The 57,487-nt window shown below is 68.0% G+C and carries 46 protein-coding genes (1 of these 46 cut by a window edge); 31 read left to right on the top strand and 15 right to left on the bottom strand.

From position 1 onward, the window contains the following. The 4 genes from ACTJKY_RS20735 to ACTJKY_RS20720 all read left to right on the top strand — a co-directional run. A protein-coding gene (locus ACTJKY_RS20735) for a glycosyl hydrolase family 28-related protein (protein ID WP_440847980.1) crosses the window boundary here: on the top strand, positions 1–2,415 show its 3' portion. It extends 606 nt beyond the left edge of the window; the window shows 2,415 of its 3,021 coding nt (coding positions 607–3,021); the start codon falls outside the window, past its left edge; it ends in the stop codon at positions 2,413–2,415. A 130-nt stretch (positions 2,416–2,545) separates the two neighbouring features. Further along, positions 2,546–5,518 (top strand): TonB-dependent receptor plug domain-containing protein, encoded by a 2,973-nt coding sequence (locus ACTJKY_RS20730; protein ID WP_440847979.1) that lies wholly within the window; start codon positions 2,546–2,548, stop codon positions 5,516–5,518. A 132-nt stretch (positions 5,519–5,650) separates the two neighbouring features. Beyond that, a complete protein-coding gene (locus tag ACTJKY_RS20725) occupies positions 5,651–5,857 on the top strand; it encodes a hypothetical protein (protein ID WP_121080088.1) in 207 nt (68 codons plus the stop codon). A gap of 112 nt (positions 5,858–5,969) precedes the next feature. Beyond that, entirely contained in the window at positions 5,970–6,581 is a 612-nt protein-coding gene (locus tag ACTJKY_RS20720) for a TetR/AcrR family transcriptional regulator (RefSeq protein WP_440847978.1), read from the top strand. A gap of 16 nt (positions 6,582–6,597) precedes the next feature. Here ACTJKY_RS20720 and ACTJKY_RS20715 read toward each other — a convergent pair whose 3' ends face one another. Then, a complete protein-coding gene (locus ACTJKY_RS20715) occupies positions 6,598–7,065 on the bottom strand; it encodes a hypothetical protein (RefSeq protein WP_440847977.1) in 468 nt (155 codons plus the stop codon). A gap of 490 nt (positions 7,066–7,555) precedes the next feature. On the opposite strand from ACTJKY_RS20715, the gene ACTJKY_RS20710 reads away from it, so the two are divergent. From ACTJKY_RS20710 to ACTJKY_RS20695, 4 genes are all read left to right on the top strand, one after another. Further along, entirely contained in the window at positions 7,556–7,969 is a 414-nt protein-coding gene (locus tag ACTJKY_RS20710; RefSeq protein WP_440847976.1) for a hypothetical protein, read from the top strand. Next, positions 7,947–9,197 carry an efflux RND transporter periplasmic adaptor subunit gene (locus ACTJKY_RS20705; RefSeq protein WP_440847975.1) on the top strand — a complete coding sequence of 417 codons (1,251 nt, stop codon included), beginning with the start codon at positions 7,947–7,949 and terminating at the stop codon, positions 9,195–9,197. The genes ACTJKY_RS20710 and ACTJKY_RS20705 overlap by 23 nt, the downstream gene beginning before the upstream one ends. 115 nt (positions 9,198–9,312) lie before the next feature. Beyond that, the gene (locus ACTJKY_RS20700) at positions 9,313–12,489 is read left to right on the top strand and encodes an efflux RND transporter permease subunit (protein ID WP_440847974.1); all 3,177 of its coding nucleotides are present in this window, start codon (positions 9,313–9,315) and stop codon (positions 12,487–12,489) included. Between the two features lie 51 nt (positions 12,490–12,540). After that, the gene (locus tag ACTJKY_RS20695; RefSeq protein WP_440847973.1) at positions 12,541–13,947 is read left to right on the top strand and encodes an efflux transporter outer membrane subunit; all 1,407 of its coding nucleotides are present in this window, start codon (positions 12,541–12,543) and stop codon (positions 13,945–13,947) included. Positions 13,948–13,997: 50 nt separating this feature from the next. Here the strand turns inward: ACTJKY_RS20695 and ACTJKY_RS20690 are convergent, their stop codons facing one another. Further along, on the bottom strand, positions 13,998–14,432 hold the full coding sequence (locus tag ACTJKY_RS20690; protein WP_440847972.1) for a pyridoxamine 5'-phosphate oxidase family protein: 435 nt from the start codon (positions 14,430–14,432) through the stop codon (positions 13,998–14,000). A 261-nt stretch (positions 14,433–14,693) separates the two neighbouring features. Between ACTJKY_RS20690 and ACTJKY_RS20685 the strand changes: the two genes are divergently transcribed. The 5 genes from ACTJKY_RS20685 to ACTJKY_RS20665 all read left to right on the top strand — a co-directional run bounded on the left by ACTJKY_RS20685 (position 14,694) and on the right by ACTJKY_RS20665 (position 18,555). Next, the gene (locus ACTJKY_RS20685; protein ID WP_440847971.1) at positions 14,694–15,347 is read left to right on the top strand and encodes a PEP-CTERM sorting domain-containing protein; all 654 of its coding nucleotides are present in this window, start codon (positions 14,694–14,696) and stop codon (positions 15,345–15,347) included. A 118-nt stretch (positions 15,348–15,465) separates the two neighbouring features. Further along, positions 15,466–16,056: an RNA polymerase sigma factor gene (locus ACTJKY_RS20680; RefSeq protein WP_440847970.1), complete on the top strand. Its 591-nt coding sequence runs from the start codon at positions 15,466–15,468 to the stop codon at positions 16,054–16,056. 3 nt (positions 16,057–16,059) lie between these two features. Further along, positions 16,060–16,686 carry an anti-sigma factor family protein gene (locus ACTJKY_RS20675; protein WP_440847969.1) on the top strand — a complete coding sequence of 209 codons (627 nt, stop codon included), beginning with the start codon at positions 16,060–16,062 and terminating at the stop codon, positions 16,684–16,686. After that, positions 16,683–17,873, top strand: a complete 1,191-nt coding sequence (locus ACTJKY_RS20670) for a S8 family peptidase (protein ID WP_440847968.1) — start codon at positions 16,683–16,685, stop codon at positions 17,871–17,873. Before ACTJKY_RS20675 ends, ACTJKY_RS20670 begins: the two co-directional genes overlap by 4 nt. Next, complete coding sequence (locus tag ACTJKY_RS20665; RefSeq protein WP_440847967.1) at positions 17,821–18,555, top strand: TorF family putative porin; 735 nt, start codon at positions 17,821–17,823, stop codon at positions 18,553–18,555. Before ACTJKY_RS20670 ends, ACTJKY_RS20665 begins: the two co-directional genes overlap by 53 nt. Here ACTJKY_RS20665 and ACTJKY_RS20660 read toward each other — a convergent pair. Further along, the gene (locus ACTJKY_RS20660) at positions 18,538–19,566 is read right to left on the bottom strand and encodes a LacI family DNA-binding transcriptional regulator (protein WP_440847966.1); all 1,029 of its coding nucleotides are present in this window, start codon (positions 19,564–19,566) and stop codon (positions 18,538–18,540) included. The genes ACTJKY_RS20665 and ACTJKY_RS20660 overlap by 18 nt on opposite strands. Before the next feature lie 12 nt (positions 19,567–19,578). Beyond that, positions 19,579–20,796, bottom strand: a complete 1,218-nt coding sequence (locus ACTJKY_RS20655) for an MFS transporter (protein WP_440847965.1) — start codon at positions 20,794–20,796, stop codon at positions 19,579–19,581. A gap of 314 nt (positions 20,797–21,110) precedes the next feature. On the opposite strand from ACTJKY_RS20655, the gene ACTJKY_RS20650 reads away from it, so the two are divergent. The 4 genes from ACTJKY_RS20650 (at position 21,111) to ACTJKY_RS20635 (ending at position 28,952) form a co-directional block, all read left to right on the top strand. Further along, positions 21,111–23,342 (top strand): beta-glucosidase, encoded by a 2,232-nt coding sequence (locus ACTJKY_RS20650; protein ID WP_440847964.1) that lies wholly within the window; start codon positions 21,111–21,113, stop codon positions 23,340–23,342. A 116-nt stretch (positions 23,343–23,458) separates the two neighbouring features. Next, positions 23,459–26,650 (top strand): TonB-dependent receptor, encoded by a 3,192-nt coding sequence (locus ACTJKY_RS20645; protein WP_440847963.1) that lies wholly within the window; start codon positions 23,459–23,461, stop codon positions 26,648–26,650. Between the two features lie 68 nt (positions 26,651–26,718). Beyond that, a complete protein-coding gene (locus ACTJKY_RS20640) occupies positions 26,719–27,426 on the top strand; it encodes a SapC family protein (RefSeq protein WP_440847962.1) in 708 nt (235 codons plus the stop codon). Positions 27,427–27,461: 35 nt separating this feature from the next. Further along, positions 27,462–28,952, top strand: a complete 1,491-nt coding sequence (locus ACTJKY_RS20635) for a tryptophan halogenase family protein (RefSeq protein ID WP_440847961.1) — start codon at positions 27,462–27,464, stop codon at positions 28,950–28,952. A 9-nt stretch (positions 28,953–28,961) separates the two neighbouring features. Here the strand turns inward: ACTJKY_RS20635 and ACTJKY_RS20630 are convergent, their stop codons facing one another. Beyond that, on the bottom strand, positions 28,962–29,171 hold the full coding sequence (locus ACTJKY_RS20630) for a hypothetical protein (protein ID WP_440847960.1): 210 nt from the start codon (positions 29,169–29,171) through the stop codon (positions 28,962–28,964). 115 nt (positions 29,172–29,286) lie between these two features. Between ACTJKY_RS20630 and ACTJKY_RS20625 the strand changes: the two genes are divergently transcribed. Further along, on the top strand, positions 29,287–30,021 hold the full coding sequence (locus tag ACTJKY_RS20625) for an ABC transporter ATP-binding protein (RefSeq protein WP_440847959.1): 735 nt from the start codon (positions 29,287–29,289) through the stop codon (positions 30,019–30,021). Beyond that, a complete protein-coding gene (locus tag ACTJKY_RS20620) occupies positions 30,018–31,466 on the top strand; it encodes a hypothetical protein (RefSeq protein ID WP_440847958.1) in 1,449 nt (482 codons plus the stop codon). Before ACTJKY_RS20625 ends, ACTJKY_RS20620 begins: the two co-directional genes overlap by 4 nt. Before the next feature lie 2 nt (positions 31,467–31,468). On the opposite strand, the gene ACTJKY_RS20615 is transcribed toward ACTJKY_RS20620, so the two are convergent. Beyond that, positions 31,469–32,020: a hypothetical protein gene (locus tag ACTJKY_RS20615; RefSeq protein WP_440847957.1), complete on the bottom strand. Its 552-nt coding sequence runs from the start codon at positions 32,018–32,020 to the stop codon at positions 31,469–31,471. Between the two features lie 376 nt (positions 32,021–32,396). Between ACTJKY_RS20615 and ACTJKY_RS20610 the strand changes: the two genes are divergently transcribed. Continuing rightward, a complete protein-coding gene (locus ACTJKY_RS20610) occupies positions 32,397–33,263 on the top strand; it encodes a phosphatase PAP2 family protein (protein ID WP_440847956.1) in 867 nt (288 codons plus the stop codon). A 13-nt stretch (positions 33,264–33,276) separates the two neighbouring features. On the opposite strand, the gene ACTJKY_RS20605 is transcribed toward ACTJKY_RS20610, so the two are convergent. The 5 genes from ACTJKY_RS20605 to ACTJKY_RS20585 form a co-directional block, all read right to left on the bottom strand. Beyond that, the gene (locus tag ACTJKY_RS20605; RefSeq protein ID WP_440847955.1) at positions 33,277–33,804 is read right to left on the bottom strand and encodes an RNA 2'-phosphotransferase; all 528 of its coding nucleotides are present in this window, start codon (positions 33,802–33,804) and stop codon (positions 33,277–33,279) included. A 62-nt stretch (positions 33,805–33,866) separates the two neighbouring features. Beyond that, positions 33,867–34,205, bottom strand: coding sequence for a response regulator (locus tag ACTJKY_RS20600; RefSeq protein ID WP_440847954.1), 339 nt, complete (start codon positions 34,203–34,205; stop codon positions 33,867–33,869). Then, positions 34,189–37,635, bottom strand: coding sequence for a CheR family methyltransferase (locus tag ACTJKY_RS20595; protein ID WP_440847953.1), 3,447 nt, complete (start codon positions 37,633–37,635; stop codon positions 34,189–34,191). Before ACTJKY_RS20595 ends, ACTJKY_RS20600 begins: the two co-directional genes overlap by 17 nt. Then, the gene (locus ACTJKY_RS20590) at positions 37,632–38,189 is read right to left on the bottom strand and encodes a PAS domain-containing protein (RefSeq protein ID WP_440847952.1); all 558 of its coding nucleotides are present in this window, start codon (positions 38,187–38,189) and stop codon (positions 37,632–37,634) included. The genes ACTJKY_RS20595 and ACTJKY_RS20590 overlap by 4 nt, the downstream gene beginning before the upstream one ends. 134 nt (positions 38,190–38,323) lie before the next feature. Beyond that, positions 38,324–40,219, bottom strand: a complete 1,896-nt coding sequence (locus ACTJKY_RS20585) for an NPCBM/NEW2 domain-containing protein (protein WP_440847951.1) — start codon at positions 40,217–40,219, stop codon at positions 38,324–38,326. 115 nt (positions 40,220–40,334) lie between these two features. Here ACTJKY_RS20585 and ACTJKY_RS20580 point away from each other — a divergent pair, with 115 nt between their 5' ends. Continuing rightward, positions 40,335–41,861: a tryptophan halogenase family protein gene (locus ACTJKY_RS20580; RefSeq protein WP_440847950.1), complete on the top strand. Its 1,527-nt coding sequence runs from the start codon at positions 40,335–40,337 to the stop codon at positions 41,859–41,861. Here ACTJKY_RS20580 and ACTJKY_RS20575 read toward each other — a convergent pair. Continuing rightward, a complete protein-coding gene (locus ACTJKY_RS20575) occupies positions 41,858–43,222 on the bottom strand; it encodes a cation:proton antiporter (RefSeq protein ID WP_440847949.1) in 1,365 nt (454 codons plus the stop codon). The two genes, ACTJKY_RS20580 and ACTJKY_RS20575, sit on opposite strands and share 4 nt — an antisense overlap. A 185-nt stretch (positions 43,223–43,407) precedes the next feature. Between ACTJKY_RS20575 and ACTJKY_RS20570 the strand changes: the two genes are divergently transcribed. From ACTJKY_RS20570 to ACTJKY_RS20560, 3 genes are read left to right on the top strand one after another with little or no spacing between them, the layout of a single operon-like run. Next, positions 43,408–43,629: a type II toxin-antitoxin system Phd/YefM family antitoxin gene (locus ACTJKY_RS20570; protein WP_440847948.1), complete on the top strand. Its 222-nt coding sequence runs from the start codon at positions 43,408–43,410 to the stop codon at positions 43,627–43,629. Next, positions 43,630–44,118 carry a PIN domain-containing protein gene (locus tag ACTJKY_RS20565; protein WP_440847947.1) on the top strand — a complete coding sequence of 163 codons (489 nt, stop codon included), beginning with the start codon at positions 43,630–43,632 and terminating at the stop codon, positions 44,116–44,118. A 52-nt stretch (positions 44,119–44,170) separates the two neighbouring features. Then, entirely contained in the window at positions 44,171–44,419 is a 249-nt protein-coding gene (locus tag ACTJKY_RS20560; protein ID WP_125975167.1) for a glutaredoxin domain-containing protein, read from the top strand. 7 nt (positions 44,420–44,426) lie between these two features. Here the strand turns inward: ACTJKY_RS20560 and ACTJKY_RS20555 are convergent, their stop codons facing one another. Further along, positions 44,427–45,122: an alpha/beta fold hydrolase gene (locus ACTJKY_RS20555; RefSeq protein WP_440847946.1), complete on the bottom strand. Its 696-nt coding sequence runs from the start codon at positions 45,120–45,122 to the stop codon at positions 44,427–44,429. A gap of 201 nt (positions 45,123–45,323) precedes the next feature. Between ACTJKY_RS20555 and ACTJKY_RS20550 the strand changes: the two genes are divergently transcribed. The 3 genes from ACTJKY_RS20550 to ACTJKY_RS20540 all read left to right on the top strand — a co-directional run bounded on the left by ACTJKY_RS20550 (position 45,324) and on the right by ACTJKY_RS20540 (position 48,225). Beyond that, the gene (locus ACTJKY_RS20550) at positions 45,324–45,593 is read left to right on the top strand and encodes a hypothetical protein (RefSeq protein ID WP_440847945.1); all 270 of its coding nucleotides are present in this window, start codon (positions 45,324–45,326) and stop codon (positions 45,591–45,593) included. A 197-nt stretch (positions 45,594–45,790) separates the two neighbouring features. Further along, complete coding sequence (locus ACTJKY_RS20545) at positions 45,791–47,104, top strand: MFS transporter (RefSeq protein ID WP_440847944.1); 1,314 nt, start codon at positions 45,791–45,793, stop codon at positions 47,102–47,104. Further along, the gene (locus ACTJKY_RS20540; RefSeq protein WP_440847943.1) at positions 47,101–48,225 is read left to right on the top strand and encodes a glycoside hydrolase family 68 protein; all 1,125 of its coding nucleotides are present in this window, start codon (positions 47,101–47,103) and stop codon (positions 48,223–48,225) included. Before ACTJKY_RS20545 ends, ACTJKY_RS20540 begins: the two co-directional genes overlap by 4 nt. On the opposite strand, the gene ACTJKY_RS20535 is transcribed toward ACTJKY_RS20540, so the two are convergent. Beyond that, positions 48,222–49,247 (bottom strand): LacI family DNA-binding transcriptional regulator, encoded by a 1,026-nt coding sequence (locus ACTJKY_RS20535; RefSeq protein WP_440847942.1) that lies wholly within the window; start codon positions 49,245–49,247, stop codon positions 48,222–48,224. The genes ACTJKY_RS20540 and ACTJKY_RS20535 overlap by 4 nt on opposite strands. A 154-nt stretch (positions 49,248–49,401) precedes the next feature. Between ACTJKY_RS20535 and ACTJKY_RS20530 the strand changes: the two genes are divergently transcribed. After that, on the top strand, positions 49,402–51,888 hold the full coding sequence (locus tag ACTJKY_RS20530; protein ID WP_440847999.1) for a TonB-dependent receptor domain-containing protein: 2,487 nt from the start codon (positions 49,402–49,404) through the stop codon (positions 51,886–51,888). A gap of 45 nt (positions 51,889–51,933) precedes the next feature. Here ACTJKY_RS20530 and ACTJKY_RS20525 read toward each other — a convergent pair whose 3' ends face one another. Then, positions 51,934–54,003: a M13 family metallopeptidase gene (locus ACTJKY_RS20525; protein WP_440847941.1), complete on the bottom strand. Its 2,070-nt coding sequence runs from the start codon at positions 54,001–54,003 to the stop codon at positions 51,934–51,936. Positions 54,004–54,148: 145 nt separating this feature from the next. Between ACTJKY_RS20525 and ACTJKY_RS20520 the strand changes: the two genes are divergently transcribed. The 3 genes from ACTJKY_RS20520 to ACTJKY_RS20510 all read left to right on the top strand — a co-directional run bounded on the left by ACTJKY_RS20520 (position 54,149) and on the right by ACTJKY_RS20510 (position 57,329). Then, positions 54,149–54,538 (top strand): DUF4440 domain-containing protein, encoded by a 390-nt coding sequence (locus tag ACTJKY_RS20520; protein WP_440847998.1) that lies wholly within the window; start codon positions 54,149–54,151, stop codon positions 54,536–54,538. A 116-nt stretch (positions 54,539–54,654) separates the two neighbouring features. Beyond that, positions 54,655–54,816: a hypothetical protein gene (locus ACTJKY_RS20515; protein WP_440847940.1), complete on the top strand. Its 162-nt coding sequence runs from the start codon at positions 54,655–54,657 to the stop codon at positions 54,814–54,816. Positions 54,817–54,920: 104 nt separating this feature from the next. Beyond that, entirely contained in the window at positions 54,921–57,329 is a 2,409-nt protein-coding gene (locus ACTJKY_RS20510; RefSeq protein WP_440847939.1) for a TonB-dependent receptor plug domain-containing protein, read from the top strand. Positions 57,330–57,487 lie beyond the last annotated feature (158 nt).

Genomic DNA, 57,487 nt, shown 5'->3' with positions numbered 1-57,487 from the left:
AACGTGATCGAGAAGGTCGCGTTCAAGGGCGGGCGCTACGGCATCGTCACCGAGAAGACCTCGCCCGCCTGGCAGTTCACGCTGATCGACGCGCAGTTCGACGGCCAGCGCGAGGCGGCGATCCGCGAGCATGAAGTGGACCTGACGCTGGTCAATGTCGCGATCCGAGACACGCCGGTCGGGATCGAGATCGACCGCGGCTATTCGGACTCGCTCTACGGCAAGGACGTGCGGTTCGAGCGCGTGTCCAAGGCGGGCGTGGTGATCTCCAACGAGGACAGCGCCTTCACCCAGATCGGCTTCGACAATGCGGTGGCAGTCGACAGCCCGGTCTTCGCCCGCTTCCGCGACAGCGGCAAGACGGTGGCGGGGAAGGGCAGGGCGTACCGGGTCGGCGCCTTCTCCTATGGCATGAAGGTGCCCAAGCTCGGCGAGATGGGGAAGACCGACCTCCAGGCGGAGATCCAGCCGCTGGCGAGCGCCCCCGCACGCCGCGACCTGGCGGTGCGCCCGCTGCCGCCGATGTCCGAGTGGGTCAATGTCCGCAAGCTGGGGGTGAAGGGCGACGGCACCACCGACGATACCGCCGCGCTGCAAAAGGCGATCGACGGCAATCGCGTGCTCTATCTGCCGATCGGCTTCTACAAGGTCACCGACCGGCTGAAGCTGCGCCCCGACAGCGTGCTGATCGGGCTGCACCCGGCGACCACCCAGCTCTATATCCCCGATGACAACCCCGCCCATCGCGGGCTGGGCACGGTCATCCCGATCCTCGAGACCCCGCAGGGCGGCGACAATATCCTTTCGGGCCTCGGCCTGTTCACCGGCCGAGTGAACCCGCGCGCCTCGGCGGTGCTGTGGCGCTCGGGCGCGAACAGCCTGATGCAGGACGTCAAGATCATGGGCGGCGGCGGCACGCCTACCGCCGACGGCAAGCCGCTCGGCACCCTTCAGGGTCGAACTGGCGATCCGGTGGCCGAGGGGCGGTGGGACGCGCAATATCCGAGCATCTGGGTGACCGACAATGGCGGCGGCACCTTCACCAATGTGTGGAGCCCCAACACCTTCGCCCAGGCTGGCTTCTACGTCACCAACACCAGCACGCCGGGGCATGTCTACGAGATGTCGGTCGAGCACCATGTCCGCAACGAGTTCGTGCTCGACAATGTGGCGAACTGGGAGTTCCTCGCGCCGCAGACGGAGCAGGAAGTGGGCGACGGCCCCGACGCGGTCTCGCTGGAGATCCGCAACTCGCGCAACCTGCTGTTCGCCAACTATCACGGCTACCGCGTCACCCGCAGCTACCACCCGGGGAAGAGCGCGGTGAAACTGTTCAACGCCTCGGACATCCGCTTCCGCAACGTCCATGTGAACGCCGAGAGCGGCTTCGCGGCCTGCGACGACGAGGGCTGCGGGACCTTCCTGCGCGTCAGCAAATATCCGTTCGACAATGCGATCGAGGACGTGACCGGCAAACGCCTCGTCCGCGAGCGCGAATTCGCTCGGCTGGACGTGGGCGCGGTCGAGCGGCAGGTGGCGGAGAAGCCGCTGACGGGCAAGGTCGAGAAGCTGGAGGACGGCTTCTACTCGATCTCGGGGGCGACGGTGGATGCACAGGGGCGGCTCTACTTTATCGATCGCCGCTTCCAGCGGATCCAGCGCTGGACCGAGGCCAAGGGCCTGGAGATCATCCGCGACCATGCGCTTGATCCGGTGAACTTGGCAGTGGATGCCTCGGGGCATCTGCTGGTGCTGTCGTCACTGGGGCCGAAGGGCGCGGCCTATTCGATCGATCCGGACGGGCCGCGTGACCAGCTCACCCGCATCGAACCGACACCGATCAGCGCGAGCGCGGGTGCGAAGACGCTGCTGCCGGTCAACTGGTGGGCAAACGGCGAATTCCGCGACCAGCTCAACCAGCAGACCTATCAGTTCACCACCATGGCCGAGCTGTTCGCCAAGGAAGCGAGCGAGCCCAAGACCCAGGCCTATGTCTCCCCCGACGGCAGCGTCGTGCTGCCCGCCTTCCGGGTGTGGCAGCAGGGGCCGATCGACCATGTCGGCTGGCGCTGGTCGCACGCGCTCAACGCCAACGGCCTGGTCGGCGGCAAGCAGGGCGAGCGGCTGTTCGTCACCAACGGGTCGGAGAACATCACCTACATCGGCACGGTGGGCCCGGCGGGCACGCTGACCAACCTCAAGCCCTTCGCCAATCGCGGCGGCGAGAGCGTTGCGGTGGCGCCGGACGGGCGCGTCTATGTCGCGAACGGGCAGGTGTTCGTCTACGGCGCCGACGGCAAGGAAACCGGCCGGATCGATGTGCCCGAGCGGCCGCTCCAGATCCTGTTCGGCGGTGCGGACAAGCGCACGCTGTTCATCCTCACCCATCACGCGCTCTACGCCACCCGGCCCTGAGCGGCCCTGAGCGGTTCGCGGGCATCTACCACCTATGTCGTAGATGCCTGCGACGCGGCGCAGGTCTAGCGTCGCAACATCATTGCCACGGGTCGGATAACGCCCGGAAATCATTGGAGGGGTTCGTCGCATGAAAGCCAATCTCACGTCGCAGCTGCGCCTTGGCGGCGCGAGCCTGATCGCGCTCGCGGCCATGGGATGGGCAAGCGCGGCGCATGCCCAGACTACCGCGGCTGCCCCGGCGCCCGCCGCCGAAGTGCCGCAGGCGGACACTCCCGCTCAGACCGATCAGAACGACCAGATCGTCGTCACCGGCTCGCGCATCGTCGCCAGCGGCTTCACGGCGCCCACGCCGACCACCGTGATCGGCGGCGAGCAGATCGCCGCCAATGCGCAGCCGAACCTGTTCAACACCATCGCCCAGCTCCCCTCGCTCCAGGGCTCGACGGGCGCGGCGACCGGCACCTTCAGCACCTCCAGCGGCACCCAGGGCCTCAGCTCCTTCTCGCTGCGCGGCCTCGGGCCCATCCGCACGCTGACGCTGCTCGACGGCCAGCGCGTCGCTGCCGCGAACGTGAGCGGCGTGCCGGACATCAGCCTGTTCCCGCAGCTGCTGGTCAAGCGCGTCGAGGTGGTCAATGGCGGTGCCTCGGCCACCTATGGCTCGGACGCAGTCGGCGGCGTGGTGAACTTCATCACCGATACCCGCTTCACCGGCTTCAAGGCCAATGTGCAGGGCGGCATCACCACCTATGGCGACAACAAGCAGATCCTTGCCCAGGGCGCCTGGGGCGGATCGTTCGCGGGGGACAAGCTGCACCTGATCGTCAGCGGCGAATATGCCCATGACGGCGGCGTCGGCCCGGGCGATTTCGGCACCGATCTCGCCCGCAGCCGCAACTGGTACAAGGCGACGACGCTGCTCAACACCAACCAGACCAACAATGGTGCGCCGCAGTTCGTCTACAGCGACTATGCCCAGCCTTACCAATATGCCCGCTATGGCCTGATCAACAACGGCCCGCTCCAGGGCATCGCATTCGACGCCAACGGCACGCCGTACAATTTCAACTATGGCTCGGGCGGCCAGCCGCTCGGCAACGGCCGCGTGAGCAACTGCTATCCGGGCAACGCCTTCTGCGTCGGCGGTGACCTCAGCGGTGCGCCCGGTTCGGGCGCGTCGCTGGTCTCCAAGCTGCAGCGCGTCGTCGGCTATACGCGGATCGGCTATGATTTCGCGCCGGGCAACGAGTTCTACGGCACGCTCAGCATCGGCCAGGTCAAGACCAACAACCAGCCGAGCCCGGGCTATAACCGCCCGAACCTGACCGTACAGTGCGCCAACCCCTATCTGCCGCAGCTGGTGCGCGATCGCTGCGCGACGGCGGGGATCACCCAGTTCAACTTCGGCACCAGCAACGGCGCCTTCCCCGATCCGCAGGTCTATACCGACCGTCGTCAGTATCGCGGCGTGCTCGGCGCCAAGGGCAAGTTCTCGGCCGCCGGCGGCGAGTGGAACTATGACGCCTATTACGAACATGGCGAGACCATCGCGGACATCAACGTCCACGATATTGTGCTGCAGAACCGCTATGTCGCGGCGACCAACGCGATCGCGCTCAACGGTGCGATCGTCTGCGCCGATCCGGTAGCGCGCGCCGCGGGTTGCCAGCCGATCAACATCTTCGGCGGCTTCGCGCCCTCGGCCTCGGCGCTGGCCTATGTCACCCCGGCCGCCGGCCCCTTCCAGCACACCAAGCTGACCCAGGACGTGGTCAGCGCCAACATCTCGGGCAATCTGTTCGACCTGTGGGCCGGCCCGCTCAGCCTGGCGATCGGCGGCGAATATCGCCGCGAATTCTACCGGGTGAACGCCGATCCCTATGGTGCGGGCGCCAGCAGCCCCAACAGTGCCGACTATCCGGTCGATCCGCTGCTCAACCAGTCGCTCGGCAGCAACTGGGCCGCGGGCAACTACAAGAATGGCGGCGGCAAGTACAATGTCTACGAGTTCTCGGCGGAAACGAACCTGCCGCTGCTCGATAGCGAAAGCCTCGGTCGCGCCAACCTGAACGCCGCCGCGCGCTACACCCATTACAGCACCTCGGGCTCGGTATGGGCGTGGAAGGTCGGCGGCAGCTGGGCCACGCCGATCGACGGTATCCGCCTGCGGGCGGTCACCTCGCGCGACGTGCGTGCGCCGAACCTGTCGGAGCTGTTCGCCGCGCCGACCGTCACCACCCTGCCGAACTTCAGCAATCCGTTCCCCGGCGGGGGCGCGGTGCAGGCGTTCCAGAACACCATCGGCAATCCGAACCTCAAGCCGGAAATCGCCCGCAATACCGAAGTCGGCATCACGCTCGCCAACCCGCACTGGCTGCCGGGCCTCAGCCTGTCGTTCGACTATTACACGATCAAGCTGAGCGGCGTCGTCTCGACGCTGTCGCCGGACCAGATCGTGCGCTTCTGTGCCGACGGCAACCAGGCCTTCTGCGGCGGCTTCGTGCTCAACAGCCCGGTGCAGGGCGGCAATTTCATCAACGTCCAGCCGTTCAATCTGGCGAGCTGGAAGACCAGCGGCTTCGATATCGAGGCGAGCTATCGCTGGGCCCGCCCGCTCGGCCTGCCGGGCAACTTCACCGTCCGCGCGCTGGGCACGCACGTCAGCGAGTTCCTCGTCCGCGCCGGCATCGCCGGTGTCGCGACGGTGGACAATGCCGGTGCCAATAACGGCGCCACGCCGAACTGGAAGTGGCTGGCCACGCAGACCTACGATACCGACAAGTTCAGCCTGCTGGTGCAGGAGCGCTGGTTCTCCGACGGCAACTTCGGCAACCAGTATGTCGTTTGCCAGACCAACTGCCCGGTATCGACCGGCAACAACCCGACGATCAGCCGCAACTTCATGCCCGGCGCCTTCTATGTGGACGTCGGCGGCTCCTACAAGGTCACCCGCGGGTTGGAGGGCTATTTCAAGGTCGACAATCTGTTCAACGTCGACCCCGTCCCCGCGCCGCAGACCAACACCGGTCTCGACGTCAATCCGGCGCTCTACGACACGATCGGTCGCACCTATCGCATCGGTATGCGCCTGAACTTCTGATCCTTTCGTCCCCCCGACGATCTCCTGGTCCCGGTCGCAAGACCGGGACCTTTGTTTTGTGCGGAAACCGGAGCGACGGCGGGCGTTGAGGGCGGGTGCGCAACGCTGCGCCCGGATCAACGGAGACGAAGCATGACCGAAGCCACCCAGACTGCCGCCAAGACCGTGTCCAACGGCAAGACCGCGCTGACCGACGACATCCGCGCCCATTTCTCGGGCGATGCCCCGATCACCGAAAAGGCCAAGAGCTTCGCCAAGGCGCGGCCCTGGACCAGCGCCGCCTTTCTCGGCATCGCCGCGCTGGCAGTGCTGAACGGCGTGCGCGGCGTTCGTCCGTAAGGATCTGCCGGGTGGCGGCGCACCCGCCGCCACCCGGGGCCTGGACCTTTTGCGGCGTGCGGAAATACGCGTACTGGCAATCGGCCGTCGTCGGGGTTATATACCGCTCGTTATGAAAACCGCTGCCTGTACCGTAGCCAAGGGTCGCCCCCGCGAGTTCGACGTCGAAGACGCATTGACGGCGGCGCTCCGCATCTTCTGGACCAAGGGCTATGAAGGTGCCTCGCTGACCGACCTGACCGAGGCGATGGGCATCACGCGACCCAGCCTCTATGCGGCGTTCGGCAACAAGGAATCCTTGTTCTGCAAGGCGCTGGAGCTCTACGAGCGCGAGAAGATGTGCTATATCGGCCGTGCGCTCGAAGCACCGACCGCGCGGGGCGTGGCGGAAGCGCTGCTGCGCGGCGCGCTGGAGCGCCAGCGCGATACCAGCGATCCCAAGGGCTGCATGGGCGTGATCAATTCGGTGGCGTGCGGCGCCGAGGCCGAGTCGATTCGCGAGGAAGTGCTCAAGCGCGGCGAGGCCGCCAAGCGCGCGATCGTCGAGCGGTTCGAGCGCGCCAAGGCCGAAGACGATCTTCCGCCGCATGCCGATCCGGAGGGGCTGACCTCCTATATCATCGCGTTGATCCAGGGCATCGCGCTGCAGGGCGGGGCGGGCACCAGCTGCGCCGATCTCGAACGGCTGGTCCAGACCAGCCTGTCGATGTGGCCGGCGCGCTGAATAGACCTGCTTAGATTCAGTCGTTGGGAACGGTAAGCACCACGCCGGTCTTGTCTTCCTGCTTCGAGACCATCACCGAAACCTGCTTGCCGTCTTTCTCGCCGGTGATCATCGCCGCGTCGGGCATCAGCATGGACTGGGGCAGCTTCCACCCCTCCTTGGCCAGCGCGGCCTTGTAGAAATCGCCGACCTTGGCGACCGGATCCTGGGTCGCGAGCGTCACCATCTTGGTCTTGCGGCCCCCCGACTCGGTTTCCATCACGCCGTCGACGGTCGCGCCCGGATAGACCGGCGCATAGGCGGGCATCACCACCGCGGCCGCGGCGGCACCCTGCGTCGTCTTGATGCTGCCGTTCGCCGTGGTGATCGAGGAAGTCCCGGCGCTCTCGTCGGTCTTGTAGGTGGTGCCGGCGATCGTCGTGGACTTTTCCTTGGATCCGCAGGCGGTGAGCAGGACGGCGGCAACGAGAAGGGCACAGCGCATCGGGCAAGTCTCCCACGACAGATGCAGACGTTTGGAACGCCTGGGCAATGGTCGTCTACCCGCCGCTCGGTCGCATGGCAAACAGGTCGGGAGTGCGCGTGCAGCGGCTTGAAAAGAAAACGTTTCGCACACGCAAAATGCGCTTGCGAGGAAAAATACCGGCCGGTATAAAAAGCCTGTTGACGCACCGCAGCGCGACTTATATACCGACTGGTATAGAAGACGATCCGCCGCCCCCACGGGGTCGCGGGGCAGACGGAGACGCGGACATGCGCAAGCTTGCACGCAAGAAACGGGGTGAGCCCTAGGCTCTATCCCATCATACCCACGTAGTAACGGGCGCTGCCTGCGGGCAGGTGGACGGGGCGAGGTATCGCTGCGATCCATGGCGCACGACCAACAATATTCATCCCGGCACCCGGAACCGCAACAGGCGCTTTTCGGGAGGGCGGAGCCTTGCTCCCCGCCGGCGCAACCGAGGGAGAATGACATGGCATATCTCGATCTCACCGACATGGCCGGCAACGCAGCGACGCTCCCCGCCTTCCTCGCCGCGCCGCGCGAGGAAACCAAGCTGAGCGCACTCGAATGGCAGGTCGTCGCGATCGCCCAGCGCGATCGCATGTCCTCGCTGGAGGCGCCGAGCCGCCTCTCGATAGCGTTCGGCGTGATCTTCGGCGGCGAGCGCGGCAATCCGCGGCTGGCCGATCCCAAGCTCGAGGCGCTGCGTCGCATCGCCGTCATCTCGTGGCACCGCGGCTTCCGCGTGCCCCAGTCCGAAATCCAGCGCTTCCACGAGGCCGGCTACACGCCCGGCCAGCTGGAGACGCTGCTCACCAGCATCAGCCGTGGTCGCGCGGCGATGAATCAGGGGAACCATCATGAATATGCACGCGCCCATTGAGGGCGAAGCGGTGGCAGAACGGGCGCCTAGGCGTCTGCGCACCTGGCAGAAGGCGGCGCTGGTCGTCGTGCCGGTAGGCGTGGTCGCCGCCGGCTTCAGCCTGAGCGGGCGTAACGCCCCCGCCGTGGCTGCGCCGGTCGCACCCGTCGTCACCGTTGCCACGCCGCTCGCCCGCGAAGTCAACGAGTGGGACGAATATGTCGGCCGCTTCGAGGCGAGCCGCACCGTCGAGGTGCGGCCGCGCGTCTCGGGTGCCGTCACCGCGATCCACTTCAAGGACGGCATGGTCGTGAAGCAGGGCCAGCTCCTCTTCACCATCGATCCGCGTCCGTTCACCGCCGCCCTGGCCGAGGCCAAGGCCGGCGTGGCGAGCGCGCAGAGCGATCTGGCGCTTGCCCGCTCCGACCTCGACCGCGCCCAGCGGCTGGTGAGCGTCGAGGCGGTGTCGAAGAGCGATGTCGAACGTCTCCAGGCCCGCGTCCGCGCGGCCACTGCCGCTGTCGCCGCGGCGGAGGCCCGGGTTCGTGCGCGTGCGCTCGATGTCGAGTTCACCCAGGTGCGTGCGCCGATTTCGGGCCGCATCTCCGATCGCAAGGTCGATCCCGGCAATCTGGTCGCCGCCGGGGAAGGGCAGGGGGGTACGCTGCTCACCACGATCAACGCGCTCGATCCGATCTACTTCACCTTCGACGGTTCGGAAGCCTTGTTCCTCAAGGCCAAGCGCGCGGCGGGTTCGTCCGCCAGCCCGGTCGAGATCCGGCTGCAGGACGAAGGCGATTATCGCTGGAAGGGCCAGATCGACTTCACCGACAACGGGCTCGATCCCAAGTCCGGCACGATCCGCGGTCGCGCGGTGCTGTCGAACAAGGACATGTTCCTGACGCCGGGGATGTTCGGCAACATGCGGCTCGCCGCGGGCGGCAAGGCGCAGGCGCTGCTGGTGCCCGACGCCGCGATCCAGACCGATCAGGCGCGCAAGCTGGTCCTCACCGTCGGCGCCGACGGCACGGTGGTGCCCAAGCCCGTGGTGCTCGGCCCGGTGGTCGACGGCCTCCGCATCGTCCGCTCCGGGCTCGCGCCCCAGGACAAGGTGGTGATCGCCGGCACCCAGTTCGCCCAGCCCGGCGGCAAGGTGCAGCCCAAGGCCGGCACCATCGCGCCGAACGCCGCGACCGACGCGCCGATCGTCTCCGCTCCGGTCACGGGCCAGGCGACCTTCGCCCGCTGACCGAACTGCCGCCGGGCGCACCCCAGAGGCCCGGCGGCAGGTAGTTTCCGCATGCCCGTCCGCGTGAATGCACGCGGGCGCGAGCACGCGCGTCCGCTAGGAAAAGGAGAAGGCCATGCGCCTCTCACGCTTCTTCATCACCCGCCCGATCTTCGCGGCGGTGATCGCGATCATCATCACGATCCTGGGCGGCATCGCCTATTTCGCGCTGCCCATCTCGCAATATCCCGACATCGTACCGCCGACGGTCACGGTGACGGCCAGCTATCCCGGCGCCTCGGCCGAGACCGTGGCGGAAACCGTCGCCGCGCCGATCGAGCAGGAAATCAACGGCGTCGACGACATGCTCTACCAGTCGTCGCAGTCGACCGGCGACGGCAACGTGACGATCACCGTCACCTTCAAGACCGGGACCAATCTCGATGCCGCGCAGGTGCTGGTGCAGAACCGCGTCGCGGTCGCGATCCCGCGCCTGCCCGAAGAGGTACAGCGCCTCGGCGTCGTCACCCGCAAGACCAGCCCGGACTTCCTGATGGTCGTCAATCTGATCTCGCCGGACAACTCGATCGATCGCAGCTACATCTCCAACTATGCGCTGACCCAGGTGAAGGACCGCCTCGCGCGTCTGGAAGGCGTGGGCGACGTGCGCATGTTCGGTGCGCGCGACTATGCGATGCGCGTGTGGATCGATCCCGGCCGCGCCGCCGCGCTGAACCTCACCGCGGGCGACATCGTCCAGGCGCTGCGTGGGCAGAACATCCAGGTCGCGGCAGGCTCGCTCGGCCAGCCGGGCTCCAGCCCCAGCGGCAATGCCTTCCAGCTCAACGTCGAGACGCAGGGGCGCCTCAAGACCCCGGCCGAGTTCGGCCGCGTCGTCATCCGCACCGATAGCGCGGGCCGCCAGGTCCGCGTGAGCGACGTCGCGCGCGTCGAACTCGGCGCCGCCGACTATTCCTCCAACACCTATCTCTCGAACAAGCCCACCGTGATCCTCGCGGCCTTCCAGCGCCCTGGCTCCAACGCGCTCGCCGCCGCGCTGCGGATCAAGGCGGAGATGGACACGATCTCGAAGACCTTTCCCAAGGGCCTCGAATATCGCGTGATCTACAACCCCACCGAGTTCATCGCCCAGTCGATCGACGCGGTGTACCACACCCTCGGCGAAGCGGTGGTGCTCGTCGTCCTCGTCGTGATCGTGTTCCTCCAGAAGTGGCGGGCGGCGATCATCCCGGTGGTGGCGATCCCCGTGTCGCTGATCGGCACCATGGCGGTGCTGCTGCCAATGGGCTATTCGCTCAACAACCTGTCGCTGTTCGGCTTGGTGCTCGCTATCGGCATCGTCGTCGACGACGCGATCGTCGTGGTCGAGAATGTCGAGCGCAACCTCGCGCGCGGCATGACGCCGCTGGAAGCCGCGCGCACCTCGATGGACGAAGTGTCGGGCGCGCTGGTCGCGATCGTGCTGGTGCTGTTCGCGGTGTTCCTGCCGACCTTGTTCCTCAACGGCCTGTCGGGTGCCTTCTACAAGCAGTTCGCCGTGACGATCTCGGTCGCCACCGCCATTTCGCTGCTCGTCTCGCTGACGCTGTCCCCGGCACTCGCTGCGGTGCTGCTCAAGCACCACGAGGGCGAGGCCAAGGGGCGGATCGGGCGCGGGTTTGCGCGCGCGGCCGATGCCTTCAACCGTGGCTTCGAGCGGATGAGCAACGGCTATGCCCGCCTCACCCACAAGCTGGTCACCCGGCCGAAGCGGATGATGGTTGCCTATCTAGGCCTGATCGCCGCCACGGTCGCGACCTTCTGGGTGACGCCGGTCGGCTTCATCCCCGCGCAGGACCAGGGCTATTTCCTCACTGTCATCCAGCTGCCGCCGGGCTCGTCGCTCGAACGCACCGACGAAGTGATGCGCAAGGTCGTCGCACGCATCCTGCCGATCCCCGGCGTGAAGGGTTCGGTGATGCTCGCGGGCTTCGACGGCCCGTCGCAGACGCTCGCCCCGAACAGCGCCGCCGCATACGTGCCGCTGCAGAGCTTCGAGGAGCGCAAGAAGCTCGGCGTCAACATCGCCGGCATCATGGCCGAGGCGCGCAAGCGCACCGCCGACATCAACGAGGCGATGCTGCTCGTCGTCCCGCCGCCGCTCATCCAGGGCATCGGTTCGGCCGGCGGCTACCGCCTGATGGTCGAGGATCGCAGCGAGCATGGCTATCAGGCACTGGGCAACACCGCCTTCGGCCTGATCGGCCAGGCCAACAAGACGCCGGGGCTCGCCCAGGTCTACACCTTCTTCAACACCGCGACGCCGCGCGTCTTCGCCGATATCGATCGCCGCAAGGCTGAGATCCTCGGCGTGCCGCCGGAGCGGGTGTTCGAAGCGCTCAACGTCTATCTGGGCTCGGCCTTCGTCAACGACTTCAACATGCTCGGCCGCACCTACCGGGTGACCGCGCAGGCCGACGCGCCCTTCCGGGCGACCGAGGCGGACATCGCCAACCTCAAGACGCGCTCGGACGCCGGCGGCATGGTGCCGATCGGATCGGTCGCGACCTTTGAGAACAAGACGGGCCCGTATCGCGTCACGCGCTACAACCTGTTCCCGGCGGTGGAAGTCGATGGCGATACCGCGCCGGGCTACAGCTCGGGTGCCTCGCTCGACGCGATGGAGAAGCTCTCGGCCGAACTGCCTGCGGGCTATGCGGGCGAGTGGACGGGCATCGCCTATCAGCAGAAGATGGCGGGGAGCACCGCGGGTCTGGTGTTCGCGCTGGCGGTGCTGTTCGTCTTCCTGGTGCTGGCGGCGCAATATGAAAGCCTGACACTGCCGCTGGCGATCATCCTGATCGTGCCGATGTGTCTCCTGGCGGCGATGGCGGGCGTGAACCTGCGCGGCATGGACAATAACGTGCTGACGCAGATTGGGCTCGTCGTGCTGATCGCGCTCGCCGCCAAGAACGCGATCCTCGTGGTCGAGTTCGCCCACCAGGCGGAAGTCCGCGACGGCCTGTCGCCGGTGGAAGCCGCGGTGCGGGCGGCGCAGGACCGGTTGCGGCCGATCCTGATGACCAGCTTCGCCTTCATCCTCGGCGCGGTGCCGCTGCTGATCGCGAGCGGGGCAGGGGCCGAGCTCCGCCAGGCGCTGGGGACTGCCGTGTTCTTCGGGATGATGGGCGTCACCGGCTTCGGCCTGCTGTTCACGCCGACCTTCTACGTGGTGTGCCGCGCGCTGGGTGCGCGGCTCGCCCGGCGGCGCGGGCAGGGTGGGGCACACCACCAGCTCCAGCCGGCCGAGTAAACTGAACCAACCGGCGGGCGCTTCCTATGCGCCCGCCGCAGGAGATTTCGCATGCAACGCATGGCTTCGATCATGGCCGCAGTCTCGGCGCTGGCGCTTTCCGCCTGCGCCGCCGGCCCGAACTACACGGCACCCGCCCGGCCGCAGAGCGCCGCGGGGGCGTTTCTTTCCACCACCCCGGCGGTGTCGACCGCGCCGGTGCAGGAGGGCTGGTGGCGGCTCTATAACGATCCGGTGCTCGACCGGCTGGTGACCGAGGCGCTAGCCGCCAACACCGATGTCCGCGGCGCCGTCGCCCGCATCGAGCGCGCTCGCGCGACGTTGCGCGGCGCAACTTCGGACCGGCTGCCCCAGGCGACTGCTAGCGCCGGGGCCAATTATGGCCGCCTGCCGGTGGGCCAGCGCCCAATCGGCAGCGCGCAGAACGACTGGCAGATCGATACCGGCCTCAACGTCTCCTATGAGGTCGACCTGTTCGGCCGCATCTCGCGCAATGTCGAGGCGGCGCGCGGTGACGTCGCCGCGGCGCAGGCTGATGCGGATGCGGTCCGCGTGATCGTCGCGGCGGATACGGCGCGCGCCTATGCCGATGCGGTATCCTCGGCCGAGCGGCTGGCCGTCGCCGAGCATATCGTGGCGCTGCTCGACCAGTCGATCGACCTTACCCAGCGCCGCCGTAATGTGGGCCTGGCGACCCGCCTGGACGTCGCCCGCATCGCCGCGCTGCGCAACCAGCGCCAGGCCGACGTGCCGTCGCTCGCCGCCCAGCGCGACGCCGCGCTGTTCCGGCTCGCCACGCTGATCGGCAAGACGCCCGCCGAGCTTCCGGCAGAGGCACGCGAGCGCCACACCACGTTGCGGCTCGACCAGCCGATCCCGGTTGGCGACGGCGCCGCGCTGCTCGCTCGGCGGCCGGACGTGCGAGCAGCCGAGCGCCGACTTGCTGCGTCCACCGCGCGGATCGGCGTCGCCACCGCGGACCTCTACCCGCGCATCTCGCTGGGCGGGTCGGGCGGATCCACCGGCAACGATTTCGGCAACATCTTCGGCGCGGGGCCGCTGCGCTGGCTGGTCGGGGGGCTGATCAACTGGACGGTGAACCCGGCCCCGGCGCGCGCCCGCATCGCCGCGGCCGAGGCCGATAGCCGCGAGGCGCTCGCCACCTTCGACGGCACCGTGCTCACCGCGTTGCAGGAGACCGAGACCGCGCTGTCCAACTACGGCCGCGCGCTCGAGCGGCGCACCGCGCTGCAGGCGGCGCTCAACGAGGCCGAGGCGGCGGTGCGGATCGCCCGCGCGCGCCAGACTGAGGGCGACATCAACTCGCTCGACCTGCTCGACGCCGAGCGCACCTTCGCCGATGCGCAGGCCGCGCTTGCGACGGCAGATGCCGCGATTGCCGAGGCGCAGGTCAACCTGTTCCGCGCGCTCGGCGGCGGCTGGCAGCAACAGGCATGAGACCCGGACGCTGGCGCCGCTTCCTAACGGGAGCGGCGTCAGGCCAACCGTCAGAGGGCGATCTCGCCTTCGTCGCTGCCATTCCAATAATGCAGCCGCTGCGCGCGGACATGGATCATCACCACGCCCGGCGTGTCAATGCCCTGCTCGAACCAGCGATCGAGATCCTTGGTCCAGTGCTCGGCGAACTGCGCCTTGTCGCGCACCAGATCGGCATCACCCTCGACCGCGACGAACAGCGGCGGCCCCCCGAGCAGCCCCGCCGCACCGGTGAAGGTGAGGCCCACCCGCGGCTCCGCCTCGATGTCGGCGATAGTCCGCGCGCTGTCATAGCTGAAGAAATAGCTGTCGCCGCGATACTCGACCTCGCCGTTGTTGCTCATCGGGCGGCTCGCAATGGCGCCCCCGTCGGTCCGGGTGGAGAGCATGCCAAAGTCGATCTTGCCCATCTTCTTCGACAGGTCTTCCAACGTCATTTCCGCCATGATGCATCCTTCCACACGACCGGGCGCTCCGGCCGGATGCTTCAACCATGCCGAACGGTGTCGGTTGCGCCTGCTTCCCCTTTCGACGGCCGCAAAAAAGTTAATCCGCTTTGAACCATTCCCGCGCGGGCCGGCACTGACGGCATGCGAACGCTTCCGGCCGCGGCGTTCCCCCTGTGCGCGGCCGAGGCGGACGTGCGTGTCCGATCCGGTGCCTGCCCCCTGTGCACCGGATCGGACCAATCAAGGGAGAACCAATTGATGCGTATTCTGTTGGGCGCTGTCGCGCTCGTCTCGCTCGCCGCCGCGCCCGCACTGGCGCAAACACAGTCTCAGACGGTCACCGACGCGACCGGCGACTTCCTCTCGGGCTATACCGGCCCGAAGCTCGCCGACCTGGACGTCACCAGCTTCTCGGTAAGCTATGACTCCGCCGCCAAGCTGTTCACGCTCGGCACCACCTTCGCCGGCGCGATCACCCCGGGCACGCCCGGCTTCTATGTCTATGGCGTCAACACCGGCAAGGGCGCGATCCGGCCGTTCGGCAGCATCGGCCAGGGCAATGTGATCTTCGACCAAGCGATCGTTGTGCAGAAGGACGGCACCGGCTCGATCGGCGGTACCGCGCTCGATTCGAACTGGGTGGCGATCGCCGGCAACATCCTGACCGTGAAGGTGCCGCTGTCGCTGCTGCCGAGCACCGGCTTCGCGCCGGGCAAGTACGGCTTCAACCTGTGGCCGCGCACCGGCTTCAGCAGCAGCGCCCAGATCAGCGACTTCGCGCCCGAGAACGCCACGCTCGCCGCCGCCGTGCCCGAGCCGGCCAGCTGGGCGATGCTGATGCTCGGCGCCGGCGCCGCGGGCGGCATGCTCCGCTATCGCCGCCGCCGTCAGGCGACCCCCGCGCTCGCCTGATCGTTCGCCGCCGGCCGAGCCTGGAAAACCATCCGGCCGGCGAAAAAATGCACCTCGGGTCGCACCGATTGAACCTTCGCTCCCCTACACACCACTAAGGGGGAGCGAAGGCAGGTGCGTGACACAGAACGACGAACAGGCGCGGCGATCGAGCTCACGGCAGGACGACGAGGAAATGGGCCTCGTCGCCGCGGTGCGCGCGCGCGACCTGCGGGCGTTCGAGCAGCTCTATCGCCGCTACCAGCCGCGGCTCACCCGCTTCGTCGGCACGCTGCTGCGCTCGCCCGGGCTGGTGGAGGAAGTGGTCAACGACACGCTGATGGTGCTGTGGCAAAAGGCTGGCGACTTCACCGGTGCGAGCCGGCTGTCGACCTGGCTGTTCGCCATCGCCTATCGCAAGGCGGTGCGCGCCCGGGCCGGCGAGCCGCTGCTCCCCGACGACGCGGCGGTGCTCGCCGACATTACCGATGACGGCACAGCGGATGCGGGGCTGTCGCGCGACCGTACCCGCCAGGCGCTGCAGCGCGCGATGGGCGTGCTCTCGGCCGAGCATCGCGCGGTGGTGGACCTCACCTATTTTCACGAGATCGGCTATCGCGAGATTGGCGAGATTCTGGGATGTCCGGTCGATACGGTGAAGACGCGGATGTTCCATGCCCGGCGCCAGTTGCGGCGTGCGATGGCGGGCGAATTGGCGGACTGGATCTAGACGATGGGCGACCTACTCCATTTGCGCGGCGATCCGCACGAAGCGACGATGCTGCTGCTGCCCTGGTATGTGACCGGGGAAATCGAACCCGGCGACCGGCTGCTGGTCGATGCGCATCTCGCCGACTGCGCCGACTGCCGCGACGAACTCGCCGCCGAGCGACGACTGCACGGCGCCGTTGCGGACCTGCCCGCGCCGAGTGCGGCCGGCTGGGACCGGATGATGGCCGAGCTTGCCCGGCCCGAGGCGCCGGCGCAGCTGCCGCGAAGTTTTCTCCGCCGCGCCGGCTGGATGCTGGCGGCGCAGGCGGCGGTGCTGGTGCTCGGCGTCGGCGTGGTGCTGCACCTCCAGCGCCAGGCGCCGTCGGTCGCTACCCCCCAATCCTATCATGCGCTGGGGTCGCCGCAGCAGGGGCAGGCGGGCAACATCCTGGTGATGTTCGCACCCGACACCCGCGAGCCGGCGCTGCGCAAGGCGATCGAAGCCTCGGGCGCGCGGCTGGTCGACGGGCCGACGGCGGCGGGCGCCTATCTGCTCGCCATCGCCCCGGGCGAGCGCGCGGCGGCGCTGGCCCGGCTGCGAACGCAGGCGGGGGTAACACTGGCGCAACCGATCGACGCTGCGCCATGAAATGGCTGCGCGCGGCCCTGCTGCTCCTCCTGCTCGCAGCGATGCCCGCGCAGGCACGCGCCGCCGCGGACGACGCACCGCGCATCCTGATGATGCTCCGCCTTGCCCCTGCGCATTTCCGCGCCGGCAGCGGCTATGGCGGCGGCTATGGCGAGGACCAGTCGGCGGCGGCGCGGCGGCGGATCGCGGCGGCGGTGGCCAAGCGCAACGGGCTGCGTCTCGCCGGCAACTGGCCGATGCCTATGATCGGGATCGACTGTTTCATCCTGACGATCCCAAAGGGCCGTACCCCCGCCGAGGCGGCCGCGCAGGTTGCTCGCGATCCGGCGGTGGAATGGTCGGAACCGATCGAGACCTTCGAGGCCCAAGGCGATCCGACGCCCAATGATCCGCTCTATCCGGCGCAACCCGTCGCGCGCGCCTGGCATCTGGCGATGCTCCACCGCACCGCCACGGGTCGCGGTGCGCGGATCGCGGTGATCGACAGCCAGGTCGATGCCCGGCACCCGGATCTGGCGGGGCAGGTCGAGATCGAGCGCAACTTCGTCGACGGCGCGAACGTCGCGGCGGAGCGGCACGGCACCGGCATCGCCGGGGTAATCGCGGCGCGACGGGACAATGGCGTAGGCATCGTTGGTATCGCGCCCGGCGCCAGGTTGCTCGCGCTGCGGGCCTGTGCGGAGCAGGGGGCGGGCCCCAGTGCCGCGACGCTCTGCGACAGCCTCAGCCTCGCCCGCGCGGTGACCTTTGCGGTCGAGCAGCGCGCCGACGTGATCAACCTCAGCCTCGCCGGCCCCCCGAGCCGGCTGCTGGAGACGCTGCTGCGGGTCGGCGTTGCGCGCGGGGCCACGGTGGTCGCAGCCTATGATCCCAAGTTGCCCGGCGGCGGCTTCCCGGCCTCGATGCCGGGCGTCGTCGCAGTGGCAGAATCGGCGGTGGGGCAGGCGGGCGGCCCCTATGCCGCACCCGGCCGCGATATCCCCACGACGCAGCCCGGCGGCCGCTGGTATCTGGCGAGCGGTTCCTCCTATGCTGCCGCCGAGGTGAGCGGGCTGATCGCGCTGATTCGGCAGGAACATACGCAAGGCAGACGAACCGCGCTCGTTTCTGCTAGACCCGGCGGCGGAGAGATCGATGCCTGTGCGAGCGTGGTGGGGAAGGCGAAATGCGCAGGTCTGCGTCGCTGAGGCGCTGCTGGCGCTCGTACTGCTGAGCGCCGCCCCGGCGCGGGCGCAGTGGAGCGGGCAGGTTTCCCTCACCACCGACGAACGCTGGCGCGGGCGCAGCATCAGCGCGGGGCGCCCCGCCGCGACGCTGTCGCTCGGCTATGACGATCGCTCGGGTGTCTATGCCGATGCCTCGGCCACCGCGGCAGCGCTGCCGCAGGGCCTCTCCCTGGTCTCGGCGGGCGTGGATGCCGGCTATGCTTGGCGGTTGTCCGGCGGGCGCGTAGTCGATGTAGGGGTAACGCGGCGCGAGTTCCGCAGCGCCGCCACGACGCCGCGCGGGGCGGGCTATACCGAAGCCTATCTCGGCATTGGCGGCCGCAGCCTTTCGGCGCGGCTCCACTATTCCCCCGATTATCTGTGGCGCAATACCTCGGCGCTGTACGCGACGCTGGACGGCGTCGTCCGCCCGGCGCCCGGCTGGCGCCTGCTTGCCCATGGCGGCGCGATGCAGTTCCTCGGCACGGTGCCGCGCTACAGCGCGGATCGGACGCAGTTCGATTACAGCCTCGGCGTGGCCAAGCGCTTCGGAAGGATCGACGCCCAGCTCGCCTGGACCGGCGGTGCCCCGGGTACCGATTTCTACCGCGGCGCCGAGCATGCGCGCCGGGCGGTCACGCTGGCGCTATCGCTCGGTTTCTGAAGGGCGGGCGGGCCCGGTGCTGTCGCGCAGGGTCAGCCTATGGGGGAGGCGCAGCAACGGCGTCGTCTTGCGGTTCTCGGCAGGACGGGTGAGCAGCTCCACGGCGGCCGCCGCCATTTCGACATGCGGCTGGTGGACGGTGCTGAGCGGCGGCCAGGCCATGCGCGCGATCGCGGCATCGTCGAACCCGGCGATCGAAAGCTGGTCGGGCACCGCGATACCGGCACGCATCGCCGCGACCAATACGCCGAGCGCCATCTCGTCATTGGCGGCGAAGATCGCGCTCGGCCGGTCCGGTCCCGACAGCAGCGTTTCGCCGGCGGCGAGCCCCGAGCGAAAGGTGAAGTCGCCGGGCAATGTCCGCTCCGGCCGTACGGGCAAGTTTGCCGCCACCATCGCCGCTTCGAACCCTTCCTGACGCCGCGCGGCGGCATGGTGGTCGGGATTGCCCTGGATGAAGCCGATATCGCGGTGGCCGAGCGCGATCAGCGCCTCGGTCAGCTCGCGCGCGCCGCCGCATTCGTCCATCTCCACCGCGGCGGTGCGCGCCTCGGTGTCGCCCGGCGAGATCCGCACGACGGCGACGCCCATCCGCGCGAACAGGTCGAGCAGCTCGGGCCAGTCGCACAAGGGCGGGGGAAGGATGGCGCCGCCCAGTCGCATCGAGCGCAGCGACGCCTCGCACTCCTCCAGCCAGCCTGGGCGGTCGCGGGTCACCTGCTCGACGACGAGATGGTAGCCGAGCGCCCGGCAGCGGGCGAGCGCACCGCGCTGGACATCGGCGGCATAGGCCGAAGCAGGGTCGTCGAAATAGAGGCCGAGCAGGAAGGAGCGGGCGCTGGACAGCTCGCGCGCAAAGGCATTGGGGCGATAGCCGAGTTCGTCGACCACCTTCTGCACCGCCGCGCGAACTTCGGGGCGGACATAGGCCTCGCCATTGATCACGCGCGACACGGTCTTGGGCGAAACGCCCGCCTGCTGGGCGACGTCCTTGAGGGTGAGCGGCTTCATGCGTGCGCAGTCTTATCGTTTCACGGGCGATAGCGCTATCATCAACGCGAAGCAGGCGATCCCCAGATAGCACAGCAGCGGCAGCCCCAGCGCTGCGGCGAGCCCGACCCGGTCGGCGAGCGCGCCGGTGGCCAGTGGCACCACCGCCCCGCCGACCACCGCCATGCACAGGATCATCGAGGCATAGGCGGCCAGCCCGCGCTCCTCGGGCAGCGCCAGCGCGAAGATCGTCGGGTACATGATGGCATTGCACAGCCCCACCGCGACCAGTGCTGCAGCGCCGATCACGCCATGCGCGCCGCTCGCCACGCCGACCAGCAGCACCGCCGCCAGCGCCATCCCGGCGAGCAGCCGCGCCGGTGCGATCCGCGCGAGCCCCAGCGCGCCGGCGAAGCGGCCGAGCATCGCCCCGCCCCAATAGAGGCTGACCAGCCGTCCGGCGCTCGCCGGATCGATCGCGAGGATCGTCGGCAGCGCGAGGTAGTTTGCGAGCAGGCTGCCGATCGTCACCTCCGCGCCGACATAGCCGAACATCGCCATACTGCCCCAGGCCAGTCGCCGCGCGCGCAGCACCCGGCCGAGTGCCGCCAGCGGCAGCCGCGCCGGCGCGGGGTGGGACGCCAGCAGGTCACGCGCGCGCCAGAAGACGAGACACAGCCAGCCGAGCACCAGCGCGCAGGCAAGAAACGGTAGCGCCAGCGGCACCCGTCCCATCGCGCCGAGCTGGAGCAGGAAGCCCGCGCCGATCAGCGGCGCCAGCACGGTGCCGACCGAGTTGAACCCCTGGAGCAAGGTCAGCCGCGCGGGACCGCCGCCTTCGGTGGCGACCAAAGGCTGCACGACATTCGCGGCGATCTGGAGAAAGGTGATGCCGGTCGACAGGCTCAGCACCGCGAGCAGCAGCAGCGGATAGCTCCCGATCCAGGCAGCGGCGCCCAGCGCCACGCACGCGATCGTCATCACGCCCAGCCCGGCGGCGATCGCGCGCATATAGCCGGTGCGGACCAGCAGCGCGGTGATCGGCACCGCGAACAGCAGATAGCTCGAATGGAAGGCGAATTGGACCAGGACGGCGCGGGTATAGTCGAGCCGGTCGATCAGCGTCAGCCGCGGCACCAGCAGCCCCACCAGCGCGGTGACGAAGCCGCCCATGAAGAAGATGCCAATCGACCGGCGAAACAGCCGCGCGACCATGTCCGATGCCGAAGAGGGGAGGGAGTTCGAAGCCACGCCCGGACCTTAGCGGCCGTCGCTGCGCAGGCAATGCGGATTGGCTTTGTGCTTGACATCGATGTCAGATGTATTCAGACATCGCTGTCAGATAACAACGCCGCAATAATGTGGTGATCAGGGGGAGAGGACATGCTGGGCATTGCTGCCGTTTGCTGCGCACCTGCGCCGACGCCCCTCTCCACCGATCTGTGCTTTCCGGTTCCGGCCCCCTCCTCAAGGGCGGATTACCTGCGGCCGTCGCCCGCCCCGATGGGCGGCGGCCGTATTTTTAGGGCCGTGCCTTTCCCCCAGCATCAGGAACTCCCGCGCCGATGAACGCTGCCCGTGCCCTTGCCCTGCTTCTTCTGGCCGGAACGGCGCCCGCCGCGTCCTATGCGCAAAGCGCGTCCCCGGCATGGCAGGACAGCAAGCTGGCGCCCGAAGCGCGCGCCGCCGCGCTGGTCCGGGCGATGACGCATGCCGAGAAGCTGCAGCTGATCCACGGCCTGTTCCCGCCGCGCGCGCAGCCCGCGCCTGCGGACATGATTCCCTCGGCCGGCTATGTGCCGGGCATCCCCCGGCTGGGCATCCCGACGCTGCGCGAAAGCGACGCCAGCCTCGGCGTCGCCAACCAGGTCGAGCAGCGCAAGGGCGATGTCGCGACCGCGCTCCCCTCGGGCCTCGCCACCGCCGCGACCTTCGACCCCGAACTGGCCCGTGCCGGCGGCGCGATGATCGGCGCCGAGGCGCGCGCCAAGACCTTCAACGTGCTGCTTGCGGGTGGGGTGAACCTGACCCGCGATGCGTGGAACGGCCGCAATTTCGAATATCTCGGCGAAGACCCGATCCTCGCCGGCACGCTGGCGGGCGCCGCGATCGACGGGGTCCAGTCGAACCACATCGTCTCGACGATCAAGCATTTCATCCTGAACGCCCAGGAGACTGGTCGCGCCGTGCTCAACGCGCGGATCGACGAGGCGGCGTTGCGGGAGAGCGACCTGCTCGCCTTCGAAATGGCGATCCGCGCCGGCAAGCCCGGCTCGGTGATGTGCGCCTATAACCGCATCGAAGGCGATTACGCGTGCGAGAGCGCGCGCATGCTCACCGACGTGCTGCGCCGCGACTGGGGCTATACCGGCTGGGTGATGAGCGATTGGGGGGCGGTGCACTCCACGGTCAAGGCGGGGATGTCCGGGCTCGATCAGGAATCGGGGCAGGAACTCGACCACGAAATCTATTTCGCGCCGGAGAAGATCGACGCGGCGATCAAGGCAGGTCAGATCACTGAGACCCGCCTCGACGAGATGGTGACGCGCATTCTCACCGGCGTGATCGCCAGCGGGCTCTACGACTATCCGACGCCGGCCACCGCCCAGCCGATCGACTATGCCGCGCATGCCGAGGTCGCGCAGCGCGTCGCCGAGGCGGGCATGGTCCTGCTGCGCAACCAGGGCGACCTGCTGCCGCTGGCGAAAACGGCCAAGAAAATCGTGCTGATCGGCGGCCATGCCGATGTCGGGGTGCTGTCGGGCGGCGGGTCGAGCCAGGTCCGCTCCGTCGGCGGCGCGCCGGTCGAGATCCCGCTGACCAGCGGCGCGGCTGCGTCGTTCGCGCGGGTGACGTGGCATGCGTCGTCGCCGCTCCAGGCGATCCGCGCCAAGGCCCCGCAGGCACAGGTGACCTATGTCGACGGCAGCGATCCCGCCGCCGCCGCGGCTGCCGCGCGCTCGGCCGACATCGTGGTGCTGTTCGCGACGCAGTGGGCGACCGAGGCGCAGGACCTCGACGCGCTGGCACTTCCCGACAAGCAGGATGCGCTAATCGCCGCGGTATCCAAGGCGAACCCGAAGACGGTGGTAGTGCTCGAGACCGGCGGCCCGGTGCTGATGCCGTGGCTGGAGCAGGTCCCCGCCCTGCTGCAGGCCTGGTATCCCGGCCAGCGCGGCGGCGAGGCGGTCGCCGGCATCCTGTTCGGCGACGTGAACCCGTCGGGCCGGCTGCCGATCAGCTTTCCCAGGAGCGCCGACCAGCTGCCCCGGCCCAGGCCGGTGGTGCCCGCGGGGCTCAATTCCAACGCCGCGAGCGACGCCGGTGCCGGCGACGGCAGCGCGCTGCCGAGCTGGGACGTGACCTACAGCGAAGGCGCCAATGTCGGCTATCGCTGGTATGCCGCCCAGGGAACGCAGCCTTTGTTCCCGTTCGGCTATGGCCTCAGCTACACCCGGTTCGATTTCAGCGGTGCGCGCTTCACCGGCGGTGCGGCGCCGTCCGTCACCGTTACCGTCCACAACCAGGGCGCGCGGGCGGGTGCCGTCGTGCCGCAGCTCTACGTCACCGGGCCCGAGGGCGGGACCCCGAGGCTCGCCGCGTGGAAGCGCCAGGTGCTCAAGCCGGGCGAGACCGCACAGGTCACGCTCGCCGCGGACCCGCACGCGCTGGCGCGCTGGAAGAACGGGCGCTGGGTGATCGCGCCCGGCAAGTATCGGCTCGCCGTCGGGCAGAATTCCGCTTCCGCGACCATGGTTCGCGAAGTAGAGGTGCCATCCGGGGCGATTCGCAAATGAAAACATAACGAAAGGGGAAAGTGTGAAGAAAATTAGGACAACGTTGTCGCCGGCCTTATTCGGTACTCAGCGGACCAACAGGGCCTAACGGCCCGTTCAGGAGGGGAAGAGACCCAATGCGTATTCGTTCGTCATCGCGCGTTCGCGCGGTATCCATGCTCGCCGTCGCGACGGCACTTGCCATGCCCGGCATCGCCGCGGCGCAGACCAGCACCGCAACCGACTCTGCCGCCGCTGGCACCGCGCAGGACGCGGGCCAGGACAGCGGCGAAATCGTCGTCACCGGCATCCGCGCCTCGCTCGAGCGCTCGATCGCGCTGAAGCGCGATTCGACCGGCATCGTCGACGCGATCTCGGCCGAGGACATCGGCAAGTTCGCCAACACCAACCTCGCGGAATCGCTGCAGCGCATCACCGGCGTGTCGATCGACCGCGTCAACGGCGAAGGCTCGACCGTGACGGTCCGCGGCTTCGGCGCGCAGTACAACATGGTGACGCTCAACGGTCGCCAGCTCGCGGCGTCGAACATCGTCGCGGTGGGCGGCGACCAGGGCGGTGACGGCGCTGGCGGCTTCGGCCGTTCGTTCGACTTCGCCAACCTCGCCTCGGAAGGCGTGAAGACGCTGGAGGTCTACAAGACCGGCCGTGCCGCGATTCCCTCGGGCGGCATCGGCGCCACGATCAACATCGTCGGCGTGCGCCCGCTCGACGGCAAGGCCGGCTTCACCGGCTCGGTCGGTGCCAAGGCGAGCTACGACACCTCGGCCGACGACTGCATCAGCTGCGGCAGCCACGTGACCCCGGAATTTTCGGGCGTCGCCAGCTGGAGCGACCAAGAGCAGCGCTTCGGCGTCAGCCTGTTCGGCAGCTACCAGAAGCGCAACTTCAGCTTCCCGAGCCAGGCGAACGATTACTGGAACATGCGGAAGCTCTCGGACTTCCTCGATCCCAGCAAGGGTTTTGTCGGGCCCGGCACCAAGTTCAACAACACGCCGACGGATCCCAATACGCTGGTCGCGGTGCCCAACGACTTCCGCTACCATTATTCGGAAGCGAGCCGCGAGCGGATCAACGGCCAGGCCGTGGTGCAATATCGCCCCTCGGACAGCATGACCTTCACCGTCGACGGGCTGTTCGCGCAGCTGCGCTCGTCCGAGCGGCGGTCGTCGCAGTCCAACTGGTTCAGCCGTCCTTTCGATGAGGTCACCTTCGACGACGCCAGCAACGGCATCGCGACGACCAAATATCTGCACGAGACGATCAACGGCGTGAAGGACGAGGCGTTCGAGCAAGCCTATCGCGCGCAGAAGAACCGGCTCTGGGACATTGGCGGCAACCTGAAGTGGCAGCTGGCGGACAATTTCTCGCTGAACGTCGATGGCCATTTCGGCAAGGCGGAGAGCCTGCCCGACAATCCCAACGGCCAGACCTCGACCACCGTTGCATTCAACGGCAACATCGTGTCGTCGCACGGCCTGAGCTGGGACAATGGTGGCTTCCCGACGCAGACGTTGACGATCAACGATTGCTCCGCGGCGGCTACCCCGAAGCCCTTTGAGAAGCCCTTCACCACCGGCAACTGCAACGGCGTGTTCGACGCCGGCGATCTTTCCAGTGCGGTGCAGCGGCAGTTCGCCTCGACCCAGTCGCAGAAGATCAAGGAAGGCCGCATCGACGCGGGCTGGGATCTGGGCAGCGGCAGCCGCCTCGATTTCGGCGGCGACTATCGCTCGACGGAGACGCGCCAGACCCAGTACAATACCCGCCAGGTGCTGGGGAACTGGAACAACGCGCTGCCGCCGGACATCGCCGCCTATGCGCCGGGCCTGGTGCAGCAATATTGCCTGTCCTGCCAGTTCCATCACAACAACGCGGCGGCCGACGCGCTCGGCAAGGTCGCCTGGCGCACCGAAGACGCGACCAAGCTCTACAACGCGCTGTACGGCCACTATATCAACGCTGCTCCCGACGGTGTCGACCATGCGAACGTGATCGATGCCAATAACGATAACCGGGTGAAGGAAGACATCTGGGCCGCCTATGGCCAGCTCACCTGGAAGGGGGAACTGGCGGGCCGCAACGCCACGCTGGTGATGGGCGTGCGCTACGAGCACACCAAGGTGAAGGCGACGTCGTTCCAGACCATCCCGCTCGCGTTGGTGTGGGATGCCGACAACGACTTCTTCATCACCAACTCGACCGACCGGCAGGCGGTGACCGGCCGGGCCAGCTACGACAATCTGCTGCCGCAGATCGACTTCCAGATCGAAGCGGCGAAGAACCTGATCGGCCGTGTCTCGTACAGCAAGACGATCTCGCGGGCGCCCTATGGTAGCCTGTTCGCCTCCACCGGCGTCGGCGCACTCAACAACCCCACGTCGCTCGGCGGGGTCGCGACCGGCAACCAGAACGATCCGGGGCTGAAGCCGCTCGATTCGGACAATTTCGACGTCTCGCTCGAATGGTATCCGCGTCGCGACGTGTATCTGTCGGTCGGCTTCTTCGACAAGCGGGTGCATAACTTCATCGGCAACACCGTCGTGCAGCGCAACCTCTTCGGCCTGCGCGACCCGACCGCCGGCCCGCTGGCGCAGGCCGCGCGGAACATCGTCACGGGGCTGGGTGGGGACATCACCAACGTCAACCTGTTCACCAGCGCGGCGATTCTCCAGCAATATGGCGGCAACGTCGCTCAGGCGACGGCGGAACTGCAAAACCACTATGTGCCGACGACGCGAACGTTCGACACGCCCTATGTCGGCCAGACGCTCGGTGCGCTGAACGTGAACCCGACCTCGGCAGATCCGTTGCTCAACTTCTCCGTCAACACGCCGATCAACAACAAGGATGCCGAGATCTACGGCGTCGAGCTCGCCGGCCAGTATTTCCTCGGCAATACCGGCTTCGGTATCGCCGCGAGCTATACGCTGGTGCGCGGCAATATCGGCTTCAACGTCACCGCCGACCCAACGGCCAACCAGTTCGCGCTCGTCGGCCTGAGCGACACCGCCAACGCCACGCTGATCTACGACAAGCACGGCATCTCGGCGCGCCTGTCGTACAACTGGCGCGGCAAGTTCCTGAGCGACGTCAACCGCGGCGGCGATCACAATCCGGTGTTCAACGATCCGTACGGCCAGGTCGATCTCAGCATCAACTACGACCTGACCAAGAACATCGCGCTCAGCTTCGAAGGCATCAACCTCCTCGAGGAAGGCGTCCGCAGCTACAGCCGCGATTACATCAACACCTGGTACGAGTCCGAAGGCTCGGCCCGGTATCTCGTCGGCGCGCGCTTCCGCTTCTGAAGCCCGCCTGTACAACAGGGAAAGGCCGCTCGCTTCGGGCGGCCTTTCTCGTTTAAGGTTCGCACATCATGCCTCGCGCCGTGCTCAACAATATCGACCATGCCGATCTCCGGATCCGGCTCGACCGTGGCGCCGCGTTCGGTGACGCGGTGAACCAGATGACGGTGTTCCCCACCGAATTCGAAGCGCTTCAGCGCGACTATGTGCTGATCTTCCGTCGCGACGCGGACGGCAGCTGGCGCTCGACCGTGCTGCTGGGGCTCGACACCGACGAGAATCTGTATCTCGACGGCAACCGCTGGGATGCCGACCAGCTGCCTGCGCTGATGGAAATCGGCCCCTTCTCGATCGGCCTGCCACGGCCCGGCGAGGCTGGCGAGCCGATGATCCATATCGATACCGATCACCCGCGCGTCTCGACCAGCGAAGGTGCGCCGCTGTTCCTCGATCACGGCGGCAACGCACCCTATCTCGATCGCGTCGCCGCCACGCTGCAGGCGATCTATGTCGGCGACCAGCTTTCGGCACCGATGTTCGCGGCGTTCGAAGCGGCCGGGCTGATCGAGCCGGTCACCTTCGACATCGAACTCACCAGCGGCCGTCGCTACAAGGTGCCCGATTGCTGGGTGATCGAGGGCGGCCGCTTCGCCGCGCTCGGGGCAGAGGCATTGGCAGCGCTGCACGCGCAGGACTTCCTGCGCTGCGCAGTGTGGCAGCTTTCCTCGCTCGGCAACCTGCCGCGCCTGATCGCGCGCAAGGAACGCCGCGAAGGCTGAGGACAGAAGCAAACAAATTTCGGAGGGGATCAGCGATGGACGAGCAGGAGTTTCGGGTGGTGATCGCCGGCGGCGGCACGGCGGGCTGGGTCGCGGCGGCGGCGCTCGTACGGCATCTGGGGCCGAACCTCGACATCACGCTCGTCGAATCCGATGCGATCGGCACGGTGGGCGTGGGCGAATCCACCATCCCCACCGCCTGGACCTTCCACAAGCTGCTCGGCATCAACGAGCAGGTCTTCCTCCGCGAGACCAATGCCACGTTCAAGCTCGGCATCGCGTTCGAGAACTGGCTGCGCGACGGCGCTCGCTATTTCCACCCGTTCGGCTCGGTCGGCCGGGCGCTGCCCTTGTGCGATTTCCAGCATTTCTGGTTGGAGGCGCAGCGGCGTGGCTTCGGCGGCGCCCTGGAGGACTATTCGCTCGAAACCCAGGCGGCGCTGGCCGAGAAGTTCGCCACCGGCGATCCGATGCCGCTCGCCTATGCCTATCATCTCGACGCGACCGCCTATGCCGCGTTTCTGCGCGGCCTGGCCGAACCTGCGGGTGTGCGCCGGGTCGAGGGCCGCATCCTCGAGGTCGAGCAGGCGGCGGATGGCGACATCGCCGCGCTGGTGCTGGAGGGCGGGCTGCGCATCGAAGGCGATCTGTTCATCGACTGCACCGGTTTCCGCGCGCTGCTGATCGAGGAGACGCTCAAGACCGGCTTCGACGACTGGAGCCATTGGTTGCCGACCAACCGCGCCTTCGCGGTCCAGTCCGAAACGACCGAGGCACCCGTCCCCTATACTCGCGCGATCGCGCACGGCGCCGGCTGGCGCTGGCGGATTCCGCTGCAGCACCGGATGGGCAATGGCTTCGTCTATGCCAGCGATTATCTGTCGGACGAGGAGGCGAAGGCGCAGGTGCTCGCGGCGGTGCCAGGGCGGGCGCTGTTCGATCCGCGGCTGATCCGCTTCACCACCGGCATGCGCAAACAGGCGTGGAACCGCAACTGCATCGCGCTGGGCCTGTCGAGCGGATTCATCGAGCCGCTGGAATCGACCAGCATCCACCTGGTGATGATCGCGGTGACGCGGCTGCTGCAGAACTTCCCGTTCCGTCGCGACATGGCGGCCTTGTCCGCCCGCTTTAACGCGCAGTCGCGCGCCGAATCGGAGCATATCCGCGACTTCATCATCCTCCACTACAAGCTGAACGACCGGCCCGAGCCCTTCTGGCGCGACCATGCCGCGCGCGCGGTGCCGGACAGCCTGGCGGCGCGGATCGCACTGTTCGAGGAAAGCGCCTCGACCTATCAGGAAGGTACCGACCTGTTCCGCATCGACAGCTGGAACGCGGTGATGCTGGGGCAGGGCGTGGTCCCGCGGGACCACCACCATATGCCGGCGCAGATCCCTAGCGAGGATCTGGAGCGCGCACTGGGCGATCTGCGCGCCGGAATCGCGGCGCAACTCGCCAAGCTGCCGGGGCATGCCGAATTCATCGCGCGTTATGCGGCGGCCAAGGTGCCGGCGGCTGCCTGACCCAGGCGCTTAGCGGCGGCTGCCGATCAGCGCGAGTTCGGCGACGCGCAGGCTCAGCTGGTCGGCGGCGGCAGGATCGGCCTCGCCCCAGGCGAAGGCGGGGCGGGCATTGCCCAGATCGGCGCGGACGCGCCGCGCCACCTGCTCCAGCTCATGCGGAGTCGGCGGGCGCCCTTCGGCGATGCAGGCGATCACTTCCGGTGCGATCGTGCTTGGCATGGCGAACATCCTTACCCCTCCCGGTACTTTGCGGAAGCTGGGGACGAATGAACGCGAAAAAAGGTCCATAACGGCGCGCTTGCGACGAACCGCGCGGCCGCTAGGATCGGTGCCAATGTCCTCCCCCGCGCTCCGCATCACCGGCCTGCACAAGGCATTCGGCAAACCCGTCATTTCCGGTCTCGACCTCACCGTCGGGGCGGGCCAGCTCTATGCGCTGCTCGGCCCCAACGGCGCCGGCAAGACGACGACGCTGCGCATGGCGGTGGGGCTGACCGAGCCCGATTCCGGCAGCATTGAGATCTTCGGCGTCGACGCGCGGCGCGATCCGCAGGCGGCCAAGGCGATCACCGCCTGGCTGCCCGACGAGCCGATGCTCTATGACAAGCTGACCCCGGCCGAATATCTCGGCTTCGTCGCCGGGCTGTGGCGGATCCCTGCCGATCGCGCCGCGCCCGAGGCCGAGCGGCTGCTCCGTTGGCTGGAGCTGTGGGAGGTGCGCGACACCCGCTGCGAGGGCTTTTCGCGCGGCATGCAGCAGAAGGTGGCACTGGCCGGTGCGCTAATCCACGATCCGCAGCTGCTAATCCTCGACGAGCCGCTGACCGGGCTCGACGCGGCGATGGCGCGATCGGTGAAGGATGCGCTGCGCGCTGCGGTCGACCAGGGCAAGACGGTGATCGTGACCACCCATATCCTCGAGGTCGCCGAGCGGCTGGCGGACCGGATCGGCATCATCGCCGGCGGCCGGCTGCTCGCCGAGGGCACGCTGGAGGAATTGCGGGCGCTCGCAGGGGCCGACGAGGCGACGCTGGAAGACACCTTCATCCGCCTGACGAGCCGCCCGTGATCGGCTGGACCATGCGGCGATTGCCGCCGGGCAGTCTCGCCTGGCTGACGCTGCACGAGTTGCGCGGCAACCTGCGCGCTACCGGTCGCAGCAAGCTGGGGCAGGTCGTGCTCGCGCTGGTGCTGCTCGGCTATACCGGGCTGGGCGTAGGGCTCGGGCTGCTGCTGGCGGACGAGCATTGGCAGGCGGGGCCGCTCGCTTGGAGCATCGCGCTGATCGTCTCGATCCTGCTCTTCACCTTCATGACCACCCAGGCCCTGCTTGCCAGCCAGCGGGCCTTATACGGGGCGGGCGATCTCGACCTGCTCTTCTCCGCGCCACTCGATCCGCGCACCGTCGTCTCGGCCAAGCTGCTCGGCATCGCCGGCGGAGTGATGCTGACCTTCTCGCTCTTCCTGCTGCCGATCCTGCTGCCGGTGGCACTGCTCGGCCATCCCGAACTGCTCGGCGCGCTGGCGCTGCTGGTGGCGCTGGCGCTCACGGCGGCGTGCCTGGGGCTCGGCGTTACGCTGCTGCTCGCGCGGACCCTGGGGCCGCGGGCAGCGCGGACGCTGGGGCAGATCCTGGCCGCCTTGACCGGCGCGAGCGTGTATCTCGGCAGCCAGATCCTCAACAGCCAGCACGAGGATCGCCGCGAGTCCGCCGCCGTGCTGCTGTTCGATGCGCTGCGCAGCCGGGGCCTCGGCGGAGGCGGGCTGAGCAGCCTGCCCGGTCGCGCCGCATTCGGCGAGCCGCTGGCGATGGCGCTGCTGCTCGGGGCGGCGCTGGCGCTCTTCGCCCTCGCCTGCTGGGGGATGCGCCACGCTTTCCTGCGCAGCTATCGCGCCGGCGGGGCGCGACCGGCGGCAAAGCGCGCGGCGAAGGGGAACATCGCGCGCCACTTCCATCGCAGCCTTTTCGCCGCGATCTTCGCCAAGGAGCTGCGGCTGCTGCTGCGCGATCCGGCGCTGATCTTCCAGGTGCTGCTGCGCATCGTCTATCTCGCGCCGATCCTGCTGCTCGCCCTTCGCGACCACGGATCGCTGCCATTGGCGCCGACGCTCGCCTTTACCAGCGTGGTGATCGCCGGGCAGCTGGTGTCGAGCCTCGCCTGGCTCGCCGCCTCGGCCGAGGATGCGCCCGATCTGCTCAAGGTCGCACCGGTCGACAAGGACGATCTCGATTTCGCCAAGCTGCTCGCGGCGATGGCGCTGGCGGCGCCGTTGGGCATGCTGCTGCCGATCGCGATCGCGATGGAGACGATACCGGGCGCGCTGGTCACGTTGCTGTTCACCGCCGGGGCGGGCGGGACGGTCGGCTATCTGGAGGTGGCGCACGCCCAGCCGGCACGGCGCGCGACCTTCCAGCGGCGGCAGAAGGGCGGGGGGATCGTCCGCAACCTGATCGAGTTCGTGATCGCGCTGCTGCTCGGGCTTGCCGCCGGGGTGATCGTCTACTTCCTCTGACCTCAGCCGCCGGGCTGGAGCGCCCGGCGGGCTTCCTCGGTCACCGCATAGACGGCGTGGCGCTGGGCGCCGCGATTATGGTGATCGACACGGAAGCCCTGATAGTGCCGCCGCACGAGCCCGGCGCGAACCAGTTCGGAAACCGCCCGGCTGACATTGGTGCGGCCGGACAGCCGGATGCGATGCTGGACCTCCGCCTCGATCGCTGCGCGCGCCGCTTCGGGGTCGGCGGGAAGGGTGCCCGCCTTTTCCAGCTCGGCCCGTGCCCGCGCGGTCAGGCCCAGCCGGCGCGGATCGCGCCGGGCGACCGGCGACAGCGCCTCGCTCAGCCAGTCGCGCACCGAGAGGCGGCGGCCGTCGCGCTCGATCCAGGGCCCTGCCCAGCCGCTGCGGTCGGTCGCCTGGGCGATCAGCTGGAGCACCATGAAGCTGTAGCGCGGCCGCTCGCAGGTGGCGCTCAGCCGGTCGAGCACCGCGGGCAGATCCATGGCGGTGGGGGAGGCCGCATCCGGCCGAACGCGGGGGGCGGCGGCGAAGAGATCGGGCTGGAACATAGCAGGAATCTAAGCACATCGCGATTCGCCTGTGAATCCCCTGCGTGCGCGCGCCTGCAATTGGACCAGCCATGGCACTTTGCCGCGCGCGGGAAACGGCCGGTCGTGGCACTTTGCCCGGCGGTAAAGTGCCACAGGCGGCAAGCGCGCCCAAGGGCTAGGCGCGGGGGCATCGGCGCGATAGGATCGGCCACGACGCGCGGACAGCAATGGCAGGCGGGTCGCTCCGCCCTCTCGACGAGCAATGCCCTTGAACGATCCGCATCCCGCCTCCGCTCTCCTCGCTCCCCCTACGGTGCTGCCGGCACCCTCTACCGATCCGCGAGCGGGCATCGGTTTTTCAGGCGGACAGGTACGCGGCGCAGTCATCGCTGCAGTGGCAGCCTGTGCGCTGCTGCTTTGGAGTGCCGGGCTGACGATCGATCCGTTCGCGCGCAGCAATATCCCCTATTATGCGATTCTCGCCATCGCGCCGCTGCTGCGGCTGTGGTGCCTGCGCGACGGGCGCCGCTGGAGCCTCGTCCTTGCCCAGGTGATCGAATACTACACCTTGTTCATGGCGCTCGCGCTGATCGGGGCGGTGAGCTCCTACCCGATCGCGGGAATGAGCCAGGGCTTCGCCGATGCCGGGCTGCAGCGGGTGGACGAGCTGCTCCAGTTCGACTGGCTTGCCTGGTACCGGCTGGTCGCCGCGCACCGCTCGCTCCAGCTGCTCGGCCTCGCTGCCTATCAGAGCATCTTCCTCACCCCGGCGCTGCTGCTCGGCTGGTTCGCGCTGACGGGGCAACGGCGCCAGGCGCATCGTTTCCTCGCCGCCTTCGCGATCGCCGCGGTGCTGACGCTGACGATCTACAGCCAGATGCCGGCAGTGGGGCCCTTCTCCTACCTCTGGCACGGGCCGATCCCCTATATGCCGGTGAGCGAGCTGTGGCAGCCCGACCTGATCCCGGCGCTGCGCGACCATAGCCTGACCGTGGTCGATGTCGGCCAGCTGCGCGGGCTGGTCTCGGCGCCCAGCTTCCACGCCGCCTCGGCCACGCTGTACATCGCCGCCGCCCAGCGCTGCGGGCCGCTGCGTTGGTGGCTGACCGCAATCCCCTGCGCGATGCTGCTGTCTACCCCGGTGGAAGGCACCCACTATCTGATCGACCTGATCCTCGGCGCCGGCGTCGCGCTGGTCGCCTGGTTCTTCGCGACGCTGCTGGTCCGCTGGCGGGTGCGGACGGCGCTCGCTGCCGGTTGATCCTTTCGCAGCGTCAGACTCGCGCGAGGAACTCCGGCGGAACCGCTTCCGCCAACCAGACACCGTTGCTCGACAACCGGAAGACGGCGCCTTGGCGTGCCATCTTTCCTGCGGCTACGCGTAGGAGGACGGGCGCGCCGCGCCTTTCACCGACACGCGCGGCGGTTTCAACATCGGGCGAAAGATGCACATGGTGTCGCGCCATAGGCTTGAGCCCGTCCGCGAAGATCGCTTCCAGAAAGCGATCGACGGTGCCGTGATAGAGCGTCTCGGGGGGCATGGCGATGGCCCATCCCAGATCGACGTCGATGGAATGCCCCTGCCGCGCCCGGATGTAGGCGCTGTCGGCGGAAAGTTCGAAACGCTGCTTGTCGCTGTCCGCCACCACCTGTTCGAGCAGCGCGGGATTGACCCCTTCGCGCGATAGCGCGGTGCGGACGGACTCGACCGATGCCCAGCCCGCGTCGTCCAGCGTGAGGTCGCCGGCTTCCGGCGCATGGCGCAGCCAGTAGGATAGCAGTTTGGAAAGTTTCTGAGTCATCGACGGCAGGTCTAGAGGCCCGCACCGCCATGGTCGACAATTTCAACAGCCGCCGCGCACCCTCAGCCCGCGAACACATTCTCCACCGCGGCGCGCAGCGCACTCGGCGAGCAGGGCTTGGAGCAGACCACCGCCTGCGGGTAGCGGTCGCGCAGCGAGGTCGCGTCGGCATGGCCCGAATGGAAGATGATCGGCACGCCCGCGTCCCGCAGCACGTCGGCGGCGGGGAATACTTCGCCGTCGGTCAGGCGGACGTCGAGGATCGCGCAGCTGGGCAGATGGCTCGCCACCGCCGCCAGTGCCTCGGCGACCGAGACATAGGGGCCCTCCACCGCAAAGCCCGCCTCTTCCACCACGTCCTGCACGTCCAGCGCCACGAACAGCTCATCCTCGATGAGCATCACCGTCTTCGTCATTCGCAAGCACTTTCGCAGGCAGATGGATCTGGATGGCGAAGACATGGTCCTCCGCCGATCGGGTGACCGTCACGCCCAGTTGGCGTGACGAGGTTTGTACCAGAATTGTGCCGAAGCCGGTGCCCGATTCCACCGAAACGGGGCGATCTCCGGTCTCGCGCCAGTCGAGCCGGACGCCGTCGGACACACGTTCCCAGCGCACGGCGAGTTGCCCGCCGTTCGCACCGAGTGCCCCATATTTGATAGCGTTGGTCGCCCATTCGTGCAGCATCAACGCGAGCGGGGACAAACAGGTCCGATGAATCTTCACCGCCGGGCCATTTATTTCGATACTGGCATGATCTCGATATGGGGCGAGCGTCGCTTCCACCAGCTCGGCCAGGTCGATCGATTGCACGGCGCCGGCCGGTGCCGCCAGCGAATGGGCGCGGCCGAGCGCGGCGATCCGCTCGCGCATGTCGTTTGCGAAGCGGGGCACGTTGTCATGGCTGCGGGAACCGGCCGAGATCATCCCGCTGACGATGGCGAACAGGTTCTTCACCCGGTGGTTCATCTCGCGCAGCATCAGCTCGCGCGTTTCGGCCAGCGCATATTCGGGGGTGACGTCGATCGACACGCCGACCAGCCGGCGCGGACCGGAATCGTTTACCATGCGGCCGAAGGTCTTGATCCGGCGGACATTGTCGCCGTCCAGAATGCGGTAGCTGATCTCCAGGTCGCCGCCTTCGGACACCACTTGGGCGAGTTCGGCATCGAACCGGGGGCGGTCCTCCGGATGCAGCCGGTCGAGCCGCGCTTCGGGGTCGTCGAGCGCCATGCTCGCGGGGATGCCAAGGACCTCGCGGGCATGATCGTCCACCACCGTCTCGCCGGTGTCGACGCGGAATTCCCACACCGCGATGCCGCCGGCGCGGATCGCCATGTCGAGCCGTTCGCGCTCGGCGGCCAACGCACGTTCCAGCGAGAGCGCGTCGGTGATGTCGGTCAGCACCAGCGTCGCGCCGTCGGTGGTGCCGTTCTGCGCGCGATAGGGCAGGGTACGCATCGACAGGGTGCGGCTGCCGTCCTGGGTGGTCACCCGGCGCTGGAACGGGCCTTCGCCGGCGATCACCGCGCGGGCATCGGCCAAATAGTCGTTCCCCGCCAGGCGGCTGGCGACGTCGGCCAGCGGCCGGCCGCGATCGCCCGGCTGGAGCGGGAACAGCGCCGTCGCCGCTTCGGTGAAGCTGCGGATGCGCATGTCGGCATCGAGCACCACCACCGCGAGATCGGTCGATTCGAAGAAGTTGCGCAGGTCCGAATTGGCGATGGTCAGCTGGTCGACTTTGCCCTTCAGTTCGTCATTGACCGTGGACAGCTCCTCGTTGGTCGACTGGAGCTCCTCGTTCATCGACATCATTTCTTCGTTGGAGCTCTTCAGCTCCTCGTTCGCGGTCTCCAATTCCTCCACGGTGGTGCGCAGCCGGTGGCGGGTGACGCGGAGCTCGTCCTCGAGCGCATCGAGATGGTCGTCGCCGGCATCGAGCTCGGCGACATCCTCGTCGAGGGCGGGGCGGAAGGGCGCGGTCTCGCGGAACACGAACAGCAAGGTGCCGTCGGGCATCGGATCGCAGACCACGTCGATGGTCTGCGCGCCATATTCGGACTCGACGGTCACGTCGCGCGCCACCACCCGCTTGCGCCGGTCGCGCCCGGCACGGAGCAGCGGCCCCAGCACGTTGCGCAGGCCCGGGCGGGCGAGGCCGATCGCGCTAGACCCGCCGGTGCGGGTGACCGGGAAATCGAAATAGCGGCCCAGCCGGCCATAAGCGGCGATGATCACGCCGTCCTGGTCGAGCACCAGGCTGGCGGGCGCATAGCGATCGATCAGCCGGCGAACCGCGGCGGTCTCCTCGGCACCGACCCGGCCGGCCTGGCGCTCGTGCCGGTCCTCGCGGGGGCTGCGCGCGCGGGAGCTGCCGGGCAGGTCGATCGGGTAGTTGGGCGCGCCGGGCGAGCGCTGGAAGATGCGTGCCTGGCCGTCGATCGCGGGGAACAGATGCTCGAACCGCCCGATCGTCTCCGAGGGACCGAGGAACAGATAGCCCTCGGGCCGGATCGCGTAGTGGAGCAGCGGCATCACCGATTGCTGCAGGCGATCGTCGAAATAGATCAGCAGGTTGCGGCACGAGACCAGGTCGATCCGCGAGAAGGGCGGGTCCTTGACCAGGCTGTGGTTGGAAAAGCGGATCATGTCGCGGATCTGCGGCACGATCTGGAAGCGCTCGGTATGCGGCAGCGTGTAGCGCTCGCGCAGCGCCGGCGGCAGGTCGAGCAGCGCGGAGGTGGGATACACCCCGTTGCGGGCAATCTGCAGCATCTGCTCGTCGATATCGGTCGCGAAGATCTGCACGCCGGTAGACGGCAGCGCCAGCTTGCGCGCCGCCTCGGCGAACAGCATCGCGATGCTATAGGCTTCCTCGCCGGAGGAACAGCCGGGAATCCAGACGCGGATATCCTCCTCGCTGGTCCAGCTGCGCATCAGCGGCTCGATCACCTGGGTGCGCAGGCGATCGAACAGGTCGGCGTCGCGGAAGAAGCGGGTGACGTTGATCAGCAGGTCGCGGAACAGCGCCTCGCACTCGTCGGCATCGGACTTGGCGCGGGCGAGATAGGTGCGGCCGCTGGTGATGCCGAGTACATGCATCCGTCGCTCGATCCGCCGGATCAGGGTGGTGCGCTTATAGCCGGAGAAGTCGTGGCCCACGGCGGTGCGGAGCACCTTGCACAGCTCGTCGACATGGTCGGCAACCAGCGACGCTTCTTCCTTCTGCTCGTCGCCGCCGCTGCGGTGAAAGAATGCGTGGAGGCAGTCGAGCATCTGACCCGGCGCCTTGACGAAATCGACCAGTCCGGTCCCCACCGCCGACAGCGGCATCCCGTCGTAGCGCGCGCTCTCCGGTTCCTGCACCAGGCAGACGCCGCCATGTTCCTTCACCGCGCGCAGACCGATCGTGCCGTCGGCGCCGGTGCCGGAGAGGATCACGCAGGCCGCATTGCCCTGCTGGTCGGCAGCGAGCGATAGGAAGAAGTCGTCAATCGGGCGGCGCAAGCCCCGGGGCTGGGCGAAATCGGTCAGCTCCAGCTTGCCGCCGCGGATCGCCAGGCCGTGGCCCGGCGGGATGATATAGACCTTGTCCGCCTCGATCTGCTCGCCCCCTTCGCACTGGAGCACTTCAAGGCTGGTCTGCCGGTCGAGCAGCTGCGCCAGCATGCTCTCATGATTGGGATCAAGATGCTGGACGATCACGAACGCCATGCCGGTCGGCGCGCGCGCCGGCGCCAGCATCTCGCGCAGTGCCTCCAGCCCGCCGGCGGATGCGCCGATGCCGACGATCGGCAGCGTGGTCGTCTTGGCGTCGAAGGGCGCGTTCACAGATAGCTGCCCGTATCGAGGTCGGACAGCGTCATCTTCGCCTGGGCGATCGTCGCCGCGGTATTGGCGATGGTGATCAGCGTGCCTTCCACGGCGATCCCGCTCTCGGCAACGACCGGCGCAAGGCGCGCAATCGTTTGACCCAGCGCATGGTCATAGTCCGCCAGCCGCTCAGGCTGGGTGCGGCTGACGTCGAACTGCGAGGCGAAGATGTAGCGGGCCTCGCCGGTGAGTGCACGCAGCTTCGACATGTAGAGCAGGTTGACGAAGGGCGTGCCGTCCTTGCGGAAATTGACGATCGCGGTGCGCACGCTGGTCTGTGCGTCGTCGTCGAGAAAGGCGTGGATGCGGGTCCGCGCTTCCCGATTGTCGCTGTCCCCCTGCAGGAAGCGGCAGTTCTTGCCCGCGATTTCGTTCGAGGCATAGCCGGTCAGGTCGCGGAAGCGCTGGTTGGTGAGCAGCAGCGGATGATCGCCGACGGCCTCGCCCAGCGACAGGGCGACAGGCGAGCTCTCGAAATAGTCGCGGAGCGCGGGGGGGAGTTGCTGGGTCATGTCTGCTGGGCCTCGATAGGGAAGCAGAACGACCTGTCCCGGAAACTGATCCAGGATAGGTGTGATTAGGCTGCGAAACAACCCGACACGAGGGGCGGCTCGTCGCTAGCTATTTGATTTCGCGGGCGTTCCAATCACCGAAGCAAGGCCGCGTCACCCCACACGATCGGCAGTCGCTCGTTCGCCGCACCGGCAGAGCGCGCCACCAGCTCGACCAGCTTCACGCCGGACACATTCGCCACGAGCGGCTTGGCGACGGCACCGCGGCGCACGGGCGCGGAGCTGGCGAGCAGGCGGCGGTCGCCATAGATCTGGAAGGTGACGGCGTGCGCCGCATCGGTCGCCGAATCGTCGACGCCGACCGAGACGGTGAGCTGGCGGTAGCCGGCGTTGCGCACTTCGAGCCGCGAGTTGGCGAGCACGCCCAGTCCGGCGGTGAAGTGCTTCCCCGCCACCGCGAGCTCGCGGCCATAGGGTGTCGCGTCCGCCTGCGCGCCGCCCCAGCCGGCGTAGAGCGGCCGCTGCCCGGCGCCGCGCGTCCCGCTCCACGAGACTACCGCGCGGTGGACCGTCGGGTCGGCCATCGGCGCGGTGACGCCGTCCACCGCCGGGTTCACGCTGCCGGGCATCTCGGACAGGTACAGTCCGTCGGCGAGCAGCCGGGTGCCCTTGGCACGGAACACCAAGGTCTCGTGCGGAGCAAGCTTGAACTTGGTTTCCTTGCTGAAGCTGAAGGTCTTGCCGGTCCAAAGATCGGTCAGCGCAACCGGCGCGTCGTCGCGCAGCTTCAGGTGCTGCGCCGTGAGGATCGCCTCCATCGGCGCGGCGGTGCGGTTGAACAGCGCGACGGCCTTGTCGCCATTCGCCAGCGTCTTGACGAGAATCTGGAAATCGTCGGTATCGAAGGCGAGTACGGCCTGGTTGCCCGCGGGATCCTGGTCGATCGCGATCAGCGCGGCATTGCCGAAAATGTCCATCAGCGATTGCGGCGTGGTGCGCAGGTCGGCGCCGATCAGCAGCGGCGCGGAGGCCATCGCCCACAGCGCGAAATGCGACCGCGCCTCGGTGAGATGGTCGGCATCGAACTCGCCCTTGCCGATGAACAGCATGTCGGGGTCGTTCCACGAGCCCGGGTGCGCGTAGAGAGGGCGGCGCGCCGCAGTGTCGAAGTTGGTGAGCAGCCGGGTCCAGTGCGGGGTGATGTCGTCGCTGGTTCGCGAGATGTTGCCCACGTCCTTGGCCCAGCTGCGCACGTCCGCCGAGCCCCAGATGCACAGCGACAGCAGATAGTCCTGGTCGGGATCGGCGCGGACCAGTGCCGCCTTCACCTGCCCGAACATCGCCCGCACCGCCGGGATGTTCGAGCGGTTGACGCTGTCGAGGTCGAGGATCGGCGCCAGCGCGCGGTAGCGGCCGGCTTGGACCAGCGGGCTTTCTTCGCCGTACGCGCGCAGGCCGCAGCCGTCGATCTTGATGTAATCGAAGCCCCATTCGCCGAAATAGAGCGCGATGTCCTGGTCGATATGGCCGTAGAGCCCGACTTCGCGTTCGAGCACGCTGCCGCGCGGCAGGTTCGGCTCGTTGGGGCCATAGGCCTGGGCGCAGGTGTTGCGGCCGAGATCGGTGTAGATGCCGGCCTTGAGCCCCATCGCGTGCAGCCGATCGGTGAACGGCTTGAACGAGGTCGCGCCGTCGGCGGTGCGGGCGGAGGGGAATTTGTCCGCGCGGACCAGCATCCGGCCGTCGGCACGGCGATGGTCCCACCAGCCTTCGTCGAGGTTGACGTAGCGATAGCCCTTCGCAGCGAGCCCGGTGTCGACGATCTTCTGCGCCGAGGCGAGCACCTTCTCCTCGTCGACATCGGTCGCGAAGGCGTTCCAGCTGTTCCAGCCCATCGGCGGGGTCTGGGCGCGGCCATCGGTGTTGGCCGACCAGCGGCCGGTGGGGGCGAGCGGATCGCGCGGGGCGGCCTGGACGCTCGCAGATGCCAGCAGCAGCGCCGCCATGCCTGCCAAGGTCTTGATCGCCATACCGCTTCTCCCCTCGTTTATTTGTCCGACTAACCGGGGCGGGGGCGACGAGGCAAATGCTTTCCGCCGGTCTACGACCATTGCCCGGCACGCCGCCGCGCCCTAGCGTGGGGCGATGAACCCCATGCGGCGGATCCTGATCCTGGGCGGCGGCACCGCGGGCTGGCTCACCGCCGCCTATCTCGCCCGCTATCTCGATGTCGCCCATCAGCAGCGTTTCGCGATCACGTTGCTGGAATCGCCTGCGCTGGGGATCGTCGGGGTAGGCGAGGGGGGCTTCCCGACCATCCGCGAGACGCTGCAGTTCCTCGGCATCGACGAGCGCAGCTTCGTCCGCCAGGCGAGCGCTACCTTCAAGCAGGGCATCCGTTTCGACGACTGGCTGCACGCGCCGCAGCCCGACGGCACCCGCCACCGCTTCCTCCATCCGTTCGAGGCGCCGTTCCACACCGAGGGGGCCGGGCTGGTGCCCTATTGGCTGCTCCAGCCGGAAGCGAAGCGTGCGCCCTTCGCCGAGGCGATGACGATCCAGAACCGCGTCGCCGCGCAGGGCAGGGCGCCGAAGCGTGCGGAAGAGGCCGGGTTCGGCGGGCCGCTCACCTATGCCTATCATTTCGATGCGGTGCGCCTCGCGCAACTGCTCCGCGACCGGGCGATCGAACTGGGGGTGACGCATCTGGAGGGCGAGGTCTTCTCCGCCCATACCGATGCCGAAGGCGCAATCGACCGGATCGAGACGCGCGAGCATGGCAGCCTCACCGCCGACCTTTATATCGACTGTTCGGGCTTCGAGGCGGCGCTGATCGGCAAGGCGCTGGGCACGCCCTTCACCTCGGTGCGCCACCAGCTCTTCACCGACCGCGCGCTTGCGTGCAAGCTGCCCTATGCCGATCCGGAGGCGCCGATCGCGACCACCACCGTCGCCGCCGCGCACCAAGGCGGCTGGACCTGGGACATCGGCCTACAGCATGCGCGCGGCATCGGCTGCGTCTATTCCTCGGCGCACCTCGACGACGGCCGCGCGGCCGAGATCCTCGACGCGCATCTCGGCGGCGCACCGCACGAGGCGCGGCTGATCAAGTTCGAGCCCGGCTATCGCCGCACGCCCTGGGTGAAAAACTGCGTTGCGGTGGGGCTGTCGGGCGGCTTTCTCGAGCCGCTCGAGGCGACCGGCGTGGTGCTGATCGAAGCCGCTGCGGGAATGATCGCCGAGCTGTTCCCGCATGCCGGCCCGGTGGATGCGCCAGCCGCGCGGTTCAACGCACTGATGACCGCGCGCTACGAGCGGATCGTCGACTTCCTCAAGCTCCATTACTGCCTCAGCCGGCGTGAGGAGCCGTTCTGGCGCGACAATCGCGATCCCGCCTCAATCCCGGAGACGCTGCAGGCGCTGCTCAAGCAGTGGCGCCACCGTCCGCCGAGCCGCTTCGACTTCCTGCTCGACGTAGAGAGCTTCGCCTTCTTCAACTATCAGTACATCCTCTACGGGATGGACTTCGGTACCGATCTGTCCGGCGCGCGCGACGGCTTCCCCCATGCCGAGGCCGCCGCGCGCCAGTTCGCCCGCATCCGCGGCTTCGGCGAACAGGCGGTGGCGGACCTGCCCGGCCACCGCGAGCTGATCCGCCAACTGGCCGGCTAGACCGTCGCCAGCTGTCCGTCGATCGCGTCGAGCTCGCCGCTCGCCCGTGCCTTGCGGCCATAGACCGCCTCGAACAGCGGGGTGGCCATCACCGTCGTGATAATCGCCATCAGCACCAGCATCGAGAACAAAGTCGGGCCGATGATGCCCTTTTGCAGGCCGATATTGATGATGATCAGCTCCATCAGCCCGCGCGAGTTCATCAGCGCGCCGATGCCCAGCGCCGTACGGTTGTCCTCACCGGCCACCCGCGCGGCCGCCCAGCAGGCGCCGAACTTGGCGAGCACCGACACCGCTAGGATGCCTAGCGCGATCAGCAGCAGCGACGGCGAGTTGACCATGTCCATCCGGGTGTTGAGCCCGGAATAGGTGAAGAACATCGGCAGCAGCAGCACCACGGCGAGCGGCTCGACCTTGCGCTTGAGCTCCTCGACGAACAGCCCGCGCGGCATGCACACGCCCATCAAGAAGCCGCCGAAGATCGCATGGATACCGATTGCGTCCATGAAGAAGGCGGACATGCAGAACAGCATCATCGTGACCGCAAGCACGCCGCTCGTCATCTCGCCGCGCGCCTCGACGATGCGGCCAAGCGGGGCGAGCAGGCGGCGGCCGAAGAGCAGCATGAAGCCGGTGTAGAGCACCGCCCCGCCGATCGCGAGCACCGCTACGCCGGCGCCTGCTCCGAAGGTCGCCAGCACCAGCGCCAGCACGCACCAGGAGGCGGCATCGTCGAACGCGCCGGCGGTGAGCGAGAGCGTGCCGAGCGCCGAATTGGCAAGCCCGCGCTCGTTGATGATCCGGGCGAGCATCGGGAAGGCGGTGAGCGCGATGCAGGCGCCCATGAACAGCGTCGCATTGGCCTGGCTGATGCCGGGCGTGAACAGCCCTGGCACGGTGAGCAGGAACGGCGTGATCAGTGCGGCGAGCAGGAAGGGGGCGGCGATGCCGGCGGCGGAGACGCCCGCCGCGCTCTTGGCTTTGGATTGGAAATGATCGAGTCGCAGCGTCAGCCCGACCATGAACATGTAGAGCCCTACACCGAGCTGGGCGCCCGCATAGAGGACATTGCGTGTCTCCTTGGGGAAGATCGCCAGCTGCAGATCGGGGAAGAACAGCCCGAGCAGCGAGGGGCCGAGAACGACGCCCGCGATCATCTCGCCGACCACTTGGGGCTGCTTGAGGAACTTCTGCCCCGCCCAGCCGACCACGCGGCAGGCGAGCAGGATGATCGCCAGCTGCAGGAAAAAATGGATGCTGAAGTCGCCGGGCGCATAGGTCTTCGCGGCGTGCACCGCCGGGCCGTGCGGATTGAGGACGTCGGTCAGCGCATGCCAGGCGCCGGTCAGCAGCTCGTTCATTCGGTCAGATCCCCTCTGCGCCCGACGTCTGCTGCGTCGGCGCGAGGCTCTAGGAAGCCCGTGCGGTGCATTCGGGCAAGGGCGGATCGAAGGGGAAACGCACTTTTCCCTTCCGCCGGGCCGGAGTGTTGCAGGGGCTCCACAAGGTAGGTACGTACCTACGTCTAGCAGATGCCTGGAGACCCATGATGAAGGTGATCACCAGCCGCGAATTCAACCAGGATGTGAGCGCCGCAAAGCGATTCGCCCGCACGGAGCCCGTGTTCATCACCGATCGCGGCAAGCCCACCCATGTGCTGATGAGCATCGCCAGCTTCCGCGCCTTTACCGGCGAGCGCGAGAGCATCGTCGACGCACTGGCCGCGCCTGAGCCCTTCGATGTCGACGCGCAAGCCGGGCGCTGGTGAATGTACCTGCTCGACACTGCGGTGCTGCTCGACCTGCGCAAGGCGCGCGCCGGCACCGCCGATCCGCGGCTGACGGCGTGGGCGGGCGGGGTGCCGCGCGAGCAGCTGTTCGTCTCGGTGCTGGCGCTTGCCGAGATCGAGGCGCAGGCAGCGAAGGCACCGCGCGGGGAGGGCGCAACGGCGCTGCGGCGCTGGGTCGACGACCAGCTGGTACCCGCGTTCGGCGCGCATCTCCTGCCGGTCGACCTCTCGGTGGCGCGACGGCGCGGGCAGGTGGCGCTGACCAGCGATCGGCATGCGCTGGTCGCGGCGACGGCGCTCGAACATGCGCTGACGCTGGTCACCTATGACGCCGCCGCCTATCGTGGCGTGCGGCTCAAGCTATTCGACCCACGCCGCTACGATCCGGACGAAGCGGTGGACGACTGGCGCGCTGCGGCTGCGCGGAGCGGCCCCGTCTGGTTCCGCAATCTCTTCCTGCGCAGCTGACGCGCTGCAACCGGTGCGTCGCCCAAGCATTTGCTTGCCAAGGAGAAACGCCATGGCCGACGACAAGCACGCGACCCTCTATCGCATGGTCCTGCCCGATCATGTCTGCCCGTTCGGGGTCCGCGCCCGCGAATTGCTGCTCGAGCGCGGCTACGACATCGACGACCGGGTGCTGCGGACGCGCGACGAGGTCGAGGCGGTGAAGGACGAGTTCGGCGTCGCCACCACCCCGGTGATCTTCCTCGGCGAGGAGCGGTTCGACGGGGCCGACGCTCTCGCACACGCGCTGGCCCGCCGCTGACTGTGCCTCAGGCTACCGAAGCGGCAGCCTCGAGGATGACCTTCGCCACTGCCTCGGGCTGCGAGAGCAGCGAAAGGTGACCCGCGGCGAGCTCGGTGGTCTTCGCCTGCATCCGCGCGGCGAACTCGCGCTCCAGCTCGACGCTCACCACCCGGTCCTCGGTCGAGACGATGTACCAGCTCGGCACCTTTTCCCAGGCGGCCTGGCCGATCACGTCGCCGAAGGTGCTGGCGGGGAGCGGCGGCTGGAGCACGGCGAGCACGCGCGCTTCGGCCTCGGGCAGGTCGTTGGCGACGTCCTCCACCCAGCCTTCGGCGCTGAGCGTGAGGTTGCCCTTGCCGTCGTCGTGGATTTTGCCGAGCGCGGGCGGGTTCGGATATTTGCCGACCAGCGGGCCCAGCGCCTCACCGGCGGCGGGTGCGAAGGCGGCGACATAGACCAGCGCCTTCACCTTCGGGTCGTTGCCCGCCTCGGTGATCACCGCGCCGCCCCAGCTATGGCCGACCAGCACCACCGGCCCTTCGACGGCATCGAGCGCCTGGCGCGTCGCGGCGACATCTCCCGCCAGCGACTGGGTAGGGTTCTGCACCGCCACCACCTTGTGGCCGGCGCCCAGCAGGATCGGGATCACGCGTTGCCAGCTCGATCCATCGGCCCAGGCGCCATGGACGAGGAGGACCGTGGGCGAAGAAGTGGTCGTCATGCGGAAAGCCTCCATGCAGGATGTTGCCGCACGGTCTAAGTCACGGGAAGCACGGCGGATTGTCGTATCCTCCGGTTTCTTGGCGGTTCTGCCCACCCACTCGGCTCGTCGCGTTCGCGTTACCCTCTCGGAACAAAGCGCCGCGTCGTTGATTTCCGCTGCCAACGATTTTCGACTGTACCAACGTAAAAGGGAATGATGATGAAGAAGATCCTCGTGCTCGGCGCCGCTGCCGGCCTGATCGCGCTCTCGGCGTGCAACAACACCCCGCGGGAGCAGGCAGCCGACAACATCGAAGCGAACGCCGAAGCGCGCGCCGACAACATCGAGGCAGTGGCCGGCAACGCCACCACCGATGCTGCGCAGGACAATCTGCAGAACCAGGCCGATGCCGTCCGCGCCGAGGGCGATGCCAAGGCCAAGGACATGCGCACCCACGACGCAGACACGAACCTGCACAACGGGATGTAATTCCGGAAGCTTTCCGGTCCGGGTTCCCGCCGTTCCCACGCAGGCGGCGGGCCCTAGCGAAGGGCGCTCGCAAACGCGGGCGCCCTTTTGCCTGTTCGCATTTTTGCTTCATTTTGATTACAATCGATTGTTGCCCCTAATCCCGAAACGTTCCATAATGACAGAATAGAACAGAAGGGCCCGGGAGGGGCGCGACGATGAACCCCGCTAGCGTGAAGCCGCGTCTTTCGCTGTGGCGCATCCTGGAGATGAACCTGGGCTTTTTGGGCCTGCAGTTCAGTTTCGGGCTGCAGCAGGGCAACATGGCGCCGATCTATTCCTATCTCGGCGCCTCCGAAGCCTCGCTGCCGCTGCTCCAGCTGGCCGGCCCGATGACCGGACTGCTCGTCCAGCCGCTGATCGGCGCGATGAGCGACCGTACCGACAGTCGCTGGGGGCGTCGCACGCCCTATTTCCTCGTCGGCGCGGTGCTATGTTCGGCGGGGCTCTTCTGGATGCCGCTCAGCAGCTCGATCCTGATGGCGGTGTCGCTGCTCTGGCTGCTCGATGCCGGCAACAACATCACCATGGAGCCTTATCGCGCCTATGTGTCCGATCGGCTCGATCCGAGCCAGCACGGGCTGGGCTTCCTCACCCAGAGCGCGTTTACCGGCCTTGCCCAGATGCTCGCCTTCCTCACGCCGTCGCTGCTCGTCTGGGCGGGGATGAGCCAGGACTGGGTCGACGCGCACCACATTCCTTATACCGCACGAGTGGCGTTCATGGTCGGCGCGGTGCTCGCGCTGGGCACGATCCTGTGGTCGGTGCTGCGCGTCCCCGAACTGCCGCTGACCCCGTCCGAGCGCGCGCATATCGCGGCCCAACCCAAGTCGCTGGCGGCAACGCTCGCCGAGATCGGCGGGGCGATCCGCGACATGCCGTTGGCGATGCGCAAGCTCGCGCTGATGAGCCTGTTCCAATGGTATGCGATGATGGCGTACTGGACCTATGTCATCCTCGCCGTGGCGCGCTCGGTCTATGGCACGGCGGATTCCACCGCCCCGGGCTTTCGCGCCGCAGTGCTGACCAATGGCGAGATCGCCGCCTTCTACAACGCCGTCGCCTTTGTCGCCGCGTTCGCGATGGTGCCGGTTGCGCGGCGGATCGGCGCGGCACGGCTCCATGCCGCCTGCTTGGTCTGCGCCGGGATCGGCATGCTCTGGCTGCCGCAGGTGCAGGACAAGGCGCTGCTGTTCGTCCCCGCGATCGGGCTGGGCCTCGGCTGGGCGAGCATGATGGGCAATCCCTACGTGATCCTCGCCGGATCGATCCCGCCCGCGCGGACCGGGGTCTATATGGGCATTTTCAACATGATGATCGTCATTCCGATGCTGCTGTTTTCGGTTACCCTGCCGTTCCTCTACGGACCGCTGCTCGGCGGCGACGCGCGCAACGTGCTGCGCCTGTGCGGGCTGCTGCTGTTCTGCGCCGCCCTGGCCGTGTGGACCGTGCGCGAGCGGAAGACCGTATGAGCGCCACGTCGGAATGGACACGCGCAGCGGTCGCCGGGATCGCCACGCAGGCGGGGGCGGCGCTGCCGCTGCTCGCGCCGGTCGGGGAATCGCCGGCGCCGGGCATGGACCTGTGGGACATGTGGCCGATCGCCGATGCCGAGGGTCGCACCGTGCTGCGCGGCGGGCGCAGCTGGTGGTTCTTCCTCGCCGCGCCCCGGCTCGACGATCCCGAGGGGCGGCACGACATTGCCCGCATCCGGCTGACCAGCCATGGCGCCGATGGCTGGCGCGACCATGGCGACGCCTTCCCCGAGGGCTTCACGCCGGGCTCGCGCGAATGGTCCGGCTCGGCGGTGCTGGAGGCGGACGGGGTCACGCTGACCCACTATTTCACTGCCGCCGGCCGCCGGGGTGAGGCGACCACCTTCGAGCAGCGGTTGTTCGTCAGCCAGGGGCGGTTTCTGCTCGACGGCGAGACCCCGCGGCTCGGGGATTGGACTGCGCCGCAAGAGATCGTCGCTGCCGATGGCGTGCTGTACACGGTCGCGGACGAGACGGTTGCTCCGGCGCGCGGCATCCAGGGCTTTCGCGATCCCGGCTATTTCCGCGATCCCGCCGATGGCGCGGCCTATGTGCTGTTCACCGCCAACGCCGCCTGGAGCGGCGCCCAGGTCAATGGGGTGATCGGTGTCGCGCGCCGCGACGGCAAGGGCTGGCGTCTCCAGGCGCCTTTGCTCTCGGCAATCGCCGTCAACAGCGAGCTCGAACGGCCCCACATCGTCGTTCGCGACGGCCTCTATTATCTGTTCTGGAGCACCCAGGCGCGCCGTTTCGCCGAGGGGATCGTCGCGCCGACGGGCCTGTACGCGATGGTCGCCGAAGGGATGGCGGGCCCTTGGCGCCCCGTCAACGGCACCGGCCTGGTCGCCGGCAATCCGCCCGAGGCGCCGACCCAGGCCTATTGCTGGTGGGTGACGGGGGAGGGCGAGGTGCTCAGCTTCGTCGACTATCCGGGCGTCGGCCCCGAAGACGCGGCGCTGCTCGCCGATCCGGCGCAGCGCCGTCGCATCTTCGGTGGGGTGGCGGCGCCGTTCTTCCGCCTCGCCTTTGCCGGCGACCGGGTGACGATCGCCCCTTAAGCGGAGTCCCGCACCACCAGCTCGGGTTCCATCACCAGCGAGGGCGCGTCCTGCCCGGCGATCCGCGCGAACAGCCGCTCGACCATCGCGCGGGCGCCTCTCGCGATGTCCTGCCGCACCGTGGTAAGGCGCGGCACCGTCTGCAGGCCGAGCGGCAGGTCGTCATAGCCGATCACCGGCACGTCGCTCGGCACCGCCATGCCCTGGTCGGCGAGCACGCGCAGCGTCGTCATCGCGATCATGTCCGATCCCGCGGCGATGCCGTCGATCCGGTCGAGATGGCGCGTGAGGTGGGCGGCGATCTCCCGCTCCATCATCTCCGAGGCGAGGTGCGTGTCGAGCTGGAGCGGCGCGGGCAGTCCCGCGGCGGCGGCTGCGGCACACACCCCTTCGAAGCGCGCGCGGATCTCGGGTGCGCGCAGTTCGCCGAGAAAGGCGATCCGCCGCACGCCGCGCGCGATCAGATGCTCGGCGGCGATCCGCCCGCCGGCGACATTCTCGGTGCCCACCGCGCAATGCACCTGCCCTGGCAGGCTGCTGCCCCAGGCGACCAGCGGGCGATAGCGCCGCGCGACCCTCTCGATCGCCGCCATCTGATCCGACTGGCCGATCAGCAGCACGCCATCGAGCATGCCGGAATCGACGATCCGTTCCAGCCAGTCCGTCGCGTTGGGAATGACGCGCGACAGCATCACGTCATAGCCATTCTCGGTCAGCGCATCGGCGAGATGGCCGAGGATGGTCATGAAGAACGGGTCGGAGAGGTGCTGGCGACGCTCGTGCCCCAGCGGCACGACGACGCCGATCACGCCGGTCTTCTGGGTGCGCAGCCGCCGCGCCATCTGGTTGACGCGAAAGTCGTTCGCGGCGGCAAGTGCCTGGATGCGCTCGCGCGTCTCGGCATTGACCAGGCTGCTGCCGGCCAGCGCACGCGACACCGTGCCGGTAGAAACGCCGGCGAGGCGGGCGATGTCGGCAAGCGTGCGGGCAGGCCGATCGGAAGACGGTGCGTCGTGGCTCACGGTGCAGGTGTGGCCGGGTTGGCGCGAAACCGCAAGATCGCGCCGCTCCGGACAAATACGGGGCTTGTTGCAATCGATTGCAATAGGAGATACACCGATATGTGAAGGGCTCCCACCAAGGAGGGCCCCAGATCAGGGAGAGAGGCTCATGGCCATGTCTGTGCGCGCCAACCACATCCGTCGGCTGCTGCTGATCGGCAGCATTCTAGCCGTACCCGGCGCCCCCGCCTTTGCGCAGGACACAACCGCGCCACGGGGGGCGGAAGCAGAGAAACACACCGAAATCGTCGTAACTGCGGTCGCGCGCGGACGGGACCGGCTCGACACCGCAATCTCGACCAGCTCGCTCAAGGCCGACGACATCCAGAAGGCGGCGCCGCGTTCGGTGGCGGAGATCTTCCGCAACCTGCCGGGCATCCGTTCCGAAAGCTCGGGCGGCGAGGGCAATGCCAATATCTCGATCCGCGGCCTGCCGATCGCATCGGGCGGCGCCAAATTCCTGCAGCTGCAGGAAGACGGGCTGCCGGTGCTCGAATTCGGCGACATCACCTTCGGCAATGCCGACATCTTCCTGCGCGCCGACCTCAATCTGGCCCAGGTCGAATCGATCCGCGGCGGCTCGGCTTCGACCTTCGCCTCGAACTCGCCTGGCGGCGTGATCAACATGATCTCGAAGACGGGCGACACCCCCGGCGGGGCGGTGCAGGCGAGCACCGGTCTGGACTACAAGGACTATCGCGTCGATTTCGATTACGGCGCGAAGCTGAGCGACAGCTTGCGCTTCCACATGGGCGGCTTCTACCGCCAGGGCACCGGCCCGCGCCGCATCGGCTATGACGGCAACAAGGGTGGCCAGTTCAAGTTCAACGTCACCAAGGAATTCACCGGCGGCCATATCCGCCTCTACGGCAAGTTCCTCGACGATCGCGCCGTGGGCTATCTGCCGATGCCGGTGCGGGTGACCGGCACCAATGCCAACCCGACCTATCAGGATCTGCCCAACTTCCGCGCGAACCGCGACCAGCTGCTCACCCCCAACTTCACCCGCAACGTGACGCTGGACGGCAACAACAATCTGGTGACGGACGACGTCCGCGATGGCCAGCATCCGTTGGTCAAGTCGCTCGGCTTCGAGGCGGAGACGACGCTGGCCGGGTGGACGGTTACTGACCGATTCCGCTATTCGGACATTTCCGGCCGCTTCATCGCGAACTTCCCGGCGAACGTGGATTCCGCCAGCACCATCGCGACCTCGATGGGCGGGGCAGGGGCGACGCTCGCCTATGCCAGCGGCCCGAATGCCGGGCAGGCGATCACCAACCTTGCCGGACTCAACGGCAATGGCCTGCTCGCGCAGATCGTGGTGTTCGACACCAAGCTCAACAGCCTCGACAACATCACCAACGACCTGCGCGCAAGCCGGGCGTTCGATGTCGGCACCGGCAAGCTCACGGCGACGGCGGGCTTCTACAAGTCGCGCCAGACGATCGACACCGACTGGCTGTGGACGTCTATCCTCACCGACGTGCGCGGCGGGGGCGATGCGGCGCTCGTCAATGTCCGCAGGGCGAATGGGACGGCGGTCACCCAGGATGGGTTCTATGGGTATAGCGCCGCCTATTTCGGCGGGTGCTGCCGGCGCAGCTACAATGTCGATTACAACGTCAACGCGCCCTTCGCCTCGCTCAACTATCAGGTCGGCAAGGTCTCGATCGGCGGCAGCGTGCGCTACGACTTCGGCGATGCGAGCGGCTCGATCGCCGGTGCCGATCTCGGCGGCGGCCGGGTGGGCACGATCAGCCGCGACATCAACGGCGACGGCTTGATCTCCGATGCCGAAACGCGCGTCGCGGTGATCCCGCTGACCAGCCCCGCGCCGGTCAACTACAGCTACCATTATTGGAGCTATTCGACGGGCATCAACTATCGCTTCGTCGACTATATGTCGGTGTTCGCGCGCTACAGCCGCGGCGGCCGCGCCAATGCCGATCGCCTGCTGTTCGGACCCGCGGTGAGCACCACTGACGGCCATCTGGTGAGTTCGGCCGCGGCGGTGGACTTCGTCAACCAGGCCGAGCTCGGCGCGAAATATCGCCGAGGCCCGCTGACGCTCAACCTCACCGGCTTCTGGGCGCGTACCGAGGAGCAGAATTACGAGGCGACGCGGCAGGTGTTCATTGATCGCACCTATCGCGCCTATGGCCTCGAGTTCGACGGCGCGGTGCGGCAGGGCCCGTTTAGCCTGACCGCGGGCGCGACCTGGACGCACTCGCGGATCGTAGCGGATGCGCTCAACCCCACGGTGGTCGGCAACACGCCGCGGCGTCAGGCGAACCTGATCTTCCAGGCGACGCCGCAGGTGGAGCTGGGCCGCGCCTCGATCGGTGCCAACGTGATCGGCACGACCAGCAGCTATACGCAGGACGACAACCAGCTGAAGCTGCCGGGCTATACCCAGGTCAACGCCTTCGCCCAGTTCCGGCCGATCCCGAAGCTGCTGGTGTCGCTGAACGCCAACAACCTGTTCAACGTGCGCGGCTTCACCGAGGCCGAGGATTCCGCGATCCCGGCCAACGGCATCGTGCGGGCGCGTTCGATCAACGGCCGCACGATCAGCACCTCGGTGCGGATCGACTTCTGACCGACGCGATCGGGGCCGGAGGTTCGCACCTCCGGCCCCTGTTGCTTACCAGATCCGCACGCGATCCGCGGGCGCGACATATTGCTTCTGCTCGGGCGTGATGTTCCACGCCGCATACCAGGCGTCGACGTTGCGCAGCGGGTTCACCGCGCGGATCTGCCCCGGCGAGTGGGGATCGCTGACCAGCTGCTGGCGCAGCGCCTCGTTGCGGAACAGCGTGCGCCACACCTGGCCCCAGCCGAGGAAGAAGCGCTGGTCCCCGGTAAAGCCGTCGAGCACCGGCGCCGGCTTGCCGCCGAGCGAGGCGTGATAGGCGTCGAGCGCGATCATCACCCCGCCCAGATCGCCGATATTCTCGCCCATCGACGCACGACCGTTGATGTGGAGCCCGGGCAGCCCCTCGAAGCTATAGGCTTCGTACTGCGCGCCGAGCCGCACCGCCTGTGCCTCGAACTTGGTTGCGTCCTCGGCGGTCCACCAGTCGCGCAGCACGCCGTTGCCGTCGGACTTGCGGCCCTGATCGTCGAAGCCATGGCTGATCTCGTGGCCGATCACCCCGCCGATGCCGCCATAGTTGACCGCATCGTCGGCCTTTGGATCGAAGAAGGGCGGCTGCAGGATCGCCGCCGGGAACACGATCTCGTTTTTGACCGAGTTGTAGTACGCATTGACCGTCTGCGGCGTCATGCCCCACTCGGCCTTGTCGACCGGGCCGCCCAGCCGGTTGCGGCGATAGTCCCATTCGAACTTGCCCGCACGCTCGGCATTGCCGACTAGGTCGCCGGGGCGGACCTCCAGCTTGGTGTAATCGCGCCACTTGCTCGGATAGCCCACCTTGACGGTGAAGCCCTGCAGCTTCGCGAGCGCCTGCTCCTTGGTCGCCGGGCTCATCCAGGCGAGGTTCTTGATGCGGCCGGCGAGTGCCACCCGCAGGTTGCCCACCAGCACGTCCATCTTCGCCTTGCTCTCGGGCGGGAAGTAGAGCGCGACATAATCGCGGCCGACGCCTTCGCCGATCGCGCGCTCGGTGAACGAAACCGCGCGCTTCCAGCGATCTCGCTCCTTGGGCTGGCCGTTGAGGAAGCGCGAGCGGAAGTCGAACTGCGCATCGGCAAAGCGCTTCGAGAGCAGCGGCGAAATGTCGTCGGCAATGCGGAAGGCCTGCCAGGCCTTGAGCGTTTCCAGATCGGTATCGGCGAAGACCTGGGCGATCTTCGGCACCGCGCTGTTCTGCGCAACGATCACGCGGCTCGCCTTGGTGAGCCCCGCCGCTTGCCAGAACGGATCCCAGGCGAAGCCCGGCGCCTGCGCCTTGAGCTCAGCGACGGAAACCGGGTTGTAGGTCTTGTCGCGGTCGCGGCTCTGCGCACGGGTCCAGTGGGCTTCGGCGATGCGCGTCTCCATCGCGACGACCTTGTCGGCAGCCGCCGCCGCATCCGGCCAGCCGGCCATGCCGAGCAGTTGCGCGACATATTGGCGGTAACGCGCGACCTGGGGTGCGAACTTGGGATCGAGATAGAGGTCGCGGTCGCCCAGGCCCAGGCTGCCCTGGCGCAGGTACAGCGCATAGACATCGGGCTGCTTGGCATCGTCGCTCACGCCGACGCCGAAGAAGCTGGCGCCGAAGCCGCCGATCGACGCGCCCATCTGCGCCGCCAGCGCCGCCTTGGTCTTCGCTGCCTTGACGGGCGCGAGGCGCTGGGTGAGCGGCTGGGCGTCGAGCTTCTCGATCGCCGCTTCGTCCATATAGCCGCGGTACAGCGTCGCGGCCTTGCGGCGATCAGGGTTGGCGGTGTCGGTGGGGCTATAGCCTTCGATCAGGCCGCGCAGCCGCATCTCGGAGACGTCGCGCAGCACGACGAACGCGCCGAACGAGGAGCGATCGTCGGGGATCTTGGTGCGATCGGTCCAGGCGCCGTTGACGAAGCGGTACCAGTCGTCGCCCGGCTTCACGCTGCGATCCATGCCCGAAAGGTCGAAGCCCCAGCTGCCATAGCGGGTCGCTTCCGCGCTCGGCGCGGCGGGGGCGGTCTGTTGCGGCTTGCGGCTGAGTGCGGGGGCGGCGATCGCCGCGATCGACAGGGTAGAGGCCAGGAGGACGTGCTTAAGCGCCAAGGAAAGTCTCCAAAACAGTCGGTTAGCCGACAATTAAGCCTAGTCTACACCGTGGCGGGCGGCTGGCAATCCATCGCGGGAAATTGGCGGTTGGGCGCTTGCGGCGGGCTTGCCGATCGTGCGGCCGGCGGTAGAGCGGATGGTGATGCAGACCTCGCCCGAACTCGCCATCCGCATGGCCCGCGCCGCCTTCAACCGCGCGCTGGCGGCGGCCGACCTCGCCGCGATCGGACCGCTGCTCGCGCCGGACGTGGTGCTGGTCGCCGGGACCGACAGCGCGGTGATAACCGGGCGCAAGGCGCAGCTACAGGCATGGAAGCACGAGTTCGCCGCGCGCGAGCGCAGCGTCTACAGCCGGATTCCGGAAACGGTGGTCGTCTCGCCCGTTGCGCCGATCGCGTTCGAACATGGCCAGTGGCAGGGCGTGGCGGCCGCAGGCGGGGCGGTGCAGGCCAGCGGCAGCTACACCGCCAAGTGGCGCGAGATCGGCGGCGCCTGGGTGATCGAGGCCGAGCTGTACCTCACGCTCGGCTGAGCGCGGAGCGGCTGGCCTCCATCGCCAGAAGCTGCGGAACGAAGTGCGCGCGGCAGCGGTTGAAGCCTTTAACTCCGCCGCTCTGGTACACACCACCGCCCCCCGGGAGACGCGCCTTGCCCACGTCCCGCAGCTTCTTCGAACGTCGTGCCCAGGAAGAGCGTGCCCGCGCCGCCTCGTGCGGCAACCCGGTCGTCGCCGCCGCTTTTCGCCGGCGGGCAGAGGCCTTCCAGCACCGCGCCAACGCGCAGTTCGAGGATGTCTTCGACCTGCGATAAGGCGACGCGCGCTGCGTTTCGGCCCCCCAATCTTTTCTTTCCTGCATTCCCAGCTCGAAGATGGGAAATCGCCTGCCGACAAGAACGAGATCAAGGGGTTGACCATGCGTACCTACCGCCACGCGCTGCTGATCGCAGCCTCCACCGCCGCATTGGCTCCCGGCGCCGCGCAGGCGCAGCAGGCCAGCCCGGAGCCCGCGCAGACTGACGCGCCGGTAGGCGGCGGCGACGAGATCGTCGTCACCGGTACGCGCAGCCAGGGCCGTTCGCGGCTCGATACCGCATCGCCCGTCGATGTGCTGAGCAGCGAGGCGCTCGGCCGCCAGGGCACGACCGAGCTGGGCGCCGCCGTGGCCGCAATCGCGCCGTCGATCGACTTCCCGCGGCCCTCCGCAACCGACGGCACCGACGCGATCCGCCCGGCGACGCTGCGCGGCCTCTCGCCCGATCAGGTGTTGGTGCTGGTGAACGGGGTGCGGGTGAACAGCTCGGCGCTGCTCAACATCAATGGCGCGGTCGGACGCGGCTCGGCGGCGGTTGACCTCAACACGATCCCGACCGCGGCGCTCGAGCGGATCGAGGTGCTCCGCGACGGTGCCTCGGCGCAATATGGCTCGGATGCGATCGCCGGCGTGATCAACCTGCGGCTGCGCGAAGCCCGTTCGGGCGGCGCGGCCTCGGCGACCTACGGCATCTATCATACCGATATCGACACGGCGCGCGGCAGCCGCTCGACCACCGGCGAGCCGGCCTTCACCGCATCGGTGTGGCAGGGATTCGGGCTGGGCGACGACGGGTTCGTCACGGTCACCGGCGAGTATGTGAACCGCCAGTCGACCAACCGCGCCGACTTCGACCCGCGCGTCACGCCCACCCGCGTCACCGGCCGCTTCGGCGATCCGAAGGTCGAGCAATATACCGGTACGGTCAATGCGGGGAAGGGCATCGGCGGCGGCTGGAGCCTCTATGGCTGGGGCAGCTATCAGGACCGCGACACCCGCAGCGCCGCCTTCCCGCGGCTGGCGAGCGCCACCACCGCACTGGCCGGCTATCCGGACGGCTTCCTGCCGATCATCAACACCAAGTCGACCAACGCAGTGGGCGCAGTGGGGGTGAAGGGCGATCTCGGCGACTGGGGCGTCGACCTCCATGTCGGCTATGGCCGCAACAAGATCGCCTATCGTACGCGTGATTCGGCGAACTATGCCTATGGCGCTGCGACGCCGAAGAATTTCTACGACGGCGCGCTGATCTTCGACCAGTGGGTGGCGGGGCTCGACGTGCGGCGCAAGTTCGACGTCCTCCAGTCGCTCAACCTGGCGTTCGGTGCTGAAGGGCGCCGCGAGGGCTACAAGATCACGCCGGGCGAGGCGGCCTCCTATGACGCGCCCGCCACCGGCGCCGTCGCGGGCGCTTCGCCGGGTGCGCAGGGCTTTGGCGGCTTTGCGCCGGTCAACGCGATTCAGCGCTCGCGCCGCAGCGTGTCGGGCTATCTCGACCTCGAGGCGCAGGTGACCCAGGCGTTCCTCGTCGACGTCGCGGTGCGCGGCGAGCATTATTCGGACTTTGGCGACACCGCCAACGGCAAGCTTTCGGCGCGCTACGACGTGGCGCCGTGGTTCGCGCTGCGCGGCACCATCTCGACCGGTTTCCGCGCGCCGAGCCTGCAGCAGCAATATTTCACCTCGATCGCGCAGGTCGTCCAGAACGGCACGCCGATCCTCACCGGCACCTTCCCCTCGATCGCGCCGGTGGCCGCCGCGCTGGGCGGCAAGCCGCTCCAGCCGGAGAGGTCGACCAATCTCTCGGTCGGCACGGTGATCCGCGCGGGCGGGTTCGACCTCAGCGTCGACGCCTATGAGATCCGGCTGCGCGACCAGCTCGGCCTCTCGGAGAACATCCAGGCGAGCTTCAGCCCGCAGGTGGCGGCGATCCTCAACCCGTTCAACGTGCCGTCTGCGCGCTTCTTCATCAACGGCCTGCGCTCGCGTACCCGCGGCATCGATGCCGTCGCGCATTATCGGCTCGGCAACGCCGCCGATCCGGCGGGATCGTTCGACTTCACGCTGGCCGGCAACGTCAACGAGATCGTCGTGACCCGCGTGCCGACCAACACCGCGACGGTAAACCCGGCACCGGTGCTGTTCGCCCGCAGCCGCGTGCTGACGATCGAGCAGGGCACGCCGGGCGAAAAGGTGACCGGCACGATCGACTGGGCGAAGGGTCCGGTGGGCCTCACGCTGCGCGGCACCTATTATGGGGACGTCAACCAGCCAGGCACCACGCCCGCGGCCGATATCCACAGCGGCCGTCACCTGATCAGCGACCTCGAGTTCCGCTACCAGCCGCGCAAAGGCGCCCAGATCGCGCTGGGGGCGAGCAACCTGTTCGACATCTATCCCGACCGCTCGATTCCGGCGAACAACTCGACGGGCGTGGTGGGGTATCCCTATTACTCGCCGTTCGGGTTTAACGGACGCTATCTGTACGCCCGGCTGGGTGTGAACTGGTAGGGGCGTCAGTGTGGGCCGCAGCGCCGGCCCACACCATCCGCCGATGGGGCTTTACATAAGTTCCATTATCGTTTCGGGACCGTTCTAACCGGCGGATTCCAAATCGAAGTGCGAAAACCTAGGCAATCTGCGGTGTTCAGCCGCTTGAGGGTTTCGCA

Origin of the sequence: Sphingomonas sp. 22176, assembly GCF_052045505.1 — a bacterium.
Lineage (GTDB): Bacteria > Pseudomonadota > Alphaproteobacteria > Sphingomonadales > Sphingomonadaceae > Sphingomonas.
Note: the sequence above shows the minus strand (reverse complement) of the source record. Positions and strands in the feature narration are given on the sequence as shown.

Excerpts from the sequence above, each read along its gene's own strand:
- ACTJKY_RS20590 (WP_440847952.1), bottom strand. The coding sequence starts at position 38,189 with ATGACCCAGCAACTCCCCCCCGCGCTCCGCGACTATTTCGAGAGCTCG.
- ACTJKY_RS20545 (WP_440847944.1), top strand. The coding sequence starts at position 45,791 with ATGAACCCCGCTAGCGTGAAGCCGCGTCTTTCGCTGTGGCGCATCCTG.
- ACTJKY_RS20580 (WP_440847950.1), top strand. The coding sequence starts at position 40,335 with ATGAACCCCATGCGGCGGATCCTGATCCTGGGCGGCGGCACCGCGGGC.
- ACTJKY_RS20555 (WP_440847946.1), bottom strand. The coding sequence starts at position 45,122 with ATGACGACCACTTCTTCGCCCACGGTCCTCCTCGTCCATGGCGCCTGG.
- ACTJKY_RS20570 (WP_440847948.1), top strand. The coding sequence starts at position 43,408 with ATGATGAAGGTGATCACCAGCCGCGAATTCAACCAGGATGTGAGCGCC.
- ACTJKY_RS20660 (WP_440847966.1), bottom strand. The coding sequence starts at position 19,566 with ATGAAGCCGCTCACCCTCAAGGACGTCGCCCAGCAGGCGGGCGTTTCG.
- ACTJKY_RS20575 (WP_440847949.1), bottom strand. The coding sequence starts at position 43,222 with ATGAACGAGCTGCTGACCGGCGCCTGGCATGCGCTGACCGACGTCCTC.
- ACTJKY_RS20725 (WP_121080088.1), top strand. The coding sequence starts at position 5,651 with ATGACCGAAGCCACCCAGACTGCCGCCAAGACCGTGTCCAACGGCAAG.
- ACTJKY_RS20565 (WP_440847947.1), top strand. The coding sequence starts at position 43,630 with ATGTACCTGCTCGACACTGCGGTGCTGCTCGACCTGCGCAAGGCGCGC.
- ACTJKY_RS20720 (WP_440847978.1), top strand. The coding sequence starts at position 5,970 with ATGAAAACCGCTGCCTGTACCGTAGCCAAGGGTCGCCCCCGCGAGTTC.
- ACTJKY_RS20710 (WP_440847976.1), top strand. The coding sequence starts at position 7,556 with ATGGCATATCTCGATCTCACCGACATGGCCGGCAACGCAGCGACGCTC.
- ACTJKY_RS20690 (WP_440847972.1), bottom strand. The coding sequence starts at position 14,432 with ATGGCGGAAATGACGTTGGAAGACCTGTCGAAGAAGATGGGCAAGATC.
- ACTJKY_RS20550 (WP_440847945.1), top strand. The coding sequence starts at position 45,324 with ATGAAGAAGATCCTCGTGCTCGGCGCCGCTGCCGGCCTGATCGCGCTC.
- ACTJKY_RS20715 (WP_440847977.1), bottom strand. The coding sequence starts at position 7,065 with ATGCGCTGTGCCCTTCTCGTTGCCGCCGTCCTGCTCACCGCCTGCGGA.
- ACTJKY_RS20730 (WP_440847979.1), top strand. The coding sequence starts at position 2,546 with ATGAAAGCCAATCTCACGTCGCAGCTGCGCCTTGGCGGCGCGAGCCTG.
- ACTJKY_RS20605 (WP_440847955.1), bottom strand. The coding sequence starts at position 33,804 with ATGACTCAGAAACTTTCCAAACTGCTATCCTACTGGCTGCGCCATGCG.
- ACTJKY_RS20670 (WP_440847968.1), top strand. The coding sequence starts at position 16,683 with ATGAAATGGCTGCGCGCGGCCCTGCTGCTCCTCCTGCTCGCAGCGATG.
- ACTJKY_RS20540 (WP_440847943.1), top strand. The coding sequence starts at position 47,101 with ATGAGCGCCACGTCGGAATGGACACGCGCAGCGGTCGCCGGGATCGCC.
- ACTJKY_RS20520 (WP_440847998.1), top strand. The coding sequence starts at position 54,149 with ATGCAGACCTCGCCCGAACTCGCCATCCGCATGGCCCGCGCCGCCTTC.
- ACTJKY_RS20695 (WP_440847973.1), top strand. The coding sequence starts at position 12,541 with ATGCAACGCATGGCTTCGATCATGGCCGCAGTCTCGGCGCTGGCGCTT.
- ACTJKY_RS20645 (WP_440847963.1), top strand. The coding sequence starts at position 23,459 with ATGCGTATTCGTTCGTCATCGCGCGTTCGCGCGGTATCCATGCTCGCC.
- ACTJKY_RS20635 (WP_440847961.1), top strand. The coding sequence starts at position 27,462 with ATGGACGAGCAGGAGTTTCGGGTGGTGATCGCCGGCGGCGGCACGGCG.
- ACTJKY_RS20675 (WP_440847969.1), top strand. The coding sequence starts at position 16,060 with ATGGGCGACCTACTCCATTTGCGCGGCGATCCGCACGAAGCGACGATG.
- ACTJKY_RS20510 (WP_440847939.1), top strand. The coding sequence starts at position 54,921 with ATGCGTACCTACCGCCACGCGCTGCTGATCGCAGCCTCCACCGCCGCA.
- ACTJKY_RS20600 (WP_440847954.1), bottom strand. The coding sequence starts at position 34,205 with ATGCTCATCGAGGATGAGCTGTTCGTGGCGCTGGACGTGCAGGACGTG.
- ACTJKY_RS20650 (WP_440847964.1), top strand. The coding sequence starts at position 21,111 with ATGAACGCTGCCCGTGCCCTTGCCCTGCTTCTTCTGGCCGGAACGGCG.
- ACTJKY_RS20615 (WP_440847957.1), bottom strand. The coding sequence starts at position 32,020 with ATGTTCCAGCCCGATCTCTTCGCCGCCGCCCCCCGCGTTCGGCCGGAT.
- ACTJKY_RS20560 (WP_125975167.1), top strand. The coding sequence starts at position 44,171 with ATGGCCGACGACAAGCACGCGACCCTCTATCGCATGGTCCTGCCCGAT.
- ACTJKY_RS20630 (WP_440847960.1), bottom strand. The coding sequence starts at position 29,171 with ATGCCAAGCACGATCGCACCGGAAGTGATCGCCTGCATCGCCGAAGGG.
- ACTJKY_RS20640 (WP_440847962.1), top strand. The coding sequence starts at position 26,719 with ATGCCTCGCGCCGTGCTCAACAATATCGACCATGCCGATCTCCGGATC.
- ACTJKY_RS20625 (WP_440847959.1), top strand. The coding sequence starts at position 29,287 with ATGTCCTCCCCCGCGCTCCGCATCACCGGCCTGCACAAGGCATTCGGC.
- ACTJKY_RS20530 (WP_440847999.1), top strand. The coding sequence starts at position 49,402 with ATGTCTGTGCGCGCCAACCACATCCGTCGGCTGCTGCTGATCGGCAGC.
- ACTJKY_RS20685 (WP_440847971.1), top strand. The coding sequence starts at position 14,694 with ATGCGTATTCTGTTGGGCGCTGTCGCGCTCGTCTCGCTCGCCGCCGCG.
- ACTJKY_RS20700 (WP_440847974.1), top strand. The coding sequence starts at position 9,313 with ATGCGCCTCTCACGCTTCTTCATCACCCGCCCGATCTTCGCGGCGGTG.
- ACTJKY_RS20585 (WP_440847951.1), bottom strand. The coding sequence starts at position 40,219 with ATGGCGATCAAGACCTTGGCAGGCATGGCGGCGCTGCTGCTGGCATCT.
- ACTJKY_RS20665 (WP_440847967.1), top strand. The coding sequence starts at position 17,821 with ATGCCTGTGCGAGCGTGGTGGGGAAGGCGAAATGCGCAGGTCTGCGTC.
- ACTJKY_RS20705 (WP_440847975.1), top strand. The coding sequence starts at position 7,947 with ATGAATATGCACGCGCCCATTGAGGGCGAAGCGGTGGCAGAACGGGCG.